The 52,388-nt window shown below is 67.4% G+C and carries 77 protein-coding genes (1 of these 77 running past the window's edge); 43 read left to right on the forward strand and 34 right to left on the reverse strand.

Annotated elements, in window-relative coordinates; translation table 11 throughout:
• The 11 genes from G339_RS0103380 to G339_RS0103430 form a co-directional block, all read right to left on the reverse strand.
• On the reverse strand, nt 1-374 hold the 5' portion of the coding sequence (locus G339_RS0103380; RefSeq protein ID WP_157407297.1) for a hypothetical protein. The gene continues 16 nt to the left of window position 1, outside the view; only the first 374 of its 390 coding nucleotides appear in the window; it begins with the start codon at nt 372-374; its stop codon lies off the left edge, out of view.
• A gap of 11 nt (nt 375-385) precedes the next feature.
• Nucleotides 386-799 carry a hypothetical protein gene (locus G339_RS0103385; protein ID WP_019629669.1) on the reverse strand — a complete coding sequence of 138 codons (414 nt, stop codon included), beginning with the start codon at nt 797-799 and terminating at the stop codon, nt 386-388.
• Entirely contained in the window at nt 799-1,029 is a 231-nt protein-coding gene (locus G339_RS0103390; RefSeq protein WP_019629670.1) for a hypothetical protein, read from the reverse strand. Before G339_RS0103390 ends, G339_RS0103385 begins: the two co-directional genes overlap by 1 nt.
• 70 nt (nt 1,030-1,099) lie before the next feature.
• On the reverse strand, nt 1,100-1,294 hold the full coding sequence (locus G339_RS0103395; protein ID WP_019629671.1) for a hypothetical protein: 195 nt from the start codon (nt 1,292-1,294) through the stop codon (nt 1,100-1,102).
• A complete protein-coding gene (locus G339_RS0103400; protein ID WP_157407298.1) occupies nt 1,291-1,530 on the reverse strand; it encodes a hypothetical protein in 240 nt (79 codons plus the stop codon). The genes G339_RS0103395 and G339_RS0103400 overlap by 4 nt, the downstream gene beginning before the upstream one ends.
• Nucleotides 1,531-1,533: 3 nt before the next feature.
• Nucleotides 1,534-1,695, reverse strand: coding sequence for a hypothetical protein (locus G339_RS38485; RefSeq protein ID WP_019629673.1), 162 nt, complete (start codon nt 1,693-1,695; stop codon nt 1,534-1,536).
• Entirely contained in the window at nt 1,695-1,949 is a 255-nt protein-coding gene (locus G339_RS0103410) for a hypothetical protein (RefSeq protein WP_157407299.1), read from the reverse strand. Before G339_RS0103410 ends, G339_RS38485 begins: the two co-directional genes overlap by 1 nt.
• A 285-nt stretch (nt 1,950-2,234) precedes the next feature.
• Nucleotides 2,235-2,438 carry a hypothetical protein gene (locus G339_RS0103415; protein WP_019629675.1) on the reverse strand — a complete coding sequence of 68 codons (204 nt, stop codon included), beginning with the start codon at nt 2,436-2,438 and terminating at the stop codon, nt 2,235-2,237.
• Nucleotides 2,435-2,656 carry a hypothetical protein gene (locus G339_RS0103420; protein WP_157407300.1) on the reverse strand — a complete coding sequence of 74 codons (222 nt, stop codon included), beginning with the start codon at nt 2,654-2,656 and terminating at the stop codon, nt 2,435-2,437. Before G339_RS0103420 ends, G339_RS0103415 begins: the two co-directional genes overlap by 4 nt.
• 71 nt (nt 2,657-2,727) lie before the next feature.
• Nucleotides 2,728-3,159, reverse strand: a complete 432-nt coding sequence (locus tag G339_RS0103425) for a hypothetical protein (RefSeq protein ID WP_157407301.1) — start codon at nt 3,157-3,159, stop codon at nt 2,728-2,730.
• A gap of 2,188 nt (nt 3,160-5,347) precedes the next feature.
• Entirely contained in the window at nt 5,348-5,692 is a 345-nt protein-coding gene (locus tag G339_RS0103430; protein ID WP_019629678.1) for a hypothetical protein, read from the reverse strand.
• Between the two features lie 78 nt (nt 5,693-5,770).
• On the opposite strand from G339_RS0103430, the gene G339_RS0103435 reads away from it, so the two are divergent.
• Nucleotides 5,771-6,067 carry a hypothetical protein gene (locus G339_RS0103435; RefSeq protein WP_019629679.1) on the forward strand — a complete coding sequence of 99 codons (297 nt, stop codon included), beginning with the start codon at nt 5,771-5,773 and terminating at the stop codon, nt 6,065-6,067.
• Nucleotides 6,068-6,198: 131 nt separating this feature from the next.
• Nucleotides 6,199-6,672 carry a GIY-YIG nuclease family protein gene (locus G339_RS0103440; RefSeq protein WP_157407302.1) on the forward strand — a complete coding sequence of 158 codons (474 nt, stop codon included), beginning with the start codon at nt 6,199-6,201 and terminating at the stop codon, nt 6,670-6,672.
• A gap of 29 nt (nt 6,673-6,701) precedes the next feature.
• On the opposite strand, the gene G339_RS40790 is transcribed toward G339_RS0103440, so the two are convergent.
• Entirely contained in the window at nt 6,702-6,989 is a 288-nt protein-coding gene (locus G339_RS40790) for a DivIVA domain-containing protein (RefSeq protein ID WP_026341090.1), read from the reverse strand.
• A gap of 77 nt (nt 6,990-7,066) precedes the next feature.
• Here G339_RS40790 and G339_RS0103450 point away from each other — a divergent pair, with 77 nt between their 5' ends.
• The 6 genes from G339_RS0103450 (at nt 7,067) to G339_RS0103475 (ending at nt 9,719) form a co-directional block, all read left to right on the forward strand.
• Nucleotides 7,067-7,372, forward strand: a complete 306-nt coding sequence (locus G339_RS0103450; RefSeq protein ID WP_019629681.1) for a hypothetical protein — start codon at nt 7,067-7,069, stop codon at nt 7,370-7,372.
• A gap of 28 nt (nt 7,373-7,400) precedes the next feature.
• Nucleotides 7,401-7,550, forward strand: coding sequence for a hypothetical protein (locus G339_RS38490; protein ID WP_157407303.1), 150 nt, complete (start codon nt 7,401-7,403; stop codon nt 7,548-7,550).
• Entirely contained in the window at nt 7,547-7,846 is a 300-nt protein-coding gene (locus G339_RS0103460) for a hypothetical protein (RefSeq protein ID WP_019629683.1), read from the forward strand. Before G339_RS38490 ends, G339_RS0103460 begins: the two co-directional genes overlap by 4 nt.
• A gap of 337 nt (nt 7,847-8,183) precedes the next feature.
• Nucleotides 8,184-8,357: a hypothetical protein gene (locus G339_RS39290; RefSeq protein WP_019629684.1), complete on the forward strand. Its 174-nt coding sequence runs from the start codon at nt 8,184-8,186 to the stop codon at nt 8,355-8,357.
• A 414-nt stretch (nt 8,358-8,771) separates the two neighbouring features.
• On the forward strand, nt 8,772-9,215 hold the full coding sequence (locus G339_RS0103470) for a hypothetical protein (protein WP_019629685.1): 444 nt from the start codon (nt 8,772-8,774) through the stop codon (nt 9,213-9,215).
• A gap of 141 nt (nt 9,216-9,356) precedes the next feature.
• Entirely contained in the window at nt 9,357-9,719 is a 363-nt protein-coding gene (locus G339_RS0103475; protein WP_019629686.1) for a type II toxin-antitoxin system prevent-host-death family antitoxin, read from the forward strand.
• Nucleotides 9,720-9,745: 26 nt separating this feature from the next.
• On the opposite strand, the gene G339_RS0103480 is transcribed toward G339_RS0103475, so the two are convergent.
• Nucleotides 9,746-10,045, reverse strand: coding sequence for a hypothetical protein (locus G339_RS0103480; protein ID WP_019629687.1), 300 nt, complete (start codon nt 10,043-10,045; stop codon nt 9,746-9,748).
• 83 nt (nt 10,046-10,128) lie between these two features.
• Here G339_RS0103480 and G339_RS0103485 point away from each other — a divergent pair, with 83 nt between their 5' ends.
• The 6 genes from G339_RS0103485 to G339_RS0103510 are packed head-to-tail and all read left to right on the forward strand — an operon-like array spanning nt 10,129 to nt 12,067.
• On the forward strand, nt 10,129-10,359 hold the full coding sequence (locus G339_RS0103485) for a hypothetical protein (protein ID WP_019629688.1): 231 nt from the start codon (nt 10,129-10,131) through the stop codon (nt 10,357-10,359).
• Nucleotides 10,356-10,802: an SPFH domain-containing protein gene (locus G339_RS0103490; protein WP_019629689.1), complete on the forward strand. Its 447-nt coding sequence runs from the start codon at nt 10,356-10,358 to the stop codon at nt 10,800-10,802. Before G339_RS0103485 ends, G339_RS0103490 begins: the two co-directional genes overlap by 4 nt.
• A gap of 5 nt (nt 10,803-10,807) precedes the next feature.
• The gene (locus tag G339_RS0103495) at nt 10,808-11,158 is read left to right on the forward strand and encodes a hypothetical protein (protein ID WP_157407305.1); all 351 of its coding nucleotides are present in this window, start codon (nt 10,808-10,810) and stop codon (nt 11,156-11,158) included.
• Nucleotides 11,155-11,316: a hypothetical protein gene (locus G339_RS38495; protein WP_019629691.1), complete on the forward strand. Its 162-nt coding sequence runs from the start codon at nt 11,155-11,157 to the stop codon at nt 11,314-11,316. Before G339_RS0103495 ends, G339_RS38495 begins: the two co-directional genes overlap by 4 nt.
• Complete coding sequence (locus tag G339_RS32425) at nt 11,303-11,668, forward strand: WDGH domain-containing protein (RefSeq protein ID WP_019629692.1); 366 nt, start codon at nt 11,303-11,305, stop codon at nt 11,666-11,668. Before G339_RS38495 ends, G339_RS32425 begins: the two co-directional genes overlap by 14 nt.
• Before the next feature lie 51 nt (nt 11,669-11,719).
• Nucleotides 11,720-12,067, forward strand: coding sequence for a hypothetical protein (locus G339_RS0103510; RefSeq protein ID WP_019629693.1), 348 nt, complete (start codon nt 11,720-11,722; stop codon nt 12,065-12,067).
• 61 nt (nt 12,068-12,128) lie between these two features.
• On the opposite strand, the gene G339_RS32430 is transcribed toward G339_RS0103510, so the two are convergent.
• The 7 genes from G339_RS32430 to G339_RS39295 form a co-directional block, all read right to left on the reverse strand.
• Entirely contained in the window at nt 12,129-12,374 is a 246-nt protein-coding gene (locus G339_RS32430; protein ID WP_157407306.1) for a MazG-like family protein, read from the reverse strand.
• Between the two features lie 230 nt (nt 12,375-12,604).
• On the reverse strand, nt 12,605-13,378 hold the full coding sequence (locus G339_RS0103520; protein ID WP_019629695.1) for a thiopeptide-type bacteriocin biosynthesis protein: 774 nt from the start codon (nt 13,376-13,378) through the stop codon (nt 12,605-12,607).
• A gap of 14 nt (nt 13,379-13,392) precedes the next feature.
• On the reverse strand, nt 13,393-14,472 hold the full coding sequence (locus tag G339_RS0103525; RefSeq protein WP_019629696.1) for a lanthionine synthetase C family protein: 1,080 nt from the start codon (nt 14,470-14,472) through the stop codon (nt 13,393-13,395).
• Nucleotides 14,469-17,267 (reverse strand): lantibiotic dehydratase, encoded by a 2,799-nt coding sequence (locus G339_RS0103530; protein ID WP_019629697.1) that lies wholly within the window; start codon nt 17,265-17,267, stop codon nt 14,469-14,471. The genes G339_RS0103525 and G339_RS0103530 overlap by 4 nt, the downstream gene beginning before the upstream one ends.
• A gap of 41 nt (nt 17,268-17,308) precedes the next feature.
• Nucleotides 17,309-17,482, reverse strand: a complete 174-nt coding sequence (fxlA, locus tag G339_RS37415) for an FxLD family lanthipeptide (protein WP_084693093.1) — start codon at nt 17,480-17,482, stop codon at nt 17,309-17,311.
• 12 nt (nt 17,483-17,494) lie between these two features.
• Nucleotides 17,495-18,736, reverse strand: coding sequence for a methyltransferase, FxLD system (gene fxlM, locus G339_RS0103540; RefSeq protein ID WP_019629699.1), 1,242 nt, complete (start codon nt 18,734-18,736; stop codon nt 17,495-17,497).
• 416 nt (nt 18,737-19,152) lie between these two features.
• On the reverse strand, nt 19,153-19,491 hold the full coding sequence (locus G339_RS39295; protein ID WP_169514705.1) for an ATP-binding protein: 339 nt from the start codon (nt 19,489-19,491) through the stop codon (nt 19,153-19,155).
• A 276-nt stretch (nt 19,492-19,767) separates the two neighbouring features.
• Here G339_RS39295 and G339_RS37420 point away from each other — a divergent pair, with 276 nt between their 5' ends.
• Nucleotides 19,768-20,640: a helix-turn-helix domain-containing protein gene (locus tag G339_RS37420; protein ID WP_026341093.1), complete on the forward strand. Its 873-nt coding sequence runs from the start codon at nt 19,768-19,770 to the stop codon at nt 20,638-20,640.
• Here G339_RS37420 and G339_RS0103555 read toward each other — a convergent pair.
• The 3 genes from G339_RS0103555 to G339_RS0103560 form a co-directional block, all read right to left on the reverse strand.
• The gene (locus G339_RS0103555; RefSeq protein ID WP_157407307.1) at nt 20,637-21,413 is read right to left on the reverse strand and encodes a DUF6879 family protein; all 777 of its coding nucleotides are present in this window, start codon (nt 21,411-21,413) and stop codon (nt 20,637-20,639) included. The genes G339_RS37420 and G339_RS0103555 overlap by 4 nt on opposite strands.
• 159 nt (nt 21,414-21,572) lie before the next feature.
• Entirely contained in the window at nt 21,573-21,773 is a 201-nt protein-coding gene (locus G339_RS37425; protein WP_084693095.1) for a DUF397 domain-containing protein, read from the reverse strand.
• Between the two features lie 11 nt (nt 21,774-21,784).
• Nucleotides 21,785-22,657, reverse strand: coding sequence for a helix-turn-helix domain-containing protein (locus G339_RS0103560; RefSeq protein ID WP_026341095.1), 873 nt, complete (start codon nt 22,655-22,657; stop codon nt 21,785-21,787).
• Nucleotides 22,658-23,193: 536 nt separating this feature from the next.
• Between G339_RS0103560 and G339_RS0103570 the strand changes: the two genes are divergently transcribed.
• From G339_RS0103570 to G339_RS0103670, 22 genes are all read left to right on the forward strand, one after another.
• Nucleotides 23,194-23,589, forward strand: a complete 396-nt coding sequence (locus G339_RS0103570) for an ATP-binding protein (RefSeq protein WP_019629705.1) — start codon at nt 23,194-23,196, stop codon at nt 23,587-23,589.
• 447 nt (nt 23,590-24,036) lie between these two features.
• Nucleotides 24,037-24,342: a hypothetical protein gene (locus G339_RS0103580; protein WP_026341096.1), complete on the forward strand. Its 306-nt coding sequence runs from the start codon at nt 24,037-24,039 to the stop codon at nt 24,340-24,342.
• Between the two features lie 125 nt (nt 24,343-24,467).
• Complete coding sequence (locus tag G339_RS0103585) at nt 24,468-24,833, forward strand: hypothetical protein (protein ID WP_157407308.1); 366 nt, start codon at nt 24,468-24,470, stop codon at nt 24,831-24,833.
• 47 nt (nt 24,834-24,880) lie between these two features.
• Nucleotides 24,881-25,885, forward strand: coding sequence for a DNA cytosine methyltransferase (locus tag G339_RS32445; RefSeq protein WP_019629709.1), 1,005 nt, complete (start codon nt 24,881-24,883; stop codon nt 25,883-25,885).
• Nucleotides 25,886-25,904: 19 nt separating this feature from the next.
• Nucleotides 25,905-26,159 carry a hypothetical protein gene (locus G339_RS0103595; RefSeq protein ID WP_019629710.1) on the forward strand — a complete coding sequence of 85 codons (255 nt, stop codon included), beginning with the start codon at nt 25,905-25,907 and terminating at the stop codon, nt 26,157-26,159.
• Between the two features lie 92 nt (nt 26,160-26,251).
• Nucleotides 26,252-27,133, forward strand: coding sequence for a tyrosine-type recombinase/integrase (locus tag G339_RS0103600; protein ID WP_026341097.1), 882 nt, complete (start codon nt 26,252-26,254; stop codon nt 27,131-27,133).
• Nucleotides 27,134-27,301: 168 nt separating this feature from the next.
• Nucleotides 27,302-27,784, forward strand: coding sequence for a hypothetical protein (locus tag G339_RS0103605; protein WP_019629712.1), 483 nt, complete (start codon nt 27,302-27,304; stop codon nt 27,782-27,784).
• Nucleotides 27,781-28,197, forward strand: a complete 417-nt coding sequence (locus G339_RS32450) for a DUF6884 domain-containing protein (protein WP_019629713.1) — start codon at nt 27,781-27,783, stop codon at nt 28,195-28,197. Before G339_RS0103605 ends, G339_RS32450 begins: the two co-directional genes overlap by 4 nt.
• 48 nt (nt 28,198-28,245) lie before the next feature.
• Nucleotides 28,246-28,533, forward strand: a complete 288-nt coding sequence (locus G339_RS0103615; RefSeq protein ID WP_169514706.1) for a hypothetical protein — start codon at nt 28,246-28,248, stop codon at nt 28,531-28,533.
• A complete protein-coding gene (locus G339_RS0103620) occupies nt 28,517-28,756 on the forward strand; it encodes a hypothetical protein (protein ID WP_019629715.1) in 240 nt (79 codons plus the stop codon). The genes G339_RS0103615 and G339_RS0103620 overlap by 17 nt, the downstream gene beginning before the upstream one ends.
• Nucleotides 28,756-29,196 (forward strand): KTSC domain-containing protein, encoded by a 441-nt coding sequence (locus G339_RS0103625; RefSeq protein ID WP_157407309.1) that lies wholly within the window; start codon nt 28,756-28,758, stop codon nt 29,194-29,196. Before G339_RS0103620 ends, G339_RS0103625 begins: the two co-directional genes overlap by 1 nt.
• Nucleotides 29,197-29,266: 70 nt before the next feature.
• Complete coding sequence (locus G339_RS0103630; RefSeq protein ID WP_019629717.1) at nt 29,267-29,623, forward strand: hypothetical protein; 357 nt, start codon at nt 29,267-29,269, stop codon at nt 29,621-29,623.
• An 83-nt stretch (nt 29,624-29,706) separates the two neighbouring features.
• Nucleotides 29,707-30,672, forward strand: a complete 966-nt coding sequence (locus G339_RS38500) for a CHAP domain-containing protein (protein ID WP_157407310.1) — start codon at nt 29,707-29,709, stop codon at nt 30,670-30,672.
• 1 nt (nt 30,673) lies between these two features.
• Complete coding sequence (locus tag G339_RS0103640) at nt 30,674-31,126, forward strand: hypothetical protein (protein WP_019629719.1); 453 nt, start codon at nt 30,674-30,676, stop codon at nt 31,124-31,126.
• On the forward strand, nt 31,126-31,413 hold the full coding sequence (locus tag G339_RS0103645) for a hypothetical protein (RefSeq protein ID WP_019629720.1): 288 nt from the start codon (nt 31,126-31,128) through the stop codon (nt 31,411-31,413). Before G339_RS0103640 ends, G339_RS0103645 begins: the two co-directional genes overlap by 1 nt.
• Entirely contained in the window at nt 31,406-31,813 is a 408-nt protein-coding gene (locus G339_RS39680) for a hypothetical protein (protein ID WP_019629721.1), read from the forward strand. The genes G339_RS0103645 and G339_RS39680 overlap by 8 nt, the downstream gene beginning before the upstream one ends.
• 119 nt (nt 31,814-31,932) lie before the next feature.
• Nucleotides 31,933-32,196, forward strand: a complete 264-nt coding sequence (locus G339_RS38505) for a hypothetical protein (protein ID WP_157407311.1) — start codon at nt 31,933-31,935, stop codon at nt 32,194-32,196.
• Nucleotides 32,193-32,378, forward strand: a complete 186-nt coding sequence (locus G339_RS38510; RefSeq protein ID WP_157407312.1) for a hypothetical protein — start codon at nt 32,193-32,195, stop codon at nt 32,376-32,378. The genes G339_RS38505 and G339_RS38510 overlap by 4 nt, the downstream gene beginning before the upstream one ends.
• On the forward strand, nt 32,341-33,516 hold the full coding sequence (locus G339_RS0103655; RefSeq protein WP_019629722.1) for an IPT/TIG domain-containing protein: 1,176 nt from the start codon (nt 32,341-32,343) through the stop codon (nt 33,514-33,516). The genes G339_RS38510 and G339_RS0103655 overlap by 38 nt, the downstream gene beginning before the upstream one ends.
• Nucleotides 33,516-34,997, forward strand: a complete 1,482-nt coding sequence (locus G339_RS0103660) for a hypothetical protein (RefSeq protein WP_026341099.1) — start codon at nt 33,516-33,518, stop codon at nt 34,995-34,997. Before G339_RS0103655 ends, G339_RS0103660 begins: the two co-directional genes overlap by 1 nt.
• A gap of 8 nt (nt 34,998-35,005) precedes the next feature.
• A complete protein-coding gene (locus G339_RS0103665) occupies nt 35,006-35,308 on the forward strand; it encodes a hypothetical protein (RefSeq protein WP_019629723.1) in 303 nt (100 codons plus the stop codon).
• A 43-nt stretch (nt 35,309-35,351) separates the two neighbouring features.
• Nucleotides 35,352-35,567: a helix-turn-helix domain-containing protein gene (locus G339_RS0103670; RefSeq protein ID WP_019629724.1), complete on the forward strand. Its 216-nt coding sequence runs from the start codon at nt 35,352-35,354 to the stop codon at nt 35,565-35,567.
• On the opposite strand, the gene G339_RS0103675 is transcribed toward G339_RS0103670, so the two are convergent.
• From G339_RS0103675 to G339_RS0103690, 4 genes are all read right to left on the reverse strand, one after another.
• Nucleotides 35,568-36,959, reverse strand: coding sequence for a tyrosine-type recombinase/integrase (locus tag G339_RS0103675; protein WP_019629725.1), 1,392 nt, complete (start codon nt 36,957-36,959; stop codon nt 35,568-35,570).
• Nucleotides 36,960-37,257: 298 nt separating this feature from the next.
• Nucleotides 37,258-38,115 (reverse strand): dienelactone hydrolase family protein, encoded by an 858-nt coding sequence (locus tag G339_RS0103680; RefSeq protein WP_019629726.1) that lies wholly within the window; start codon nt 38,113-38,115, stop codon nt 37,258-37,260.
• A 26-nt stretch (nt 38,116-38,141) separates the two neighbouring features.
• The gene (locus G339_RS0103685; RefSeq protein ID WP_019629727.1) at nt 38,142-38,810 is read right to left on the reverse strand and encodes an esterase/lipase family protein; all 669 of its coding nucleotides are present in this window, start codon (nt 38,808-38,810) and stop codon (nt 38,142-38,144) included.
• A gap of 247 nt (nt 38,811-39,057) precedes the next feature.
• Nucleotides 39,058-39,828, reverse strand: coding sequence for a winged helix-turn-helix domain-containing protein (locus G339_RS0103690; protein WP_019629728.1), 771 nt, complete (start codon nt 39,826-39,828; stop codon nt 39,058-39,060).
• A gap of 116 nt (nt 39,829-39,944) precedes the next feature.
• On the opposite strand from G339_RS0103690, the gene G339_RS32460 reads away from it, so the two are divergent.
• The 6 genes from G339_RS32460 (at nt 39,945) to G339_RS0103720 (ending at nt 45,684) form a co-directional block, all read left to right on the forward strand.
• Nucleotides 39,945-41,123 carry an ABC1 kinase family protein gene (locus G339_RS32460; protein ID WP_019629729.1) on the forward strand — a complete coding sequence of 393 codons (1,179 nt, stop codon included), beginning with the start codon at nt 39,945-39,947 and terminating at the stop codon, nt 41,121-41,123.
• A 174-nt stretch (nt 41,124-41,297) separates the two neighbouring features.
• Nucleotides 41,298-42,488 carry a hypothetical protein gene (locus G339_RS0103700; protein WP_157407313.1) on the forward strand — a complete coding sequence of 397 codons (1,191 nt, stop codon included), beginning with the start codon at nt 41,298-41,300 and terminating at the stop codon, nt 42,486-42,488.
• A gap of 68 nt (nt 42,489-42,556) precedes the next feature.
• Nucleotides 42,557-43,249, forward strand: a complete 693-nt coding sequence (locus tag G339_RS0103705; RefSeq protein WP_019629731.1) for a YcnI family copper-binding membrane protein — start codon at nt 42,557-42,559, stop codon at nt 43,247-43,249.
• Nucleotides 43,249-43,785 (forward strand): copper resistance CopC family protein, encoded by a 537-nt coding sequence (locus G339_RS32465; protein ID WP_019629732.1) that lies wholly within the window; start codon nt 43,249-43,251, stop codon nt 43,783-43,785. Before G339_RS0103705 ends, G339_RS32465 begins: the two co-directional genes overlap by 1 nt.
• Nucleotides 43,782-44,747, forward strand: a complete 966-nt coding sequence (locus tag G339_RS32470; RefSeq protein WP_019629733.1) for a copper resistance D family protein — start codon at nt 43,782-43,784, stop codon at nt 44,745-44,747. The genes G339_RS32465 and G339_RS32470 overlap by 4 nt, the downstream gene beginning before the upstream one ends.
• Before the next feature lie 127 nt (nt 44,748-44,874).
• Nucleotides 44,875-45,684, forward strand: a complete 810-nt coding sequence (locus G339_RS0103720; protein ID WP_019629734.1) for an SAM-dependent methyltransferase — start codon at nt 44,875-44,877, stop codon at nt 45,682-45,684.
• A 12-nt stretch (nt 45,685-45,696) separates the two neighbouring features.
• Here G339_RS0103720 and G339_RS0103725 read toward each other — a convergent pair whose 3' ends face one another.
• From G339_RS0103725 to G339_RS0103755, 7 genes are all read right to left on the reverse strand, one after another.
• Complete coding sequence (locus tag G339_RS0103725) at nt 45,697-45,879, reverse strand: hypothetical protein (RefSeq protein WP_019629735.1); 183 nt, start codon at nt 45,877-45,879, stop codon at nt 45,697-45,699.
• Nucleotides 45,880-45,940: 61 nt separating this feature from the next.
• Nucleotides 45,941-47,488: a carboxylesterase/lipase family protein gene (locus tag G339_RS0103730; protein ID WP_019629736.1), complete on the reverse strand. Its 1,548-nt coding sequence runs from the start codon at nt 47,486-47,488 to the stop codon at nt 45,941-45,943.
• 22 nt (nt 47,489-47,510) lie between these two features.
• Nucleotides 47,511-48,776, reverse strand: coding sequence for an ABC transporter substrate-binding protein (locus G339_RS0103735; RefSeq protein WP_051107771.1), 1,266 nt, complete (start codon nt 48,774-48,776; stop codon nt 47,511-47,513).
• A 5-nt stretch (nt 48,777-48,781) separates the two neighbouring features.
• Nucleotides 48,782-49,792, reverse strand: coding sequence for a branched-chain amino acid ABC transporter permease (locus G339_RS0103740; protein WP_019629738.1), 1,011 nt, complete (start codon nt 49,790-49,792; stop codon nt 48,782-48,784).
• Nucleotides 49,789-50,670 (reverse strand): branched-chain amino acid ABC transporter permease, encoded by an 882-nt coding sequence (locus G339_RS0103745; protein WP_019629739.1) that lies wholly within the window; start codon nt 50,668-50,670, stop codon nt 49,789-49,791. The genes G339_RS0103740 and G339_RS0103745 overlap by 4 nt, the downstream gene beginning before the upstream one ends.
• A 2-nt stretch (nt 50,671-50,672) precedes the next feature.
• Nucleotides 50,673-51,392, reverse strand: coding sequence for an ABC transporter ATP-binding protein (locus G339_RS0103750; protein ID WP_019629740.1), 720 nt, complete (start codon nt 51,390-51,392; stop codon nt 50,673-50,675).
• Entirely contained in the window at nt 51,389-52,183 is a 795-nt protein-coding gene (locus tag G339_RS0103755) for an ABC transporter ATP-binding protein (protein ID WP_019629741.1), read from the reverse strand. Before G339_RS0103755 ends, G339_RS0103750 begins: the two co-directional genes overlap by 4 nt.
• Between the last annotated feature and the right edge of the window lie 205 nt (nt 52,184-52,388).

A 52,388-nucleotide genomic window follows, 5' to 3' on the forward strand; every position in this document is an offset into this window, starting at 1 on the left:
TCCTCACGCGCCAGTTCGGCGATCAGCACGCCGGCCACGTCGTAGATGGTCCCGACCGCCGCATCATGCGGAGTCTCCGCGCATCCGGCCAGATCGGAGTCGTACTCGTATAGACACAGGTCGGTCCACACCTCCCAGATCCGATGCGTGCCGATCGGAACCAGCCCGTCGGCCAGCTCCGAGACCCGGTCCTGCGGGTAGGCGTCGTCCACGATCGCGTCCCGGTTGTCGGTCCACGTGCCGTACACGTGGTCCAGCCAGTCGGCGCCGGGGGAGTCGGGGGAGTCGGGCGCGGTGATACCGACCATGCGCGCCAGCTCCCAGGCGGCCGGGCGCTCGATGACGTTGGTTGGACGGTCGAGAAGCACAGTCATGTGAAGTCCCTTCAGATACCAGCCACGCCCAGGCGGCGGGCGTAGGCGATCAGTTCGGTGAAGTGTGCGCGTTCGTCGTCGGTCAGATCCCGACGACCCCGAAGCGCCTCGATCTCGTAGAACACGCGCGTGCATTCGGACTGCCACGCGTCGCGTTCATGCCGGGCCGCGTCATCTCTGGCCTGCCGCCCGGACAACCGGGAGATCAGGCCACGGATCATGCGTCCAACCAGACCAGCCGCCCACGTGCCAACTGGGTCCGGGTCGGCGTACATCGCGATGTTCTCCATGCGCCGCTGTTCCTCGCGGCGCTGGTGTTCGGCCTGCATCTGACGTTGCGTGTCGATGTAGCGCCACATCTCGGCCTGCTGCTGCATGTCCTGTAGCTGCCGGACGGTCGGATCGGTGGTGTTCGGGTCGTACATCAGACATCCCATTCCTTAGGCACCTCGACCCCCTCGGGGATAGGGAGCGGGCCACAGCCGCGCAGTACGTAGACGACGTCCTCGGCGTGACGCTTGGCTTGTTGGCGGGTGCGGAAGGGTCCGGCCTGCGTCGTTTCGCCGGGCACTTGGACCGCGTACCCAATGCCGGTCTCGACCGTGTGCACCCGGCCGATCGGTGTCTGCCAGGAATCGACGGTGTTGAAGATCATGTATTTGCCCCCAGATACAGCAGTGGCCGCCCGCGTTCGCGCCGGACGGCCTTCTCATCGCAAGTCAGATTCAGAACGGAGGCGGGCACGGCATCCCGCTGGTCTTCTCCACCAGTCGCAGCCACTCGCCCAGGTCAAAGTCAGGCCGACGCTCCTTGATCTTCCTGTAGGCGTTGACGATCAGACTCGCGGCCTCGGTCAAGGGCATCGACGGCACCGCACGCCCGATGATCTCCGCCCAGTCACGCACGTCGAACAGCGTCACGCTCGCTCCCTCCTGTAGTTCTCCACGCGGACCCGCGCGGCCTCCACCGTCTTGTCGTTGCGCATCGCCAGCGACATCACCAAGCGGAACCGGTCGGTCTCCCGCTCGTAGACCAGGACCTGACCACGCCGCGCGCCTGGCTTCTCATCCCAGTTCGCCCGGAACTCACGGTCACCCTCGAACCAGACCCAGACCCACGTCTGGTCCGGGTTGTCGATCTCTAGCATCTGATTCACGCGTCAGCCCCTGATCGGATCGATACGCAGAGCCATACCGGTCCGCGCGTACTCGTTCTTGTGGTGCTCGCAGTAGATCCGCGCGCCGAACGCGAACTCACGGCTGTACACCTCGAACTGCGCACGGTCGTCGCAGTACTCGAACAGGTTTGCTTCGCAGCCCATCAGTTCTCTCCGATCTTGCGGATCTTGAGTCCGTTCTGGTCGATCTCCGCGCGGAAGTCCTCTGCCGACTCTGCTTCGATCGGAAGGTTCTCGATCAGGTCGGCCGCGAATGGGATGATTTTGTTGATCTCCGCCAGCATCAGCTGTTCGATCTCGCCGCCGCCTTCCAGTTCCTGCGTGGCGTATGTCAACACCTCGTTCAGTTGGGTCCACACGATGTGACCGGTGACAGCCATACGTCCCTGTACGTCCATGATCAGTTCCCCCTGTAGTACGCCGAGTGACGATCCCACTCGGCTCGCAGCTCACGCCCGGTCGGACAGATGCGCGTCGTCGGCTGCCACGACGCGTCAGCCTCATTCCAGTAGTCGGCCTCGGGCGCTCCGCACGTGTCGCACTCGGCGTCGTGGTCGTAATAGCGGTAGAACGCGTTCAGGTGTTCTTGTGAGCGGAACCCCTGGCGTCTTCGCGCCTTGGTGAGCGTTCTGGACATGGTGATCCCCCTAGGTAGTGCCCGCCCGGCCTCGCGCCGGACTTGATCAGTCGTTGGCGAACCGGTCCAGCACGTTCCCGCGCGGACCGATCAGCGTCCACGTGAAGCCGGACATCTTGGCGTTGTCTTCCCACTGCTCACGCAGCCGCTCGAAGTAGTCGCGCGCCGACGTCTCATCGACGTAGCGCAGCCGGTTACGCCAGCCGCCGCCGTTGCGCTCGATGATGATCTTCCACTCGTTGGTGATCATTGGTCGTCCCCGTTCGCCCACTGGATCTGTACTTCGTATCCACCCACTTCCAGCGCCGTACGCAGCGCACGGGCGGCGGGCAGATCCATGACCTGCGAGGTCCACGGACGATCATCGATCTTGCAGTGGACGCGCACCTTGCCCGAGTTGATCGACTCCACCCGGACACGGGCGGCGGGCACGTTCGGCTTGCGTGTGTAGGTGTCGTACCGAGTCATGTCATCCCCCTCAGTCGCCGGCAACAGGGCAGTCTTCACCTGTCGCCGGGCCGCGTTCGTTTTGATCTAGCTCAGTCGTCGTGACTGGCGATCATCTGTGCCATCGGGTAGGCGAGCTTGCGCACCTCACCCGGTTCAAGGTCCTCGTTGACGATCTCGGCGTAGTCCACCTGTCGGAAGTCCGCGCCCTGGTCGAGCTGCGCGTGGTTGCGGTGAATCCAGCGGGGAGCGCCACCGTTGCGCACCCGCTCTTGCGCCGCCGCCGCCCGCCGAGCCTTCCGCCGATCCTTGGCGTTCATGCGAGCGCCGATCATGTCGACTTCAGCCGCGACGTGACCCGCGCCCTTTGGCCGGTCACTGGTGACGTAGCCCTTGCCCGACCGCGCACCCTTGACCCGGTGCCGCGTGTCGTTGCCGCTCCCGCTGGTGCGGAGTCGTTCACCCTGCCGGATGCCCATGGTGCGAGCCGTTGCCCACGGAGCATCGTTCTTACGTTCCTTCACTGCGATCCCCCTTGATCAAGCGACCCGCACGGCCATCGTGCGGATTGTTCAACCGAGGGAGAGAGAACCCGCCCGCCGCTTTCGCGACGGGCGGGGAAGCCTCCTCTTTCTCAAAGATCAGCGCCCCTCACATTCCGTGTCGGAACCTCCCCGACGCTGATCACCGGAACTCCACACACGGCTACGCGCGCTTCTCTGTTCCAGTTCAGTGGCTCTTGTGGTTATCACGCGCGGTCGCCCGCTCTAAGGCCATAGCTATGGCCACGTTTCAGTCCCTAACATTCGCTGCCCGCGTGGATTTCTCCACAGCACACGTTCCATCCCGCACCGGTACTCCGGCTCGCGTCACCCCCGACCTGATGCCACACCCGCTACCGGCGCGATTTTTAACCGCCGCGCTTTCGCCATGCACGTTCAAGATCAGGGGACAGCAGACACACTCCTCCTGGGAGCGGTATGGACAAGCATTGATCTCACAAGCAACCGAGGGTCCGAGAACCGAGGGTTGCAGGGTCTTGATCTAGACTCCGTGCCCATAACTGCGCTTTGCGGATGCATCACTTCACACTCACCCTGCGTTCCGCGCTTTATCAGCGCGGGTCGCCTCACTGGCGACATTCTGTTGTCAAGAAGCGAGCGCCCATCCCGCTGCCCGTGCGACGAGTCGCCCGTGCGTTGGGAGGCTTTAAGCCTCTATGCAATTCCTGCGTTCCGCCGGTCTTGCAGTTCCACCTTACCAAGTGGTTCGGAGTGCTCCGTCCCGCCCGTCTGGCCGAATTGCTCGACTCGCGTTCCCGCTGGTCTTGCAGTTCCACCTTACCATCCTGTCCGGAGTGCTCCGTCCCGTGTGGCTTGGGGATGCTTGACTCCGTGAGGCTTGCGCCCCTCGGTGTCTTGCAGTTCCACCTTACCACACCTTCCGGTGTGCTCCGTCCCCGTGGTCCGGTGCCCCATCCTTCCCGCCGCTTTCGCGCCGTTCCGTTTGGTGCAGTTCCACCTTACCGCACGTTTCGGCGTGCTCGCACCACATGCGCCAACCCATTCCCACCGCCGTCCTCACGGGGCGGAATGCGCCCGTCCGTGCGCTACCACACGCGGCGCAATGCTCGGTACGCCAAAACGCCCCAAAACTCCCACGCCCCGCAATCGCCCACGCCATAAGGCATCGCGCGCCCTCCGTGCGTTTTTGATGTTGCGCGTAACAGCCAAACACCCTCACCCGCGATAGGCGACACCCCGAAGGGGGTCTAGGCGCTCAGTGGCCATTTCAGCGCGTTCTAGCAGGGGTGCCGAAAACGGCGGGCTCGGCATGATCACGTCCCCGCGCGTCCCGTTTTCGTCTGATGCAAGCGCGCCCTTACGCCCGCGCGCCCCCGTAGCAAGTGCTCACTTGCCGGCGAGTGTGGCCGCGACCACTGATCATCGCGTGCCCCGGCGACCGCGCGCCCGCGCTGCGTGTGGCGCGGCTCACAGGCCGGGGAGGCTGCCCACGCGCGCCCGCCCGACCATGATCACGAAAAAGGGCCGCGTTTTTTCGGAGCGTCACCACACCACTACACATAGCTACGTGACCCACGCCACGTGCGGAGCATCCCCGCGCCACGTGTAGCGTGCATCACAGCACGTCCGCGCGTGCCCGCCGCCCCCGTGGTCACGATGCGTCGCGTGTGCTCACACTGCGTGGTGTGACTGTGCGTAGCAACTCCTCACGCTGCGTCACTTGACCTAGTCTTGGCCTTTGTGACGTCGCGTAGCTGCGTGAGCACTCTCTGCACAGTGACCGCGATCACGCGAGCGAACGCTTGGTCTTCCATAAGGGACATTATGGTAAAAGCAGATACTTTCTGCATTCCGCAATGTCCGAGATCATCCGTGAATGGCGGAATTGTAATTCACATGATCAGCTCGGATTTGCCGGCGGAAAATGGCACAAGATCAGCTAAAGAATGGCTGAATTAACCACTACCCACCGTTAAGTCGCATTTACGAAGAGTAATTGGACCAGATCACTCACGAGCCGGGGGTCTGCTGGCCTGCGGGACAGTGTCGCCCCAGCCACCCGGGCCGCCGGTCAGACTGTGCAGTTGTTGTAATTCGGCACTCTATGCAAGACCTGCACTCCCTGCACAATCATCACTCTCTGCAATCTATGCAATACATGCAGTATGGGCCTGATGCGGGGGCGTGGTCAGTTCACGTCGCGCTTGCCGTTGCCGTAGTCGACGATCACCCTCTTGTAGGTGTTCTTGCTCGCCTTCACCACCTGGTCCAGGCCGCCCGCGCACTGCACGAACGTCGCCGCCTTCCCCGGCTCGGTGAGCGCGGGGGAGTCGAGCTTGCCGAAGTAGGTGATGGCGTCCCCGTCGACCTCGGCGCGCGTGAGTTCCATGACCGTGCAGCCGTTGTTCTTCAAGACCTTGTTCGCCGTACCCAGCGCCCGTTCCAGCGCCTCCTCCTGCGAACTGCCGCCGCCGCAGGCCGCTGCCAGGGCCGCGGAGGCGGCAATGACGATCCCGATTCTGATGTTCCCCATGATTCCCCCCCGACCCGTGTGTACCCAGGTCAGCGAGGTTTCTTACGCGTCTCGGGACCGACCGTTAACCTGATCTGCGTGATCACCGTGTATGCCGTAGCCCCCGCCGACGACCCTGCGTATCAGGGGAAGGCTCCGGGCACTCAGATCCTGCTGGGTAAGCGGGACTGCGCGACGGTCGAGCTGGCCCGACAGGCGGTGGAGGAGCTGCGCGAGCAGTATCCGGGCCTGGAGATCGCCGGGGACATCGGTCCGGCCGGGATGCGGGTCCCACTCAACATCGACCGCCTCTTCCAGGAGCACCCGGGCGGCGTCCAGGACACGAACGGCAACTGGGGAGATCAGGGCTGGACCTGGTACGCGGGCAAGAACTAGACGCGTGTCCAGAAGTTCTGGGACCTGTCAGGCGTTGCCGGTATCGCGGGCCGCCCCTGCATGGCAACTGCTGGCCTGCTCCGTGACTCGACGGATGCCTAGCTGGTGCCCTAGCCGTAGTCTTGGCCGCTGTGAACGAGCTAGAGGCGGTAACGGTCAACTGGCGGTGGAGTCCGATCGGTGACGACCCGTGGGAGAGCCTTCTTGGCCTGGATCGGGCGGGGAAGCTCGTTTTTCCTTCAGTTCGGAGCAAGCAACCGGGTGTGTACCGCCTCCTGTTTCTGAACCACTCCAGGTATGACGCATACATCGGGGAGTCCGCTGACCTGCGGCGACGGTTCCAGGGTTACCGGACGCCGCACGCTTCGCAGAGCACGAACATCAAGGTCAACAAGGCGCTGGTGGAGCACCTGATCGTCGGCGGTGCAGTCGAGGTGGAGATCGCTGTGGGCTGCCATGCCGCCCTGTCTTTCGCTGGAAGAGATCATCTCCCGCTACCGCTGGATAAAAAGGCCAACCGGGTCCTGTTCGAGCGCGCGGCGGAAGCCAGCGCCGCCTCGGCGCATCACCGCCTGCTGAACTGGTCCGAGCCGTTCGACCTGTGAGCTAGAGGCCCGCGCTGCAACACCGGTGATCAGGACAGCCCGGCCGAGCCGGGGTGGGGTTCGCCCCAGATGAGCCGGTAGACCGCCGAGACCGTGGTGGCCAGGTCGGTGACGTTCTCGTTCTCGGGCAGGACGCGGCGCAGCTCGTCGACCAAGCCGTGGGCGGCGTCGCGTTCGCGGTGAAGCAGGCTCACCTCGGACTCGATCAGGTCGAGGAACGCGTCGACCTCGGTCTCGTCGTAGCCGGGCCGCAGGCGGGTCGTGCTGAACTGTTTCCCCCGGACGTCCTCGGGGGTCAGCCGGTAGTCGTCGCTCATGGAGGCGTTGTAACACGCCCGTTGGTTTGGCGCGCGGAGTTCCAGCTAGGTCCGCCCACGGGCGCTAGCGTGGATGGATGGACGAGGTTCCCATCCCCGCGGATGTGCGTGAGCGACTGTTGCCGACAGGCGCCCGAGCCCGGCGGGTGAACGCCGAGCTGATCGAAGTGGTCGACGAGGCTGGCGACGTCCTGGGCCAGGTGCGCGGGCAGGGCCCGTTCCTCCCGGTGTTCAACCATCCCGAGCACGGGCTGCCCACCGAGACTTGGGGCTTTGGAAGCATGGGCCTCATTGACACTGAGGATGCGGCGCTGCGCCTGGTCGGGTACGGCCACTTCACCCATCAGGTGGTGAAGCGGTCCCGCTCGGAAGGCGCGAGCTGACGTGGTGGCAGGTCGCAGGGTGTCGGTGGTGGCGGACTGGTGCGCCGCCGACGCGACGGAAGAACAAGCCGCGCAGATCCGTGAGCGCTTGGTCGTCGCGCTGGAGCAGACCGGCCTGCCTTTGAAGATCACTACGTACATCGAGGAGAACCCGCCTGTCGACGAGGTGGATGGGTGACCGGCGACCCGATTGCGGAGCTGAACCGCGAGGAGTGGAAGGACGTTCCGTACTCGCTGGAGCTGCGGGGTGGCCATAAGGATGGGGAGCGGATCGAGTGGCATGAGCTGCCAACGGTGTTTCGCGTCCCGATGTCGACCGAACGTCCCGAGGTATCCCGTTTTCCTTTGTGGATGCTTCCGCCACTCGACCCAACCCGGCCGCACGCGTACCTGCCGGACATTCAGGTCGCCGACTACCGCCGTACCTATCAGGTCACCGACGACGGCGCCCACGTATATGAGCTGTGGGACTGATCGCGGCTGTTCGCTGTTGGTGCGTCTTGTTCGTAAGTGTTCGTTTCGCGGACCTGGGAGGGCCAGGTTCGTAGCGTCCCGGGCATGAAGGTGAAACCGATACCAGGTACGCCGTTCGGGATCGTTCTGGGTGCGGGGCGAGCGTGGCTGATGTGTGCCGTGTGTGGGGGGGACCAGCAGGCGGTTCTCGCTGGCGCAGGCCGACAGGAGCAGGCGGTTGCCTGTGTCGTGGGGTTGGTTGCGGTACCACCGGTTCACGCGGAAGCATCACGCGTGTGCGGTGGCGACACGGCAGTTGGATTAGCCGCCCAGATGGAGCGAATGGTGGAGGAGCACGGTGACCTGTCCGAGGTGTGAAGGCGAGCTGGGGGAGCACCCGGCCCGGTCGCGGATGAGCGTGGAGCGTGAGGAGCGGATCTGCGCGGACTGCGGATTGGACGAGGCCGTGCGGGAGAGTTCGGAGCTGGCGCCGATCCCGCCGAACGAGTGGCCGGTGCGGCGTTCTGCTTGAAACTGTCAGACCCCGGGGATAGCGTCGGAGACGTGAGGTTGAGTGTTCCCCGCGCATGCGGGGATGATCCTCAGGCTGTGTAAGGCTTACCGGTCTTACCGATGTGCTCCCCGCGTATGCGGGGATGCAACGACCCGGCCGCCAGCCGGGGACGTCTTCATTGAGGAGTGAGCCGTCAAGGCACACAAAGCAAGACCTCGCAAACGCCTTTGGGCGTCTTCGCTTCATCGAGGTGCGAGCTATCACTGGATAGCGTGGCTGATCCTCAACTGTCGCGGGGGCTTCGGTTCCCGCCCTTCATCGCAAGAGCCCCGCTTCGGCGGGGCTTTTTGCTTTTGGCTCGATCGGTATTGGCTCGGCGCTTTTGGCCTCGTGCGGCCCCACTTCCCTCTTGGCCGGCGGTAGCGTGGTGGAGTGGATGACGAGCTGCTGCACGAGTTGGTCACGGGCCTGATGCGCGAGGTCCGCAGCGAGGCGGTCGGCAGACACGAGGTGGACGAACGTGTCCTGGTGGCTTGGGCGACCGAGCGTCCGGTCGTTTTCTGTGGGGAGCCACTGGTCGCTTCGGCGCGGTCTGTGCTGTCGCTGGTGAACGACTCGGGCATCCCGTTTCGCGAGCAGCAGCTGGACGAGACCCTGCTGAAGGGGTCCGATCCCGATGCCGTGCTGCTGGCGGGCACCGCGCTTACGAGCAAGGGCAGGCGCCTGGTGGTGGAGGCGTTCATCCCCGAGGGCAACAGCTTGTGGATGGCGTGGATTGAAGGCGACCCGATCGAGTGGGTGGGGGAATTCCGTCAGGCCCGGCTGCCTGCGATACCGAAGTGGATCGGGCGTCTGTTGGGCGTGCTGGAGCGGTAGGTTCGATCTCGTTCTCCCCGGCATGGTGCGGGAGGACGGGCCGCGTGGTGGCTTTTCATCAGGCTGGTTGGGATGCTGCTGCGCGGCCACCGAGCAACTCTTTCTACAGTTCGGGCCTGTCACTCGATCACCGTGGCTCGCATGGAATGCACACTGACTGACCTTCGTCAGCGGGGCCGCGAGATCGTGTCGTCGCTGCCCTACACCGGGCCCATCACCGTCACCTCCCACGGCAAGCCGATCGCCCAGCTGGTTGCGCACGAGGCGACCGACCACCTGTGCCCGGAGTGCCACTGCATCAAGGGACACAAGATGGACTGCTCGCGTTCGCGAATGCCTGCCCGACCCGAGCCGGACGAGCCGATCGGACAGCCGGTTCCCGGGCAGTTGTCGATCGACGACATTGAGACCGCAGGCGTGGTGTATGTCAAGGACGACTCCGACGCCACTGACCGGATGCGTGCGCAGATTGCTAGGCAGTGGATGCGCGGGCTGGAGATCTAGGGGTTGAGCGACAGGGTTTGGGCTGGTCAGCCGCGGCAGGTGAACTTACGGCACCGGCGGCAGTAGCCGTTGCGGACGTCGACGATCCGCTCGGAGAAGAAGCCGCATGCGGGGCACTTGATGGCTGGGGGCTGGTCTATGACCTCGCCGTCGCCGTAGGTGACTCGCGCCCGCATCACGCGCGGCCAGGCGGGCGGGATCTTGAGCGCGCCGGGCTCTGGCAGGGTCTCTTCGCGCCAGAGTTCGTCCGTGTCGTAGTCGATCAGTTCGATCTTGATGGGGAACTGCTCGGGGCGAAGGTCGAGGAAGGCGGTTGGTGAGGCCACCGCACCACGTTAACGCTGCGGCTTGGCAGCTGGTAGTAACTCGCACATGGGGAACTGCCCGACGTCCTACAAGGCTGGCGGGCATGATCACCGAGAACGAGGCGACCGGCCGACCGGTCGAGCTGGACGAGAACACCCGGCGTGAGATCCACAAGCTGTGGAGCGTGCTGGAGCTGATCGAACGGCACCTGTGGCACAAAGCCAACAGCAACGCGATCTTGCACTGCGCGTCTGACGTGCTGTACCCGCCGCTGTATACGCGTGTGCAGCACGCCCTGGCCACAGCCAAGCGGCTGATGGGGGACCAGCGGTGACGGCCGCCGACGACGCCAAGGAAGGCTGCCTGCTCGCCGGGTTGGCCGCGGTGGCGCTGGTGGGTCTGCTGGTCCTGGGCGCGGGCGGCTGGGCCGGGCTGAAGGCGTTCAACCGGTACCAGGCGCGCGAGGAAGCCCACAACGCCGCGACGATCGCCCGGGTGCAAGCCGAGAACGAGCAGCACGTCAACAAGCTGCGGATCGCCGCCCAGGAGCAGAAGGTCCAGATCGCCAAGCAGGATGCCCAGATCCGCTTCGAGCAGGCCAAGGGCGTCCGGGCCGCTCAGGACGAGATCTCCCGCACGCTCACTCCGCTGTACGTCCAGATGGAGATGATCAACGCGCTGGAGGAGATCGCCAAGTCCGGCAAGAACAACACCGTGGTCTACCTGCCCTCGCAGAACGGGCTGCCGCTGACTGCACAGGCGGGAGCGGGCAAGTGAGCCAGGTGACGAACGTGATGCTGTCGATCAGCATCCTGGAGGACCGCGAGCTGGTCGACGTGCTGAACGCGCGGGCCAAGGAACTCCACGAGGCCAAGTTGCTTTACCAGTACGGGCTGCACTCGCTGACCGAAGGTGTGCTCGGGGGCTTGTGGGGTGGCACCAAGGTCCCCGCATGCACGCTGTTCGGCGGCGCGTTCAACTACCTGAAGCTTGAGGAGTACCTGAAGCTGATCGCGCAGATCGAGTGGATATTTCCGCGCAGCGTCCAGGTCTTCTACATGGACGAGGGCGACGATGGGTGGCACGTGTACTGGCCGCACCAGGGAGCCCGCTCCGGGGGGCGATCAAGGTGACCCGCAAGCACTTCGCGGCGGTCGCCGACGTGATCGCCGGCATTGAGGACGAACAGATCCGCCGCCAGGTGGCGCGCGAGATGGCCTATGCCGTCGGCCGGTTCAACAGCCTTTTCAACCGGTCGCGGTTCCTGGAGGCGTGCAATGCCGCCGAGTAAGCACGCCGCGCGCATCGCCGAGCTGGAGGCCGCGCTGGACAGCGTGTACACCGAAAGGGCCCGCCTGGTGGCGTTCTTGGCTGCCTCGTACGATTCGGTGATCATCAACCGTGATGACGCCTGGCCGCTGGTCTACGTCAAGAGCCCGTTCGGCCAGTTGAGTTGGCACCTGAGCGAGGACGACGTCGAGTTGTTCGAGCACGTGCCTGACGGGGGCGCCGACTGGGACGGGCACGGTACCGCTGAGAAGTACGAGCGGCTTCGCGCGTTGACCAACCTCACCGCGGCCCGGCGGCGGCTGGCCTCCGCGCGTTCTAGCCGTTCGCGTCGGAGACCAGTGCGATCTGTCTGAGCTGTGTCCGCACCAGCGTGTCCCGCTGGTGCGGACAAGAAAGGAATCACCATGGCGATCGGCCTAGACTTCGACGGCCCCGTGCACCGGTATAGCCGTGGTTGGGATGACGGCACGATCTACGACCCGCCTGCCGAGGGCGCCGTCGAAGGCGTCCATGAGCTGATGAAGCGCGACGCGGTGTTCATCTTCACCGCTCGGACCAGCCTCTTGCTGGTCGGCGCGTGGCTGATCCAGCACGGCATCCCGGCCCTCCTCGACAACGGGCGTCATCAGTTCTGGAATCGCCGCGAGTTGGTGCTGGTCACCAACCGCAAGCTCCCGGCCCGTGTATACATCGATGACCGTGCCTACCGGTTCACCAGTTGGGCGCAGGCGTTCGAGGAGCTAGCGTTCTAGTTTGCTCAGCCCAGCAGCAAGGTCCGCCGGGTCCAGCTCAGCACTGGGCTCGGTGAATGTTTCAGCGTTCGGGGCTCATCGGTCGCTCTGTGACATACCGCAATCGCTTCTCGAAGAGTTTCTTTGCTGCCGACACGTCGCCGTTGGCCACACCCACCATCGCCACTGCGGCGGTGAGAATGACGTCCGCCAACTCGTTCAGGACGTCTTCCTGGGAGTGGCATATGCCTTTGCGGGGGTTCAGGCCGCGTTCGCCGAAGTGCGCTTCGATTGCCTCGCCATATTCCTCACCGATCTTGAGGATCATGACCTGGGGGTCCAGATGGTCCAAGCGCCCGTGAAGGAAGCCGACATCGTTCCACATGCCTCTGATCTGCCTCTCTACGTGCGATGCGTTAACCGAGCGTTACCCGTTAAAGCGTCCCACTGGCAGCGCAGGCACCAGCGCACCGAGATCCTTCGGCCGCACCACCAGCAGATCGTCACCCGGAGTTGGACCGGCTTACGTTCCGCGCCGATGATCGGTTTTCCCATCTCTTAGGTCTCCGCATTGCCGAAGATTGCTTCTTTCGCAGCTCGCGTCAGCATGGCCTGGGCGGCACCAGGGACTCCGATTCGATTCCAGTGGAAGATCACGTGGAGCGAGAGGATCTGGCGTAGCCCTCTGGAAAGTTCACCGCGTTCTCGTAGGTTTCGGAGTTCTCTGCCTGCTTCCTCGAATGCGGTGAGCCATTCACCACCGATGAGGTCCGTTCGGGCCTCGCCGAGCAGGAGGCGGCGCACGCCGCCGGTGAAGGACGCCCATGCTCGCGCGCTTGGGGGTTCCTCGGCCAAGCTGGAACGCTGCTCGGCGATGCGTGCCCAGACGTCGCCTTGCTCGTTGACGTCGAGCCCTGCTGCGCGCATGAGCGCGGTGCACAGCACGAGCGAGCGTTCTTGCCGGTCGACAGGGGTGTGGGGGAGCAGGGAGAGTAGGTGGCGGCTGTCGTGGTGGAACAGCGTGTGCGCGGTGTTCATGCTGCCGGGACCGCCGAAGGCGTGGACTTCCGGTTCGTAGACATCCGATGTCCAGGCGACCCCGGCGGTGAGGCGGGCGTGGAGCGGGTCGGCGCCGCCGTGGCCGTCGCTCTCGGCGAGCATGTAGCGGACACGCCAGCGGCCTTTGCGGATGAAGAACCACGAGCTGATAAGTCCGGAAACTTCGGCGGTGAGCATGACGTCGGCCAAGTGCTTGACGGCCTGTTGTTCGCGCTGCTCGGGGGTATGCCCGGGGTAGGCGATGTTCACCTGTGTCCAGGCTTCCTGATGCATGGCGAGCCCTTCGGTTAACAGAGCAGGAGGCAGGGGCCCCACCGGGTCGTGGTGGAGCCGACAGCGAGTTCGGCGCCGGCCGATCCGGTGAGGAAGCCCGCGGGTTCATCGTCGCCGGGGACGGTCTTCTGGTGCAGGCGTAGCAGTGGTTTGAGGGAAATCGAACTGTGCGCGTCTTCGGCGATTCGGCGTCCGGTCGCCAGGAGGCCGGCGGTGCCATGGCACAGGCTGCGGTCGATGAGGAGGCGTGTCTGCTCTGGGTCGTTGACGCAGCCGGTGAAGGCGTCTTCGGCGGTGAACTGGCGGACGGTATCGCCGAGCGCGCGGGCGGCAAGTTGGTAGGCCCTGGCGATCCCGGGGGTTCCGTAGCACCAGGATGGGCGTCCTGGTTTGGTTGGTCCGGCTGGGCTGGAGCGGCGAAGGTCTTCAAGGGTGACGATGGGCGGCCACCATGCCGCGCCGGACGCAGTGTGATGCTGCCAGTCGTCCAACCAGCCGACGATCCGCTCGATGGCGCCGGTGTGACCATCGACGTGGATGCCGTCGAGGTAAGCCAGGGAGAGCAGCGCGAGCGGACCAGGGATGCCGTGGGCGATGCCCTGATTTCCGTGGCCGCCGACTGGAGAGGGGCGGTCGCGGGCAGGTCCGTGGCGGCACCACCAGCCGGGCAGGCATCCGATTGGTTCGGTGAGACGCACCAGGTAGGTCAGGACGTCACGGAGCAGGGCGATGTCGCCGATTCGGCGGAGAGCGACGCCGAGCCCGGTCAGCCCGCGGATCAGGTCGTACTCGGCGTACTCGGGCTTGTTCTGGAGGTCGATGCGGCGGTGCGCGGCTTCCAGCCGGCGGCGGGTGAGCACCGCGGTCCCGGACGCTACGCTGGCTTTGGCGCGGGCTACACGCGGGTCATCGCAGGTGGCTAGGACGAACGCGAGCGCCGGAGCGCCGTAGTACAGACTGGCGCTGTCGGCGATGCTCACTCCTGCTGCGACGGCCTTCTCCAGTTCTGCGTACGCGGCGTCGCGCCTTCCGGTCTCCAGGTGGAGGAGGACTTTGCCAGCGGCTCCGTCGGCGAGTGATTGACCGGCCGTCATGCGCTTCTCCGGGCCAGATCGGTGCGCGCGACGGCGCGGGCCAGGCGAAGGCAGTGCCGTTCGGATTCGAGGCCGACGCCGATCATGCGGGCATGGTGCAGGTGCAGCAGGTCGGCTAGCACCTGGTCGGCGTCGAGGCCGTCGCGGTCGGCGAGTCTCCGGTAGGCGGCCAGCGCTTCGGCCAAGCCGTCGTCTCCGTAGGGGCGGCGGGCTACGGTGAGCTGGGCCGGGTCCAGCCGCGAGCCGCCGCGATGGGGTGCGTGGTCGACGAGCCAGCGTGCCCCATCGGTGGTGAACCCGTGGGCGATGGCGAGCATCCCGGACGCGGCGGCGGCCTGGCGGTCGGCAGCGTGAAGGTGCTTGAGGGCGGCGCGGGAATCGGCGGCGAACACCGCTTCGGCGGCGCTGAGGGTCGCGCCGGTTCCGTGGCGGGTCTCGGGTCGGTAGGTGTGCAGCGAGTAATCGGACAACACCCCCTCCTCGTGAAGTTGTTCTGCGACGAGCGCGAGGTCGCGAGTGGCGTTGGCGAACGCGGCTGGGCGTCGCAGGGGGATGCGTAGCCTCAGATGCGGTTCGGGCTCTGGGTAGCGCAGGAACCACCAGCCAGAAGGTAGGTCGCTACCGGGGAGACGGGTCAGGATGTGATCCACGTGGCCGTACAGATATGCATCAAGCCAGCGTGATTGTCCGGGCCGGTGCTGGATCGTGTTGAGGGAGCGGGCTGGTCGGAGTGGCGTCGAGCTGGGCTGTTGATGAGTGAGGGTGAGCAGGAGTTCGGCCGGTCGGTTGTCGATCCAGCCGGATGGTTCAGGCGCTTCGGTCAGGACCGCGGTCGGGTGCCGGTCGAGGTGGTTGCGTAGGACTGCCAGGTGGGCGTTGTCGTTCAGGTCCAGGCGCAGCCGGACGTCGTCGGCGCCGAGCAGCACCACGTCGGGCAGCCGGAGGTGTTCGCGGTGCGCTGACCAGTCGGCTCGCCATAGGGACCAGGGAGCGGTGCGGGCGGGAAGCTGGGACGCGGGAATGATCCACCGGGCGGGGCGCAGGATGGATCGGCCGCGCCGGACACGGGGCAGGAAAGCGAGCTTACGGGCGGCATGACCCCAGTCGAACGGCGTACACGGGGCTGTCCAGGCCGTCCAGATTTCGGCCAGAAACCGCACGAGAGGCTGCTGCAAGTGTGGGAGCCGCACGCAGTTGAGCAGTAGTGGTTCGACCGGTCGGCCAGTAGTGCGTGACACCAGCCAAAGCCGCCGGTGGTCTGCGGCCACCGCCAGGTCATCCAACACCAACCGGGGGCTGAGGTGGAAGTCGCCTGTCGGCACGATGGGGAAGAGTTCGGGCGTGCGGGCGACCGCGGCCATCCGAACATCGAGCGGCGGCCCGGACAGTTGCACGATCTCCGCGTCGGCCATGACGGTCGGCAGTTCCGCGTAGACGCTGCGGAAGCGGGCCAGTTCGGTGGGGGTGAGCAGATACAGGAACCGGCCAGCGGCCACGCCTGCGTGCCGGGCTCCGCTGACGACCGTCAAGGTGAACGCGCCGCGATCCAGCTCGGCCAGCGTCGCTGCTGCCAGGGTGAACCGCAGCTCGGTGTGGGGAATCGGTGGTCGATCATCGTCGCCGCGCAATGCGGTGATCAACTCATTATCGAGCACCACTTCGGTTCCGCCGTCCAAAGCCGAGCGCTGAGCGAGGTCGATCAGCAGGGCGTCGCGAGCGGTGAACATGATCGGCTCATTGCGGGTCGAACCGCGATACCCGGCAGGGAAGCCCAGAACGTTAAGGGTTTCGCGTAGTGGAACTGCTACGCCGGGCCCCCACCGCTCGATGAACGCGCGGCGGTAGGCATCCCAACCTGGTAGCGGCGGTGCCACAGCGACGAGGGCGGAGGCCGCGTTTTGCGCTTCTGCGATCACGGCAGGGGGGAGCGTCACCGAGCAGTCGAGCCGTCGGTCGACGACCGCAGGATGTTCTCCGGCGTCGGGCACGCTGACGTGGCGGGCAAGGTGATCGGCCGGGTCGGTCACGGTCATCGGCGGCCGGATCTGGGACAGCAACGCTCCTACCTGGACCAAGGCCGCAACCAGCGCTTCAACTTCGCCAAGGTCGGCGTGCAGTTTTCCAGCCGTCTTCGCAGCGAGTTCGGAGAAGGGGACGGGAGTCCGAGCTGCCTCGATCGCGACGCGCACGGGATCGGTCAACGGGAGTTCGATGTCCCATCGTCGTTCATCGTCGGCGCGTGCGCAGGGCAGCACCCAGACTCCACCCCGGACGTACCCGAGGCTATTGGTGACCACCATGACCGTGCGCAGCGCCAGCAGATCGTTCTCCGCCGCAGACGTGTGCCTCGCGACGTCGCGCTCATCGGGCCGAGCCACGTCGTGATGCTGTTCCCCCCAACGCACGGATGCGCGTGCACCAAACAGGACCGGAGCCACACCAGCGAAGTGACCAAACGGCGTCGGGCGGGTCGTCCACCTCAACAGATACCGGACCGCGGCCTCCACCAGGCGCCGCAATGCGCGCGGCTTCACCGGGTCGCCGTCCAGCGCACGGGATACCTGGGCGGCCAGGCTGGGAGCGGCATGCTCGACGACCTTGGCGAACTCCGGCAACGCCCACACCGCACTCAACCACTTGAGCCACTCATCAGGCCGGTGAACAGTCAGGTCGGGCCAATCGGGCAGCGTCAGATCTCGGGGATAGGAAGCGGCTCTGAGCAAAGCCGCGTCTGCCGCGTGGAACATCTCGTGCTCCGCGATCGAGGGGAAATGGACGCTGGAGCGCTGCCCCACCTCCGAGAGGGAGGCCGGACAGCGCTCTTGGTGTGTCGCGATCAGTTGCTCGTGGTCGTGCAGGCGCTGGAACCCGTGTCACCCGAGCCGCAGTCGTCGTCGGTGCTCGTCGCGTGGGCGGACGCCACGGGGCCGACGTCGACCAGACGAAGGTTCAGTTCACGGAGCGGGCTGGGAGCGGTGTCGCTCGCCGTCGAGTTCGTCGGGTAATCCATGAGGGTCCCTTCTCACTGAGGGGTGAAGGTCAGGATCAGGCGGCTGTGCCGCTTGTCCAGGACCGCCCCGTCCGGCAGGTCGCCGTCGGGAGTGTGTGCAGGAAGGATTTGAAGTTCCGGGGGCGGGCAGCCCGCCTCCACCCACGCGCGCATGTGTTCGACCATCCGCTCAGCCGCCGCGAACGCCTCCGGGCCATGGCCGTACGCCCCGAGATCGAAACGCCGGTCAGTCCAACGGAGAGTCCGATAGGCGAGCGTGCCGTTGTGGAAGGTGGCGGAGGTTCCGTTCCTCCAGGACGGGGCCACAAGCCCAGACTCGATGGCGCTTTCCTGGGCGGTCAGGATCACGGCCTGCTCGCGCAGGCGGGTCGCGTGCCACAAGCTGAGGTCATGCAGGCGGGTACGAGGAGACAAGTCCAGTCCGGCCCATGCCTCAGATCTCGGCTGGGTCAGAACGCCCTTGGCGGCGTCAACGTCGATCTGTTCGCCCTCATCGAGCCGAAGGTGGACACCATCGGCGATGTCGACATACCGCATGGTGTGGGCCCCCGCACCCTGCATGGCGACGAACCCGCACTGGCGATGGCTGTGGCTGACCAGACGATCACCAGCGCGTCGCAACGCCCATGAACGGGTTGTTCCGAACGTTCGCAGCGGCACGACGAGGACACCACCTTCGGTGAGCTGCTCGCGCCATGCGGGCGGGATGTCCCATGCCCCGACCGTGACGATGATCAAGTCGAAGTGGCGGTCCGGCTCGATCGCATGCTCGGCGTCCGCGCACACCACGGTCACGTCGTTGTAGCCCGCCGCCGCCAAGCAGGCTGCGGCGCGATCGGTCACATCGGCGTCGATGTCCACGGTCGTGACCGATCCTGTACGTCCGACGAGTTCACGCAGAAGCGCGGCGTTGTAGCCGCCGCTACCGATCTCCAGGACGTCTCGGCCACCCAGACCATCGAGTGCATCGGCTGCCTGACCGAGCATCTCCGCGATCAAGAACGGCGCGGAGACCGAGCTGACGGTCTCGTCACCGCGGCGTTTGGTGATGACCGCGGTGTTCTTGTACGCCTCCTCCAGCGTCGCTTCCGGGATGAACCGGTCGCGGGGTACCGTTCGCATCGCGCGCTCGACGTCGGCTCGCATCACCAGACCCTTCGCCTTTTGATCAGCGATGGCCTTGTCGACCAGGGCATTGCGAAGCACCTCAGCTCGCTCGTCCTGGTCCGTCCGGTCGGTGGTCGTGGTGCTCAAGCTCTCGCTCCTTGTTGGTTGATCGGTGGCGTGTCTCTGGATGAGCCTCACACCAGGCGGTCCGAGATCGAGGGAAGTTCAGGCAAAGGCTTGCTCCTCTCTGGTCTCTTGCCCTGCCGGATGGCCACGACAAGACTCCAGATCACCACGCGGCCGAAGCCGCGTTCGGCATGGGCGCCCGCTGACTCAACCGCCTCACATGGTGTTCATGTGGACAGCTTGCGGGCCTCCGGGCGGTGGCGCGCTCGACCCGGGCGCGCTGCGGGAAGAGAGGTTGCTACCTCCCGCAGAGGGTGGGGCGCTTGACGCGCCCCCGCCGGACCACACGGGAACTTCAGTGGTTGGGTCTGTTCACCGCCCGGAGGAGTTCTAGGGGACACCTCCCGGTCTGAGCCGGGAGGCGATCTCTTGCATGGTCACCAGCCGTCACCACCGATGAGGCGAGCCCAGACCGTCTTTCCGCCGTCAGGGGTGGACTGGGCCCCCCAGGACACCGCCAACTCGGCTACGCCCTGTATTCGTCGCCCGTCGAGCTTTGAAGGGTCAGAGCCCTGGATCTCGGGCAACCCCGGTGCGCTGTCCCAGACGCCGATCTCCACCATCCCCGGCGTGTATCGCTCGACGCGCAGATGAATCCGGTCCGCCTTGCTGTTCAGCGCGCTCGCGACCAGTTCCGATGCGCAGTGCGAGGCCGGGCTTATCAGAGCTTTGAGGCCCCACCCCAGCAGCGCCTCCCGGACTTTCTCGCCAGCCACCGCAGGCGCGTTAGGCCCGACGCTGAGGCTGTAGGCGTGAACGTCCTTCTGTACGTCCGGGGTGTGGTCAGAGGTTGTCGTCACGAGTGGTTCCAAAGGTTCGCGAGCGTCTGTTCCTTCTGGCGAGTGAGCTTTGTGTTACTCGACCCTGCCGCGCCGGCCCAGAGGCAGGCTAGAGATTTGACTGTCTTTGACTCCTGCCGCGCCTCGTTGGCAGTCAAAGACCGTCAAAGGAGCGGAATAACCCCAGGCCAGTACGCCAAGATTGATCACACAATGCCCTCATCACTGTCGTCATCAGCGCAGGCAGCTCGCGAGCGGCTGGGCGAACAACTCCGCAAGATCCGCACTGACGCGCGGATCAACGGTGTGGAGTTCGCGCGCCGGGCCGGGTGGCGGGATTCCTCGCTCGTCAGCCGTACCGAGCGAGGGCAGCGTCCGATCACTGCTGAGACCGTGAAACTTTGGTGCCGTCTCTGCGATGTCCCCGATCAGCAGACGGCCGAACTGCTTGCAGAGCAGGCCAACGTTGCTCGCACATGGATCTCCCTGCGCGAGCACCACGAACTCGGGCTGGACGCGCGGCAGAAGGCCACGGTCGGGGACCTGCACTCGCGAGTTGTCTCCGAGCTGAGCTACCAGACGAAGCTGGTCCACGGCCTGTTGCAGACCGAGGATTACATGACCCAGGTGCTACGCGGGGTACGGCGGGATCGTCGCCTGAAACAGGACGACGTTCCGCAAGCGGTGGCCACACGCATGGCAAGACAGCGGAACCTGCACCGGCCCGGAAGCCGGTGGGCGTTCCTTCTGGAAGAGGCGGTGCTGCGGTACCAGTACTTTCCGGCGGACGTGCACCGCGCCCAACTGGATTACTTGTCCGAAGCGATGCGGTTGCCGGCGGTGTCGATCGGGATCATACCTACCGAAGGAAGACGCCACGGCGTTCGGGTACGCGAGTCGTTCGCTATCAGCACCTTCGCAGACGGCACCCAGGTACGAGTGGAACTGCTGTCCGGGATGCTCACCCTGACCCATCCGGAAGACATCACGCTCTACCGTCGGGCATGGGACGACCTGGTCGCCCTCGCCGTCACGGGCGACACCGCCAGGGCACTGATCAGCGCCGCCCGCGACAGCCTTGTCTAGATGCCAGGGACATCGGAGTTGATGTCGAAATCGGCATGAGGCGTTCCCCGAACCCACGCCATCTCGAATGCGCCAGCGATATCGCGCGCGACGCGCGGGTCAGAGCTGAAGGTGTAGAGCCCGGGATTGGAGTTGTCGCCGCGCTGGAAGTTCCAGCGGATCACACGGTTGTCGAAGACCCAGCAGTCCGCAGCCGGAATCAGCAGGTCGGCCGCAAGATCCCGCCAGAGCCACCGGATCTCCTCACCCAGTTCCACGTTCTTCGCGGTGACAGCGTGCTCCCACCTCATGTACTCCGACGCTGGCCGAGAGATGATCCGTACTCGCCGCCAGCTCACCCCGCGGGCGACCGCCTTCCGGACCATATCGGGGAAATCGGCGGTCCATCTGTGCTCACTGAGATCACCTGTCTGCCGCCACCGTTCATACCCACTGGCTTTGCTGACGTCGTAGGCGTCTCTGGTCTCGAACCGGATCACCGAACGCTTGGCCGCGTTGAGGAGCGTCTTGAAGTCGTGTGGACCCTCACCCACCCGATCCGGCTTGTAAGCGTCGTCCACCGCTTCCCTGATCGCGGGGAACAACCGGTCGGGGACCCATACGTCGGTCTCGTCGTCGCCCTTGCCAACATCCGTGTTGAACCGGGCCGTGAACTTGGGGTCGGTCACCGTCTTGCCGCGGATGAAGGCACCCCCGGGCGCTCGCCACACCGCCGGACACTCCACCTCATCTGAGTTGGGATCTCCACCGACAAACTCCACACCATCGACCACGGGCCTGCCTCCAGACGAGCTGTGGGTGAGAGCTAGCAACATCGACTCTCACGCCAGGAGAGTGCCACGGTCAAGTGCGTAGGCTAAATGATCTGGTTCACCTGCGTTAGGTACAGAAGAGGCCCGGACCGGACGGTCCGGGCCTCGCGTCACACACGGCTAACCGTTCAGCTCGCCCTTGCGAACGCGATCAGCGAAGCTAGCCCATGCCGATGGGTCGAACGCCAGCTTTGGCCCGCCGGGGTCGTAGCTGTCGCGAACGGCGATCACCTCGTGGCTGTGGACCGGCGCCACCTCCACACAGCCGCCTGTTTCGTTACTGCGTCGGCTCTTGCGCCAGGCGACATTGTCCAAATCCATGTACTACCTCATTAGAGTTCCGCGAGCAGGCGGGTCACCAGCTCCCTGCTCTCATCGGGGCCGAGAGCCTGCGCCTTCAATCGGTCGAACAGTCTCCCGTGCCCCTTGACCTCTGCTGCGTCTTCGATGAAGAGGCCCGTTATGAGTTCACGGTAGACCACCTGCGGGTCTTGTTGGTCCGGGAACCCCAAGATCGTGAACGACCCCGTGGCGATGGCGGGATGGGCGCCCTTGTCGAAGGAGAGCACCTGTAGCTCCACATTGTCGTTGTGGGACAACGCAAGCAGGCGTTCGAGCTGTTCACGCATCACCTTCTCGCCACCGACGCGGCAGCGCAGAGCGGCTTCGCCGATGATGAACCACCCGGTGAGGGCGTCATCGCCTTCCAAACGCTTCTGTCGCACCTGGCGTGCTACCACCAGCTCCTCAACCTGTTCTTCAGGCGACGACTTCATGTCCGCGGCGATGAGGGCCCGCTGATAGTCGGAGGTCTGAAGCAACCCTGGGACAGCGGAGATGCTGAACTGCTGGACCGTGTCGGCCTCTTCCTCCATGCCGATGAAGGTGAGGTAGGCGTTGTCGAAGGCTCCGCCGAGCTGTTGCCACCAGCCCTTGGTCCGGCAGTCGCGGGCGAGCTGGACGAGTTCGGCCACCTGGGCGTCGTTGAACTCCAGATACCGGGCGTAGCGCTCAACGTCGGCGAGCTTGGGCTTGCCGGCGGTCGGGGACTCCATGCGCGTGATCGTCACGGCCCCGACGCCGACGTACTCGGCGGCATCGTTGCGTGCCTTCCCAAGCTCCGCCCTCCGGTCGCCCAGGATCTTGGCCAGCCTTCGCCGACGGACGGTTGGACTGATCCGTCTTGTGGCCATCACTTCCTCCATGGGTGGTTTGTACCAGATGAGGTCAAGAAAAATCTGACCCGGTTCACTTAGAAGGGTTGTCTTTAAGTGTGTCGCCAGACACACTCTTAGCTTAACGACGCCTGACGCGACGTGTTCGGAGGTTTGGGGGGATCTTCGGGTGCGCGTGCACTTCCAGGAAGCGACCTGTCATGGGATTCGGCGATGGTTTCGCAGCACGACGGCCCGACCTCCTCTCGACACTCTTCGACGCTGGTAGCCCGGCTGACACGCCAAGGTTTGCTCGTCGAGACCGTCGATGGCGGCGCCCGGTGGAGGGTCCAGTGCCCCCAGACTCAACGGCGAGTGACGGTCGGGGCTCTGGACGTCGGCGGTGGCGCGGCGATCTTTCTCTGGGGCGGGAACTGGCAGGTGCCTTCCTGGGAGATGGACCGGGTCGAGACATCGATCGTGAGCTTCCTGCGCCCGCCCTCCTGACTCAGACCTGTGGATCGAACCACGGACGCAAATACCCGGCCCCGAAGCACACCGTCAGGTTCTCCAGCTCGCCCGAGTGCGTGCGCTACGGCAGGAAGTGGCTGGTCGAGAAGCTGGACCCCGCCTCCGATGGACCGGTCCTTGATGATCCGGACACCATCGACGTCCTGGTGCTCTTGCTGTCGGAGACACTGACCAACGGCATCGTCCACGGGCGGGGCGGGCACGTCTGCGTCGATCTCACCTTCGCCGACTCCTTCATCGAGATCGGCGTTGTCAGCGAGGTGGAAGAGAACAGCTCCAGGCCGCGGATGCGCTCCGCCGGGAACGACCAGAACGAGGGGGCGGCAGAGAACGGCCGCGGCCTGGGCCAGATCGTCCGAGAGTTGGCCGACGAGTGGGACTACGACGAGGCGCTTTATCACGATCGTCCGGGCGTCAGGGTCTGGTTCCGGAAACGGGTGACGAGAACATGAACCCCCACTACCACGAGCCCTATCAGCAGCCCTACCCCGTCAACCAAGGGCGCCAGAGCGCCGGACACATGGGGACGGCCCTTCGGCAGCAACAGCCCGCAGCCCCGCGGCAGCTCTCACACAATCAGCCGGACCCCCGCCGACAGAGCAGCGCAGGAGGGCCCAGACCAAGACAACCTCAGGCGAGCCAGCCGCAGCAGACTCTTCAGCAACAGGCGAACCGTACCTCGCACCGGGGCGCAAGTACCTCCGAGGTCGGCGACTACTTCTTCGCCGTGTCACTGCTCTTGTTCGGGATGCTCATCGGCGGCACGATCGTCGCCATCTTCTGGAGCGTCACCGGCTAGAGACGCGCCCCGGACCTTCTCGGTGGAAGCCTGCGACCCCCGCAGGAGAAGGTCCGGGGCGCTCGCACACCCTGTCGTTTGAAACGGAAAGCACAAGACGATGTTGGAACTGGTCCACACCTCGCCGGTCGCAGAAGACCCGCCCTCCGGATGGCTCTCCCCGGATCTACAGGTGGTCGACCCCGAGCAGGGAGACCTTCGAGCCCTGGCTGCCGACCTGTCAGACGACATCCACATATGCGCAGAGCGACTGCTTGTGGCCTACAACGTAGACGAGGACGGCATGTCGGCCGTGTTCGAGGTGTTGGGCCAACACCTGCCCGATGCCCGGACCCTATTCAAAGCGCTGAAGACCGCGCACCGCGTCGACGCCGAAACGTTCGGCGTCGCGCCTCGCAGTCGGTGATCCCGCTTCCATGAAGAACGATCTACCAAACCTGCTGGACGTCAAAGATCATCGGCGGTCGCTTGGGTGAATACTTTCACCTTCCGGGGGATGATCTTCCAGTAGTGGCACTACTCTGCGTGATCATGAGCGCTTCTAAAGAGGTCATTGCATGGGTTGAGGCTCTCCCCGCCGAGTGGATCAAGTGCCGCGACGACGGCCACGACTGGAAAGATCACTCGTGCCACCTATACGACGGTGCCTACGACGTGATCCGAAAGTGCCAGCGGTGCACCACCGAGCGCATCAAGGTCGTGCACGCCCGCACCGGGGAACGGTTGGCCACCTATTACGCCTACCCCGAGGGCTACACCGCTTCGGGAACGGGAGGGCTGACCGAGGCCGACCGTAACCTGTTGCGCCTGACCAACGTCAGGCAGACCAGTGCCACGTTGGCGTCGGTGAAGGACGCCTCGCACCGCCGACGTCCCGGCTCCCAGCTAGCCGCTTAGTAACTCGCGTTCCAAGGCCACCGCCGCCGGGCGGCAGGCTCACAGAGGTGCTCACCTCTGTGGAGATCTGCGCTGGTGCCGGTGGCCTTGCGCTGGGGCTGGAACAGGCGGGGTTCGCCCACCAGCTCCTGGTTGATATCGACCCTGACTGCTGCGCGACGCTGCGCGCCAACCGCCCCCGATGGAACGTGCGCCAAGGCGACGCCCGTGAACTCGACGGCGGAGCCTGGCACGGCGTCGACCTACTGGCCGGGGGCGTGCCCTGCCCGCCGTTCTCGATCGCCGGACTGCGCAAAGGCAGCGACGACGAACGTGACCTGTTCCCGGCACTGATCGAACTGGCCGCGCAGATCCGTCCCAAAGCCGTCCTAGTAGAGAACGTTCCCGGACTGGGCGAGGCCCGGTTCTCCGACTACCTGGAAAGTGTGTGCCTCCAGCTGCGGCTGCTGGGCTACGGCGTGCAGTACACAGTGCTACGCGCGTTCGAGCACGGTGTACCGCAGCTGAGGCCGCGGTTCTTCCTGGTGGGAATGCACGCCCGCTACGCCACCCACTTCCGCTGGCCCATCCGCGCGCCCTACCCCTACAGCGTCGGCGAGGTGTGCGCCGAAGAGATGGGGTCGCTGGGCTGGGAAGGTGTCGAGCAGTGGCTGTCGCTGGCCGGCGCCCACCGCGCCTACGCCCCCACGATCGTGGCCGGTTCCCGTATCCACGGAGGGCCCGACATGGGCCCGTCGCGTTCGCGCGAGCGCTGGCGAAACCTGGGCTTCTCCTCCAAGAGCGTCGCTGACGCCCCGCCGCGGCCCGGCGACCCACAGCCGCCGCGGATCACGATGAACATGCTCGCCCGCATCCAAGCCTTCCCACCCGCCTGGCAGTTCATCGGAACCAAGACCTCGCGGTGGAAGCAGATCGGCAACGCCGTCCCCCTGCCGCTGGCAGCAGCCGTAGGAAAGCGGATCGCGCTGGCGCTTCGCGCCCCCGACATCGACTACCGAGGGCTGGCCGACTTCGAGCGCGGCTTCTACGACATCCGCCAACTGGCGGCCTGAGAAAAGAGGAGGGACGACCGTGGGTTGCTGGTACGACATCGAGCTGCGTTTCGCCGGGCCGCCGGTGGAGGACATGCACGCGTTCGAGAAGAAGATCACCCGGTCGGGGATCTGGATCAACGCCCGGCAGGAAGGCGACGGCGTGATGGTGCTGCACGGGTCGGTTCCGGCCAGGGACCTGGAGCAGGTGCTGGCCGAGCACCTGCCGCCGCCGGTCGTGGCGATGACGGACCTGGGCTACACCCCGATCGAGGAGAAAATCTCCCCGGTTTAACACATAAATACAGCCCGAAACGGACGAAGCATGCCAGGGGTGAACATAGTCTCTGAGGCATGCAAGTCAGGGCAGCATTCGGACCAGATGAGATGAGATACCGCCGCTACCTGGAAGCGGTACGCGGATTGGCCGACAACACGGTGAACGCCTACATCAGCGACCTGTGGGCGTTCTCGGCCGACACCGGAATCAACAAGGTCGGCGACATCACCCGCCAAGCCGTCACCGACTGGATGGCCGACAACGACCACGAGCTGTCCGACCGCACCCAAAGCCGCCGCCTGACCTCGCTGAAGACGTTCGTGGCCTGGGCGGTTGACGAGCAGATCATCGACTACAGCCCGATCGCCACGATGAAACGCAAGGTCACCTCCCGCAAGATCCCCAAGTACTGGACCAAGAGCCAGATGCGGCGGCTGCTGGACCACGGCGCGGTCGGCTCCGACCCCATCACCCTGCGCGACCGCGCCGTCCTGGAACTGCTGTACTCCTTTGGGCCCCGCGTGTCGGAGCTGTGCGCCCTGGACTTGGACACCATCGACCCCGAGGACCAGGTCGCGGTGCTGGAAGGCAAGGGCGACCGCGAACGCACCGTCCCGGTCGGCGTGCCCGCCCTGCACGCGGTCCAGGCGTACCTGGAGCACGGTCGCCCGCATCTGGACCGCACCGCCGACCTGCCGCCCGAACGCAGGCAGTGGGCGCTGCTGCTGACCGGCACCGGGCGGCGCATGTACCGCCAGGAGGTCGCGCGCATCGTGTCCTACTGCACCGGCCGCGTGGGCGTTCCCGACCTGGGGCCGCACGGGTTCCGCGACACCGCCGCCACCCACCTGCTCAAGAGCGGCGCCGACATCCGCTATATCCAGGAACTACTGGGGCACGCCTCGGTGCGGACCACGCAGATCTACACCCACGTCGCCCCCGAAGACCTGATCGCCGAGTACCGGCGGACCCACCCCCGCGCGTCCTGAACGCGACGGAAATTGAGGGGCCCCGGAGGTGTGCGCACAGCTCCGGGGCCAGGGCAGGGCGTTCGCCGGTCACGCCGGGTCGAGACGTGCCTATCGCGATCATGCGCTGCATCAACGCATCCAGAGTGTCCCCCCGCACTCACCGCCACTAACTAGGAGTTACTGAACGTGCACTACCACGGGGACCGTGATCGGCTTGAAGGAGAGAACGACTTCGACTGGGGTTACCGCCTGGGCGTCGAGGACACCGACAGCAAGCACCGCGAGCGCGAATGGAGACGCCGCCGCGAAGCCGAGCGCAACGCCCCCAAAGCCCAGCCGTGGACCTACTCGACCGCCGAGCACCGCCGCGGCGACAAGGTGAAGGCCACCCTGCCGTGCGCCTGCCACAGCGAGATCTGGCTGACCGCCCCCATGCCCGACCCCGAGCACGCCGACGACCAGCAGGTCACCGAGCTGGAGGGCATGGCCATGTGTCGCACATGCCACGCCCTGTTCAACACCCGCGTGCACATCGAGCCCGACGAAGAAGGCGAAGGTCAGCTGTACCACGGCGCGCACTTCCAGCTGGTCGGCGACCTTGCGCTGTCGGCGGTCAAGCAGGGCTTCAAGCCCAAGTCGATGCTGGAGATCCTAAAGGAGACCGCGTGAACGTCGTCATCGTGTCCTGTGGCAAGAACAAGCGCAACGCCCCGGCGTCCCCTGCGGGCCAGATGTACACCGGCACCCTGCACGCCCAGATGCGCCGCGCCGCCGCCGCCCTGAACCCCGACCGCGTCCTGATCATCTCCGCGCGGTACGGCCTGGTCCCGCTAGAGACCCTTATAAAGCCCTACGAGCTGCACGCCACCGACCCCGGCGCGGTCACCGCCGACGTCATCGCCGACCAAGCCCGCCTGCTCGGCGTAGAAGACGAGCCGGTCACCGTCCTGGCGCCCGCGCCCTACCTGATGCTGGTACGCCGCACCTGGCGCGGTCCGGTCACCGCCCCCCTGGAAGGACTCGGCCGTGGCATCGGGCCCATCAAGCGCAAGCTCGCCGACATGTACGCGACGGCGGCCTGAGCAACACCCCTTTCCATCTCGGTCGCCCGGCGACCTACCGTGATGATCATGCACACCGAATGCTGTCAGCACATCGCCGGGCGGTCTTTTCACGCCCCCACCTGCCAGTGCGAGGTCACCCGCGACGAAGCCGGGCCGCGGCCTCCCTCGGACTGGACCGTGCAGTCGGGCTCGCCGCAGCCCCCGCACGACTACGAGTTCCCCGGCCAGCTGATCCGCCGCGACCAGCTCCCGCCCCTGGACCACCTCAACGAAGCTCAGCGCAAGCAGTACCTGGCCAGCATTGAGGTGGTCGACGAGCTGCCGGGAGGTGACGGCGATGACGGCCGCCCGTAAGCCACCCCGCACCGGCGGCCACGCCCGCGCAGCCCGCGGCCCCGCCAGCGACTCACGCAAGGCCGCCAGCGTCGAGCAGGTCCGCGCCGACTACCAGCGCGCCACCTCCGCCGACGCCACCGAGCAGATCCGCCAGCTGGCCAACCCCAACCGCATCCGGCAGACGCCGCGCCAGGCCCGACAGGTCGCCTCCGCCCGGCGCAAGCAGACCCGGGGCCTGTAATGGCCCGGCGGGGTGGCCGCTCGCGCAACCGCCGGCAAGCACGCAACTTCAGCCCGCGCACCCAGCGCAGCGACTTCCACGACCCCTACGACGTCTACGACGATGTAGGGGAGCGACGTGTCGCCGCACACAAGGTCGCCGACCAGTTGCGCCACGACGCCGAGACAGAGCTGGCCTTCACCATGGCCCGGCGCGGCGACGACTCGCTGCTGCTGCCCTACCGGCCGACCCGCTCGATCAACCCGCCACGGCCCCGCACGGTGGCGGCCGGTTACGACGAGGAAACCGAGACGCTGCGGGTGCGCTTTCGCGACGGGACACCATGGGAGTACTACGGGGTGAGCGAGCAGGTCTGGAACGAGTTCCGCTCCACCAACAGCCCCGGCCGGTTCATCAACCGCGTGCTGAACAACTACGACTACGGCCGCGGCGACTTCTAGTAACTCCCATTGCCACCGCCACTCGGCGCGTTGGAAGCGTAGGGCGCACGGACCCGACACGGAGGAATCCATGTGCCCTACCTGCACCAAGCTGCGCGCAGTTCTCGAAGAGATCCTCTGGCCGCCCGGCTCCTTTGAGCCGTTGAGCGTGCGCCAGGCCAAGCATCGCGCGCAGGAAGCCGAAGCCAAGCTCGCGCGACTCCAGACGGCGGGCCGCCACAGGCGCACCGAAATCAACGAGGACTACGTCCCCCAGGGCGTGCCCGTCGGCGGGCCCATAGAGCCGGTCGTGCCGGTCGAGTCACCGGCCGCCGCTGAATACTCCGAAGCATTCGCTGTTCCACCAAACACTCCCGAATGGGAGCGAGAAGACAACGAAGAATACCGGGGCAACGACTGCGCCTACACGGGCTGCGACTGCTGCTAGTAACTGTGATTGTCACCCCTTTCGCTGCGGCTGACAGGTTCGAGGAAGGAATACGAACCGTCGGCTGAAAGGGAGTGGTGCACATGCCGAGCACCACCGACAGCTCGACAGTGGGATGGGCGAACGCCACCTCAATGGCAGTGATTCGCCGTGCTGCTCGCGACATCGGAATGCGTGAGAAGCCCCCGGGAAGTAACCGGACCCCGCTGGGCGAGGCATTCGGATGGAACGGGGTGGCCTGGTGCCAGATCGCCCAGAGCATCTGGTTCAAAGAAGCGGGCTACACACCCAACGTCGACTACCCGTGGACCGCCGCATGTGCAGCAGCCGTCTCCTGGTTCAAGCGCAAGGGCCGCTTCGGCAGAACCCCGAAGGTCGGCGCGATGATCTTCTATGGGCCCGGTGGTGGAACACACGTCGAATTGGTCGTTGAGGTACATCCGACCTACGTCGTGACGATCGGCGGAAACACCAGTGGATCACTGAATGGTGCATATTACGCGGGCGACGGAGTTTACAAGAAATCCGTGTCCCGATCGTCGTCTCGGATCTACGGCTACGGATATCCGTTCAAGGCGACCGGCAGTGCTGACGACTCCTCAAGCGTCGTTATCGGAGAGGACGACATGCCCAAGTACATCTCGCTCGGCGGGCTCAAGAGCCAGGAACTGGCCGCCGACAAGTGGACCACGATCTGGTGGGACAAGGAATACAGCGACAAGCACAAGCAGCACGGCGACGGGAACTACCCGACCATCATGTCCGGCCCGGCGTACTTCATGTCCACGGTCGGCATCACCATCGAGGACGTTCCCAAGGGCACCGAGGGCCAGTTGCGCCTGATCGAGGTGAACCCCAAGAAGGACATGAAGGTCTCCAAGACCTACCCGATCCAGGAGTTCACCACCACCTCCGGCCGCCACTTCGAGACCTACGGACCGATCGGCTCGGTGTCCAAGGGCATGCGCCTGCGCGCCCAGGTCGTCCTGTTCGGCCGCACCGGAAAGCTCACCGGCCGCACCGTCAAGATCTTCTACTGGGACAAGTGACATGGACATGACCGCCCTGAACTGCCTGGCTGAGGAGCGTGGCGAAGTGGCCGAGTTCGACGAGACCGCGCCCTTCTACGACGGCACCGCCGAAGACGGCGACCCCGAGCTGGGGCCTGATTACCCGGTGTTCGACACCGACCCCGCCCACCGGACCCCGGCGTCACCGGTCGAGGACGACGAAGTTCCCGATGACGAGGCGAACCCCGCCGAGCAGGCCGACGACGAGCCCGCCCCTGTCAAGGCCAGCAGCGACGCCGGTAGCCGCGCCGGGCGCACCGTCCTTCAGGGAACCATCGCCGCCGCGGCCGTCACCACACCAGCCGCCGCGATCATCTCGCCTGACGGTCTTGGGCTGGACGACTGGCGACTGCTGCTGATCGGCCTGGTCCAGGCCCTGCTGACCGCCGCGCTGGCCTACCTCCAGCGCATCGCCGACACCCGGCGCAGCTGATGCCCCGCACCCGAGGCGCCGGACGCCTCTTCTTCCACACCTGCCCGCTGTCAGACCAGGCGCCGCTAATCCACCGCGCCCCCTCGTGGGAGGTCGACTACCCCTTCCGCGCCGGGCGCTCGATCATCGTGCGCTGGCGGGGCCGCGGGCTGGTCTTCGGCTACTGGAAGACCCCGCTGGACGAGGACGCCGCCCTCACCCGCGCCATCGACGCACACCAGGCCGAGATGTTCGACCGCGACGGGGCGCTGCTGCCCCACTTCACCAAGGAACCGGCCCATGAATGACGCCGTCGAGGCGATGATGACCGCCACCTGCCCCGCCAAAACCTGTGGGCCCGGCGAACACTACTGGGTCACCTCCATCTACAACGGCGACTCCATCAGCCAGTGCGCGGTGTGCGAGGAGTTCAACTGGGACGAGCTGCGGCGCGACTACGTCCGCAAGCGCATCATCGACCGCGACCACCCTGCCTTCGCCCGCCCCTTCCATCTGGTCCGCCACGACGACGTCACCGGCGTCAGCGGGGAGGGGATCGTCGCTGACGGCGTCAAGTGGCCCGACGGCACCGTGGCGCTGCGCTGGCGAGGAGAAGACCCCTCCACCATTCACCGCGACACCCTGGAATCGGTGGAGAAGATCCACGGCCACGACGGAAGGACCCGCATTGTCTTCCCTAAGTCCTGAACAGAAGGCGTACCAAATCATCGACGCTCAAAGAAGGATTGCCGACTACGCGAACGGTGACCTGGACATCGAATGGCAGTTGCTGGAGATTCTCGGACTGACCAGCATCTGGGGAGACCGTGCCGATTCTTAGGTGGCGTATTCGTCGCACCCCTGAAGCCACCTACGACAAGGCCCGCCGGCGGCTGTCGAAGATGGCGACCTCAGAGATCCTCGGATGGGTTGACCAGGTCGGAACCGAGGTACTGACGGCATTTGACGCCTACCGTCGCTCCGAAACCCACGAATCCATCAAGGACGCCCAATCGGCAGCCAATGTCATTGTTGCTGTTGCGGACGAGCTTGAGGGACGATGTGTGAAGAAGAAAAGAGGATTGCTGTGACAACGCCTGACGACGCCGCCTGGATCAAGGCATTCGGATTCAAGGACCCGCCCGAAGAAGAGTTCGACGACGACGGGCCGGGTGACCGGGAGTTGTACGCATACAACCCTCTCACCGATCCTGATTTCCCCATTGGGAGAACCCGTGCCGAAGACCAGCAATACCTCACCGACGACGGATGACACCACGTCGACCGCGCCCGGCAAGGGCGACCCCACCACCGACGGCAAGTCCGCGCCCACCGACACCAAGGTCAACAAGACCGCCACTCCGGCCGACAGCCCGTCCCAGCCTGTCCAGCCTGCCGACAAGCTCTCGGACCTGACCGACGAGACGCCCGACGACCGCGACGCCAACAAGGCCAAGCCCGCCGAAGCCAACCCCGACGCCGTCGCAGCGGCCCCCGGAACCGGTGACGCAGGCGGCTCCAGCTCCGGGGGCGCCGGTGGGGTGTCCCCGTACGTGGGGATCAACGACCCCGAGTACGCGAGCTGGACCGCGCAGAAGGCCGACAAGGACGGCAGCCAGATTGGGGTGCCCGAGCTGACCCGCAGGCCCGGCCAGGTGATCGAGGACGGCCGCCAGCCCGACGTGGACGCGTTGTACGGCGACTGGGGCGTCATCAACGGCCAGTTCGACGGCACCCAGTACCTCAACAACCTGTTCCTCCACCCCAAGGGCAAGCCGGACGAGCTGATCGGCCACCCGGGTGCACCGAAGATCAAGGTGCTGTTCCCCGCCACCGCCAATCCGTCAGGCGGCACGTGGCTGGAAGTGCGCGGCAAGGACTTCTCCCAGATCCGCAAGGTCACCGTGGACGGCATCGAGCTGCGCTCCACCGACGGCAACACCGACCAGGCCGACGAAGGGTATGCAGCCTTCCGCCGCATCTCCGGTGTGTCGGTGGCGATCAAGGTCCCGCGCGACAAGGACTACACGCCCACCGACTGGGAAGCCGACCCGTCGGCCACGCCGTACTCCAAGAAGGCCAAGATCAAGATCGAGACGGCCTACGGGGCGTCCAACGAGATCGAGTTCACCTACCTGGAGGCAGCACCGATCCCGGTCAAGGGCGGGATCAAGGACGCCATCGGCTACTCGGCCCCGGTGTTCGCACCCGACCTGGCACCGCTGGCAGCCTCCGCGCCCGCCGTGGAGAACGAGGTCGTCTACCCCGTCACCGCCAAGGACCCGTTCGCCGTCCTCAACGGTGGTGTCGGCGACGAGCGCGAGATCGGCGGTATGACCCGCGCCACCGAGCAGCTCCGCGCCGACGGTATCCCCGAGCTGCTGGACGACGGCGCCGAGGGCGGTAAGTGATGCGCAGCTTCACCGGCAACACGCTCCAGCAGCTGGGCTACCCGCCGCCCAAGGACGGCTTCCGCCTGGTCGTCATCCCCAACGGCGCGCTCGGAGCCCGCAACCACACCATCCACGCCATCGCCGACCGGCGCATGGCCGACGACGAAGTGACCATCAGGCCCGGTGACGGGTCTGATGCTGTCACCATCACGCTCGACACCATCGAGGCCGACCGCAAGACCGGCTCGGCCGAGCACGTGTTCAAGCGTGCGGGGGAGTGGGACGTGATCGGCGAGGCCGCCACGTCCAAGCGCACCGCCGCGGCCCCGGTCTGGATCGACCCCATGAAGGTCGCCGTCGAGACCGTGCCGAACAACGTCGTCGACCGCTCCGACAAGTACCGCCGCACCGCCTCGCTGCGCGTCACCGGCGTCCCGTACCCGGCCAAGGTCACCTTCACCGTTCTGGGCACCAGCCCGGCCAAGGCCGTCACCGTCGACACCGAGCTGGACAACGCCCAGGTTCCCAACGCCGGCACCGCGCTGAACTTCGACGAGGCGTGGGCCAAGGACGTCCAGACCCCGGCCATCGTGCGCATCACCTGCGATAAGTTCCCAGGCGACTCGATCTTCGAGCGCGTGGCGATCCCGCAGACCGACATCCCCGTCATCGCCTCCATCTCGGTGGCAGGCGCATCGGGTCTGAACCATCTGGATCTCAAGGGTGGTCAGCCCGGCATCATGGAGGGCACTGGCCTGACCGGCGTCACCGAGATCCGGTTTGGCAAGGTTGCTGCCACCGACCTGAAGGTCCAGTCCGACACCCTGGTCACCTTCACCACGCCCGCGATGACAGTCGAGGGCTACCAGGACCTGGTCATCGTCGCCGGCGGTCAGGAGTACCGCCGCTACCGGTTCTTCTCGGCGGGCGACCCGACCAACCGCCCGATCCCCGAGCCGCCCAAGCCCGCCCCCAAGGCCGCACTGACGCTGACGCCCAACGGGCTGAAGGTAGACGCCTCGGTCACCATCACCGACGCCGAAGCGGGCGACGTCACCAAGGTTGTCCTGGACTTCGCCGGAACTCCGGTGACAGCGACCGGCAGCGGCCTGGGCCCGTGGACCGGCAGTCACAGCTTCACCGACGGCGGCAAGAAGACCGTGGTCGCCACCGCCACCGTCGCCGGGAAGGCAGTCACCGACACCAAGACCGTTGACCTTGCACCCTCGCCGCCCACTCCGTCCGTCAAGCTGACGCTGAACAACGACAAGCTGAAGGTCACTGCGTCGGCCATCGTCAGCAACGCCCAGGCGGGCGACGTCACCAAGGTCGAGGTCGACTTCGACGGAACGAAGAAGGACGCCACCGGTACCGGTCTGGGGCCGTGGACGGTCGACAACGACTACGCCGACGCTGGGACCAAGAACGTCACCGTCACCGCCACCGTCGCCGGTAAGCCGTTCACGGATACCAAGACCATCGACGTCACGGACGCGTGAGGTGAGCCATGGCTGACGACAAGCCCGTCAAGCCCGATGACCCGGCCTACGTCGGGTGGACCGGGCAGAGCGACAAGCCGATCCCGGAGCTGGCTACCACGCAGGACACGGTGACCCAGAGCCAGCTCCCCAACCTGGACAAGGCGGGGGAGTTCGTCACGAACAAGGAGCTGGCCGACAAGATCAAGCTCGACCAGCTGGCTGAGTGGAACAAGGAGCAGTACGAGCTGCCGTTGCGTGTAGCGGAGGCCCCGCCGCCGAAGCCCAAGTCTTCGGCACCCGCGGGTAAGGCTCGCCCGAGTAGCAACTAGTGCCGCGTGTACTTAGCAACTCGCCCCGGGCAGGCAGCAGCCCATGAGCGCTGAACCCATCGAGGCCGCCCTGCCCGGGGCATTGCATGAAGACCTTGCTCTGCTCGACGCCGACGACGTCTGCGCGATCCTGCGCATCAAGAAGTCGTGGCTCTACGACCAAGTCGAAGCCGGGAAGATCAAGGTCATTCGTCTCGGCCGCCAGCTGCGCTTCCGCAGGGCAGACATCGCAGAGTTCATCGAGAGCTGCACAAGCTGACTACGCAGCCACGTCGTCGAAGTCGTCGAAGATCTCTTCCAGTGACTCAGCGAGCGACTTGTCCTTCTCGTTCAGGATGGCGGCGTACCGGGAGGTGACCTCCAAACTCCCGTGCCCGGCACGCTGCCGCACCTTCTGGAGATCGACCCCCTTGGCGATACCCCAACTGATCCCGGTGTGCCTCGCGTTGTAAGCAGTGAACTCCTCCGGAAGCCCCGCAGCCTTCCGAGCGGTCGACCAGTGACGTCCCCAGATGTCACGGCCCAGAAAAGCCATCGGGTCATTGTTGTGCCAGGTGTAGTTCCGGCTCGGCGCTTCCACTTGCTGCCCTAGCTTCTTGCGTCGCCACTCGCGCTGATACTTCGCCGCAAACGCCTTGCAGTGCAGGCATCGGCATTTTGCCGTGTAGTACGCTCCTTGCGTCCCATGCTCGTACACCAGGCCGCGGGGAGTGACGATCGGCGGGCCCTTCGGGACGTCTCGCAGAGCGAGTTCAACGCTGGCGGGCTGGCGGTAGGCGAACATCCAGTTCGGGAACATCAACCCGTCGTCTGGGATGTCGTACTCCTCGATGTGCTCTTGTGCCCAAGTGCACATGCGCTTGGAAAGACCGAAGCGTCGGTGGTCGCCGCTCTTGGGGTACGGCTTGACGAGCCATCCCGGCTTTCCGGACGGGTGGAATTTTGAACTCAGATACACCGCCGAGCGGGTAACGCTCAGCGTCCCTTCCTTGAAGTCGAAATCGCAGGGCCTGAAGGTTCGCATCTCGCACTGCCGTGCCCAGGATGTGACGTTCAGGCGCGCATAGAACTTGGAGGGGCCATAGGTGAGGCCCGCTTCCAGGCGCTCCCACTGTTCATGGTTCGCGACCAAGATGAGCTTTGTTGGAACTTGCTCAAGGCGGATGGTCCGGATGGGGTTGTTCTTCCGATACCCCTCATCTAGTGCTTGTTGGCACATCGACGACAGAACCTTGCGGGCGGCGCGAATCGTGGTGATGGACTGCTGGCCGCCTTCCTCGCCGGGAAGAACTTCGGTCAGCAGTCGATGGAACGTTTCGCGCTCCACCTCCATGATTCGCAAATGCCCAATGTAGGGGAGGATGTGGTTTTTGAGCGTGTAGTGGTAGCTCTGCTTGGTGTCTGGGCCGATGGGGAGCTGGTGTGGAAACCTCGTCTTGCAGAACGCGCTGATGGTGGTCACCGCCTTCTTGGCGGGCGAGGTCTCGGTGGTGAGGCCCCGGGCGTGGGCTTCGGCCTGCTCGGCTACCTCGATGGCTCGTTCGTGGGTGGTGAAGGTGCCCGCGGACAGGTACTTTCCGTTCGCGGCCTTGTACATCCCGGTGTACCGAGCGTCACCGCTGGCGCTCTCGCGCTCGATGACGTACGCCATGTGCTGCTCCTTCTTAAGGTCCCCGCAGGAGCGGCCGGAAGATCACCTTCGCTAGATCATCCGCTAGACGGACGGTGATCCAGGGTCCTCCAGGGGACTCCACTAGACTCCAACGTCTAACGCGATCATGGCCTCTGACCTGCGGTTTCATGCTTCCCTTAGCAACAGGACCTCACACACCGAAGATTTTCGGCGGCACCACGGAAATCATGAAGGAAATCATCGGCCGCAGCATCCTGTAGTACGAAGAGAGCGGGCCGCGCGGGATCGTCCGCGCGGCCCGCTCATTTGGCTTTCGTTACATCGGGCAGGTGGATTTGTAGGCCGCGATGGTGGACTCGTTCGTCGGGCCGGGGCAGAGGAACTGGGTGTAGCGGGTGTCGTCGTCGACGTAGCGCTTCAGCCAGGAGAGGGTGTATTCGGCGATGCGCTTGTCCGGGAAGACGTAAGCCATGTGGCCCGCGTTCTTGAGGCGGACGTACGCCTTTTCGGGGGCGTTGGAGATTCCGTCGTAGAACGGCTTGGCGAAGGTGCCGTCGGGGGCGATGAAGTCGTTGTCCGAGCCGAAGATCATCGTCGGGGTCTTGACCGAGGTCAGCGGGGCCGAGACGTGCCAGGGGGCGAGGGCGACCGCCGCCTTCAGGTTCGGCCGGTTCGCGGCGGCGCTGAGCGTGCCGCCGCCGCCCATCGAATGGCCGACGACCGCGAGGCGGTTCGGGTCGATCCGGTCCTTCACGGTGCTCTTGGACGTCAGGTAGTCGAGCGCCGCGAGAAGCTGGCCGCCGCGCGAGTCGGGGGTGTCGAAGACCGAGGTCGTGTCGAGCGTCATGACGACGAATCCCTGGGAGGCCAGGCGCGGGCCGTACCAGTCGATCGCCGACTTGGGCTCAAGGAATCCGGGAATGACCGCGACCGCGCCGAACGTGCCGTCGGCGGTGGACTTCGGATAGTAGATCGTCCCGTCCGCGAATCCGGTTCCGCTGCCCTTGGGGACGTCGACCTGGGCGATGTCGTAGGAACCGCGGTCGGCCGTCACGCTCGCCGTCGTCGGGTCCGGGCCCTTCTCGAAACCGGCGGCGTGGGCCGGAGCGGTCAGGCAGCCGACGGCGACCGCGCCGCCCGCCAGCGCGCCGAGAATTCCGCGCTTGCTGAGCATTCTGTTGTCCTTTCGGTGGGTCCGGCTCAGGAGCGCAGGAAGTCCGCGACCTGCTTGAGCACGGCGGTGTCGCTGAGATAGCCGCCGTGCTTCTCGCAGGCGACCTTCGTGTTGCGCGCGCCGTCCAGGACCGTGCTGGTGTAGGGATAGATCACGCCGTCGCAGGACGAGTACCAGGTCGCGTAGGACGTGTTCCCGGGCGTCTCGTCACCGGCGGTGATTTTGGAGATGAAGGCCGAGCCCGGGTACATCTGGCGGCACGTCAGATACCAGAGGCAGTTGACGGCCGCGTAGGTCCCGTGGTTTGCCCCGGCGAGCGACGCGAGATGCGCGACGTCGGAGGTCCCGCCCAGCGCCTTGAGGTAGTAGAGGCTGACGAGGCCGCCCATCGAGTGGTTGACGATGTCGACCTTCGCCGCGCCGGTCCCGGCCTTCACCTGCGCGACGTAGGAGGCCAGTCCCTGGGCGTTCTTGGTGTTGTCGCCGTAGGAGTTGTACTCGTAGGCGAAAAGCCGGTCGGAAGGATATCCGGCGTTCTCAAAAACAGTCCGGGCGGTGGTCCAGTTCTTGGCACTTCCCGAGTAACCGTGGACGAAGACGACGGGAGCCGGCCCGTCCGCCCGCGCGGCGGTCCCGGCTCCGAACAGCGTCGCGGTGGCGAGCGCGGCGGTCGCCGCGAGGGGGAACAGGCGCACGGGGTCTCCTGACGGACGGCATGTCGGTTGCGGGACTCATGGTCGGGCCGGCACCGCCCCCGGACAATGAACCGATCGCAGAAACGAACGCGAACATGCGCGTCCACGGACAAGACAACGGCGGAAAGAATGACCGCTCAGGCGCGCAGGCCGCGCAGGTAGTCCGTGAAGTCGGCGGTGTAGTCCGCGTATTCGCGGCGCCAGCGGGCGCGGCCCGCGGAACGCGTAGAAGGTATACGGGCGCGGTTCAGGCGGTTCCGGCGTGGCGCGTCAGGTCGGACGCCGCGCCGACGAGCCGCCGGAACCGCTCGACCGCCCGCCGGTGGTGCAGCGCCGCGAGGTCCCCGAACAGGGCGAGTTCGGGCTCGGTCGGCGGCTCGTTCGCCTCCCAGGCGCGGAGCATGGCGAGCCAGGCCGACGCGTGCGTCCGCGGCTCGGCGGCGAAGAACGCCTCGACGGCCTCGGGCACCTCGGCCAGCGTCTCCGCGAGGGAGTTGAGGACGGCCAGGTGCGCCGTCTGGCCGACTGCGGCCACGACTGCGCGCAGGACGTTCAGTTCCGCCTCGAAGAGTTCGGCCAGATCGGGATCGTCCGTCGCGGCCAGCAGCTCCAGCCGGGCCGCGGCGCGCCGCGCGGCCGCCGGGTCGTAGCGCCGGGGGTCGGCGGCGATCGTGCGGACGGTGCGCAGGAACAGGTCCTGGTGGAGCTCCACGACGTCCTGGAAGATCCCCGCCGCGGTGTCGGGCAGGTCGCGCGCGAAGCGGAACAGGTGCCGGTGCGTGTCGAGCCCGCCGTACAGCCGCACGTCGCGGACGGTGAAGCCGAGCCCGCGCCGGGCGCTGACGAACCCGGCCGCCTCCAGCCGCCCGAGGATGAGCTGCGCGGTGGCGCGGTTGACGCCGAACTCGTCCGCGATGCGGCGGATGGACGGCATCAGCTCGCCCGGGGCGTGGACGCCGGACGCGATCCGCAGCGCCAGGCGGTCGGCGATCTCGTCCACGATCGTCTGTTTGCGCACGCCGTCCGTTCCCCCACGATGCGGCCATTGACCGCGCACCCCGAAAACCCTACATTCCACCGGATGTCGTGGCGCGCGACTGCAGTGTCAACTCGTTCCTCCGGTGAGGAGTTCCCGTGCGCGACGACGTCTTCTCGCTACCGGCGGACGTCCGCGAGCGCACCGCGCAGCACATGTTCGAGGTGCTCGGCCAGCTCAGGGGCTGCGCGCTCAAGGGGGCGGAGCAGCTTCGCGTCCTCGGGCAGGCGCTGCCGCCTGATCTGGCCGGTCCGTACCGGGTCGCGCTGGCGCGGTTGCAGGAGTCCGCGCCGTCCATGCTGCCGTCCGTCGTGCATCAGGTCCTCGCGCGTGGACTGGGGGACGACTGGCGGACGCTGTTCCGCGAGTTCGACGACCGTCGTCCGGTCGCGGCGTCGGCCGGGCAGGTCCACCGCGCGGTGTGGTGGGACGGGCGGCGGGTCGCGGTCAAGGTGCAGTATCCGAGCGCGCGCCGCCTGTTCCGGCGCGACCTCGCGCAGCTCGCGCGGCTGTGGCGGCTCGCGTCCGCGCTGATCGGACGGGCCGAGGGCTGGGAAGTCGTCGAAACCATCAGCGAGCAGATCGGCGAAGAACTCGACTACGCGCGGGAGGCGCGCAACCAGCGGGCGTTCGCCGCCGCGTTCGACGGCGATCCCGACTTCGTCGTGCCCGCCGTCGTCGCGCAGGCCGGGGACGTGCTCGTCGGCGAATGGGTCGCCGGGACGCCGGTGACGCGGCTCATCGCGGCGGGGGAGCGCGCCGACCGCGACCGGGCGGGCCTGCTGATGCTCCGGTTCGGTTTCGCCGGACCCGGCCGGTGCGGGCTGATGCACGGCGACCCGAGTCCGGGCAACGCGCGGCTGCTGCCGGACGGCCGACTCGGCGTCCTGGACTTCGGGGCCTGCGCGCCCGTCCCGCCGGATCTGCGCCGCGACCTGGCGGAACTGCTGGCGGCGCTGGCCGGGGACGCGCCCGGCGCGTGGACGGACGCGCTGCGCGCCCGGCGGTTCCTCGCGCCGGACGCCGATCCCGCGGCCGCGCAGCGGGTCGTCCGGGACGTCTTCGCGTTCCTGCGCGACGACGAGTTCGCGTTCAGCGACCGGCGGCTGCGCCGGGCGGTGCGCGCCGTCGACGTGCGGGGCCTGCGCGGGTTCGGCGTCCCGGCGCGGTTTGCCCGCGTCTGGTGGACGCTGCTGGGCGCGGTCGGCGTGCTGAGCCGGCTGGAGGCGTCGGGGCCGTTCCGCGGTGAACTCGCGCGGCTCGGCGGCGCGCGCTAACACACTTCGCCCGGCACGGCTAGACGAAACCGTCTGAGTAGCTGTCTCAGACAGTTGGCCGGGCTTGCTAACGCGCCCGTCCGCGCCCGCCTAAATTGCCCTCACCCCCGAAGGCGAACCGAGGCGAACGCGGGAGCCCGCCCGGTCCCGCGCCCTCGCGAAAGGATGATTCCCTTGCGACTCGGACCGCGCGTGTCGGCCGCGGTGTTCCTCGCCGTTCTCGCGCTCCTGGCGGCGCTCGCGCCGGGCGTCGCCTCGGCGCAGCCGTCCTACGAACCGCCCGTCTGGAAACCCGCGCCGGGCCAGAACGTCACGACCGTGCGCTGGGGTCCGATGACCATTCCGGCCGCGCCGTCGATGGAGGACCCGATGGCGTCCGCCGCGATGCCGGACCACGGCGCGATGCCGGCGGGCGAACTCGACAACCAGATCGCGCTCGACGGCGGCTGCAATCCGCTGCTCAGCACCTGGGGACCGGTGTCGCCGTACAAGGTGAGCTGCATTCCCATGTCGATTCCCAAGCCCTGCGACGACTGCTACATCACGGGAATCCTGCCGGACCTGGTGAAGAAGGGCACCGACACCAGCGTCAACATGAACAACGGCGGGATGCTGCACCACGTCGTCCTCATGAACCTCAACCGCCAGGACGCGACGTGCCCGGCCTGGGGCGGCTTCAAGCCCATCAACTGGCTCGGGCTGCTCAACGGCGGGAACGAACGATTCTTCGCCGCCGGGAACGAACGGACCATCGCCCAGTTGAACACGGCCGGAACCTACGGCTACCGCGTCAACAAGGGCGACAGGTGGGGGCTCATCTACCACCTGATGAACTACACGCAGCAACCGATGGACGTCGAATTCAAATTCACGTTCACCTGGGTGCGCAAGGCGACTCCGGTCGACCCGGTCTGGCTGGACATCGACCAGTGCTCGGACTCGGAGAAGAAGATCCCCGCCGGGTACAGCGACCTGGAGTGGAGCACGCCCGTGCTGCGCGGCGGGACGCTGGTGGGCGTCGGCGGCCACGCGCACGACCACTCCATCGCCGTGTCGCTGGAGAACGTCACCAAGAAGAAGTTCTCGTGCGTCTCCGTCGCCGGATACGCGCCTGGATCCACGTCGGCGCCGAGCGGTCCCGGACCCGGCACTCCCGGCCATCCCGTGAAGGCGAACACCGTGACCACCGACGGCCATCCGGGCACGAGTCTGGACGCCTATATGGGATCGGTGTCGGACTTCAGTCCGTGTACGCCGATGGATCAATGGGACGTCGGGGATACGGCCCGAATCCACGCGACCTATTACCACCCCACCGGCGTCGACGACGCGATGGGAATCATGGTCGCCTACCTCAAGCGCTGACCCGTGGGCCGTGCCGGTGCTGGACCGGCGCCGGCACGGCCCTTTCCCCGTCGAGGACGGAGCCAGACATGGTCGAAATCAGCCCGGCGCTTCGGCGTTCCGGCACGGTGGTCGCGGGTGCGGCGGTCGCTTCGGCGCTGCTCGGCGGGGTCGCGTCCGCGCACGTCACCATTTCCAGCGCGCAGCCCGCGGTGAGGGGCGAGTACGCCCAACTGGCGCTCCGCGCGCCGAACGAGTCCGAGAAGGCGAGCATGGTGAAGCTCGAACTCGACGTTCCGGCGGACACGCCGCTGCCCAATGTGACGCCTGAGCCGGTGCCCGGCTGGAACGTCGAAGTCGAGACCGTCACGCTCGACCGCCCGGTGCGCATGGAGAAGATCACCGTGACGAAGGCCGTCCGTTCGATCGTGTGGACGGCCGAACGCGGAAAGGGCACGCCGGTCGACAATTTCCAGAGCTTCCAGTTCATGACGAAGCTGCCGACCAACACCGACAAGCTCGTCTTCTCGGCCGTCCAGACCTACAGCGACGGATCGAAGACCGAATGGAACCAGCCGGTCGGCCCGGACGGCGCCGAACCCGAGAATCCGGCCCCGACGCTGGCCCTGGCCGCGCCCGAACAGAAAACCGCGCCGACCGAAACGAAGATGTCGAATACCGACACCACCGCGCGCTGGCTCGGCGGTGTCGGCATCGCGGTCGGCGTCGTCGGGATCGGCTTCGGGGCGCTCCGGGGCCGGCGGCGCGCCGCCGGGGACTGATGCGGGGGATCGCGCGGGCGGCGGGCTGCGCCGGGCTGGCGGCGTTCGTGCTGCTGGCCGGGCAGCGGCCCGCCCTGGCCCACAACAGGCTGGTCGCCACCGATCCGCCCGCCGGGGCGCGGCTCGCGACCGCGCCGGGCCGGGTCATGTTCACGTTCGCCGAACCCGTCCAGGAATCCGACGAATACGACGCGATCACCGTCACCGGGCCGGGCATGACGCGCTGGGAGGTCACCGGCGTCAAGGTCTACGGCGACACGATCAGCGCGACGGTCGGCGCGCTCGGGCCTGCCGGGACGTACACGCTCGGGTACCGGATCGTGTCGGCGGACGGCCATCCGACGACGGGCGCGATCACCGTGACGCTCACCCGGCCCGGCGGCGGAACGCCGATGGCGGCGATGGCGGAACCGGCCCGGCCGTCCACCGGCGGGCTCGGCGGACGGCCCGCCTGGCTCTGGCTCGCCGGCCTGGCGCTGCTCGGCTGCGCCGCGCTGGCCGCCGTGCGGGCGTCGGGCCGCCGGGAGGCGCGATGACGGGCCGGGCGCTGACCGTCGCCGCCGCGACGCTCGTCGCCTTCGGCGGCCTGGCGCTGGGAATCAGCGCGACCGAGACCCCCGACCATTCCGGCATGGCGATGACGAGATCGGTCACCGAGATCGTCCTGCCCGCCGCGCGCCTGGTCGGCAACATCGCGGGCGTAGCCGCCGCCGGTCTGGCGCTGCTGTTGATCCTGCTAGCCGGGACGGACGAAGCACTGGCGGCCGGAACCCGCCGCGCGGCGACCGGCGTCGGCGTCTGCTGGACGCTCGCCACAGCCTGCGCCCTCTGGCTGCAAGCAGCGGAGATCTCCCCGCTCGGCTACAGCGTGACGGGCCGCGAGACCATCGACTACGCCACCCACGTCACGACGGGCCGTGCCCTACTCGTCACCCTGGCCGCAGCGGCGACATACGCGCTGCTCAACACGGCAAGCCGAACACTCCCGGCCATTCCCCTGCTCGTCGCCGCGGTCGGCCTGATAGCCGTCCCCCTGACCGGCCACCTGTCCCAATCCTCACAGCCGCTCCTGGGCCGCGCGTCGATCGCCGCCCACGTCCTGGCGGCGGCCCTGTGGGTGGGCGGCCTGGGCGCGATCTTCCTCCTGGCCGCCGACGACCGAAACACCCTGGCCACGGCCCTACCCCGCTTCTCGAAACTGGCCGCCGTCTGCATCACCGCAGTGGCCATCAGCGGCGCACTCATCGCCTACCTCCGCCTAGAACCCGACGGCCTCTTCGACAACCTCTTCACCACCGGCTATGGCTTCCTGATCCTGGCCAAAACCGCCTGCCTGATCGCCCTGGCCAGCACCGGCAACCACATCCGCCGCCGCATCCTCCCCGCCGTCCTGACCCGCCACCCCACCGCCCTCCCCACCTGGGCCGGCGCAGAACTGACCCTCATGACCCTGACCCTCGCCCTCGGCACGGTCCTGGCCCGCTCCTCGGTCACCTGACCCGGCCGCCGTCGCCGTCGTCCGGGGAGAGCGGGCGGCACGGGGTGTCATAAGAATGTGGATTTGTCTCATCTTTTGGGGGTGTGGGGGTTAGGCTGCGCGGGAGGCTGTTGCGAGGGGGTGGCCGATGGCGGCTCGGGATGCGAGCGGGGGAGCGCCGGCGTTCGATACGAGCGTCGCGCACATCGCGCGGGTGCAGGACTGCTGGCTCGGCGGCAAGGACAACTTCCCCGCCGACCGGATCGCCGCGCAGCAGGCGATCGAGGCGATGCCGGACATGGTGGCGTCGGTGCGGAACACGCGGGCGTTCCTGGCGCGGTCCGTCAGGCATCTGGCCGAGGGGGAGGGCGTCCGGCAGTTCCTCGACATCGGCACCGGGATTCCGGCCGCGAACAACACACACGAGGTCGCGCAGGCCGTCGCGCCCGAGAGCCGCGTCGTGTACGCCGACAACGACCCGATCGTCCTGGCGCACGCCCGCGCCCTGCTGACCAGCGGCCCGCAGGGGGCGACGGCGTATCTGGACGCCGACCTGCGCGACACCGCGCCGATCCTCGAGGGCGCGCGCCGCGTGCTGGACTTCGAGCGGCCCATCGCGGTCATGCTCGTCGCCGTCCTGCAGTACATCCCGGACGAGGACGACCCGTACGGCATCGTCGAGGAGCTGATGGCCGCCGTCCCGTCCGGCAGCTACCTCGTCGTCTCGCACCCGGCGAGCGACATCCAGGCGTCGGCGATGGCGGGCATGGCGAGCCGCCTGAACGAGCTGATGGCGCAGAAGGTCCGGCTGCGCGACCGCGCCGGGGTCGCCCGGTTCTTCGACGGGTTCGACCTGGTCGAGCCCGGTCTGGTGCGCGCCCCCGAGTGGCGGCCCGACCGTCCCGAGGACGCGGCGACGCCGTCCACGATGTGGAGCGGCGCCGCCCGCAAGCCCTGACGGGCGCGCGCGTCAGGGGGCTGTCTCTTCGGTGGCCCGCTGCGCGCCCTCCCGTTCGATGCGGCGGCGCTGCGCCTCGACGTGCTCCGGCGTCGGGTCCAGGCCCTCGGCCATCGCCAGGTCCTCGGGATCGACCGGAGTCTCCGCGCCGGTCCGCAGCTCGGCGTCGGTCTCGCGGCCCGTCCGCTCGGTCATGGTGTCTCCTCCGGGTCGGTTGCGCCCCGCGCCTACCCGGCGCGGGGCGTCCGACACGCCGTCAGTAGCTCCGGGGGACGGTGCTCCAGAACCCGCACCGGTGCTCGTCGGCGAACCCGGTCATCGGCTTCGACCCCGGCGGGACGTACGAGCGCATCCGCTGCCCCGACGCGGTGAAGCGCGGCCAGCCCGCGACGCGGTGCGCGGTCGCGAACGACGCCCAGTCGCGCCGCATGGTCGCCGCGAGCCGCTGCTGATCAGGCGACAGCTCGGCGGGGAACGCCGCGTTGCCGACGGTGAACAGGTACTGCAGTTCGGTCGCGTGCGCCGCGCCGTAGGGGAAGGACACCGGTGCCAGGTACAGCTCCGGCGGGTTCGGGTCGTTGAACTCGTACGCGTACGTCGGGACGCGTCCCGCCAGCCACCGGTCGACCGACAGCGCCGGGCACGCGAAGTCGGCGTCGGTGCCGAGCGCCGACAGCGCCTCCGCCGGGCTGCCGTACCTGCTCAGCGGGTACTGCGCGGCGACGCGCCGGGCCTGGTCCGCCGAGACGTACGCCATCGCCTGGATGCCCGCGAGGTAGTTCTCCGGCGTCGCCCGCCCGCCGCTGAGGTCGTACATCAGCGCGACGAAGTAGCTGGACTCGTTGTGCGTCGTGCCGTTGACGACGGGCACGCGGTGGAACGCCCCGCGCCGCAGCGCGTCGTCCAGCGAGCGCGGGAGGACGCGGCCGTCCACGTCCGGCAGGTACGACCCCTGCTGGTGCGCGAGGACGGTCGCGGCGGGCAGCGCCCGCAGGCACGCCGCCGACTGGTCCGCGCACCCGGCGGCGGTCGCGAACGACGCCCCCTGCCGCTCGGCCGCCGCGCGCGTCGGGAGCGTCAGCCCGTACGCGCCGCTCTGGTTGATCGCCGCCGAGAACAGCCCGGCCGATCCCGGCGAGACGAGCTGCGACAGGACGCTGAGCCCGCCCGCCGACTCGCCGAACACGGTCACGTCGCCGGGCTTCCCGCCGAACCGCGCGATGTCGTCGCGCACCCAGCGCAGCGCGGCCTGCTGGTCCATCAGCCCGTAGTTCCCGGCGGACCCGTCCCGGCCCGCGAGCGACGGGTGCGCGAGGAACCCGAGCGCGCCCAGCCGGTAGTTGACGGTGACGACGATGACGCCGTTCTTCGTCAGCTCGGTCGGGTCGTACGCCGACCCCTTCCCGGTGACGAACGCGCCGCCGTGCAGGTACACCATGACGGGGTACTTCGCCCGTCCGCGCGAGGCGCCGGGCGGCGTGTAGACGTTGAGGTACAGGCAGTCCTCCGCCGACCCGGCCGCGCCGGGCTGGAGGCACGCGGCCCCGGGCCGGTCGGCCGCGCGGACGCCCGTCCAGCGCGCCGCCGCCTGCGGGGGCCGCCAGCGGAGCGCGCCGGTCGGCGGCGCGGCGTAGGGGACGCCGAGGTAGGCGTCGGCGCCGGACCCGGCCGTGCCGCGCAGCACGCCGCCGCGCGTCGCGACGACCGGGTCGTGGGCGGGCGCGGCCGAGGCCGACGCCGGGAGGAACGCGCCGAGCGAGACGGCGGCGAGCACGGCCGCCGCGGCGCGCGAGAACCTGGTCATACCGGTCCTTTCGGGGGGTGGGTCAGAGACCGACGCGGGTGTCGATGACCTTGCCGAACAGCGTCCAGCGCTCGCCCTGGAACTTCTGGAGCTGCAGCGACTCGATCGGGTAGGAGTCCTTCGGCCCGGTGTTCATGACGATGCCGGGCAGCAGCAGCTCCGACGGCACGTCCTTGAGGTTCCGCGCGGACTCCATCAGCCCCTCGCGCGTCGGGCACTTCATCGCGGCGAGCACCTTGGTGACGCTCGCGGCGGCCGCCCACCCCTGCGTGTAGTACGGGACGGACGGGTCCAGGCCCGGCGCGTACTGCTTCAGCTTCTCCTTGTACTGCTTCATCTCCGCGTCATCGGCCCACTGCGGGTCGGACGGGTCCTTGAAGAACGCGGCCGAGACGATGTTCTGCACGTTCTTGAACCCGACCGGCTTGAGGACGGTCGGGGACGACGCCACGTTGTTGATGATGTGCAGCGGGTTCCACCCGGTGTTGCGCGCGTCGGCGGCGAGGGCCTGCGACCCGAACTTCGGCGTGGTGATGTCGAGGAACACGTCCGCCTTGGACCCGGCGAGGTTGCGCATCTGCGGGTCGATGCTGGGGTCGGTGACCTCGTAGGTCTGCTCGGCGACGATCTTCACCGAGCTGCCCGCGATGGCCTTGGTGAACCCGGCGCGCAGGTCCTTGCCGAAGTCGTCGTTCTGGTAGAGGACGGCGACGCGCGCGTTCGGCTTGTCGGCCTTGAGGTACTGCCCGTACAGCGCGCCCTCGGACAGGTAGCTGGGCTGCCAGCCGATCGTCCACGGGTGCTTGGCGGGGTCCGCGCCCCACATGGACGCGCCGCTGGAGACGAACACCTGCGGCACCTTGCGCTGGTTCGCGTACTGCATGACGGCCGCCGACGTGGGGGTGCCGAGCGTCTGGAACAGCGCGAACACGTTCTCCTGCTCGACCAGGCGGCGTGCCTCCTCGACGGACTTGGGCGGCTGGTACCCGTCGTCCCGGACGGTGAACTCGATCTTGCGGCCGTTCACGCCGCCCTTCTCGGCGTTGACGTAGTCGAAGTACGCCTTGACGCCCTTGGGGATCTCGCCGTACGCCGACGACGGCCCCGACAGCGGGTAGATCCCGCCGAGCTTGACGCTGGACGCGGTGATGCCGGTCGTCTGCTGCCCGGCGCACGCGCCCTGCGCGGTCGGGCCGCCGGACTCGCTCCGGCCGCAGGCCGCCGCGGCGAGCAGGACCGAGAGCGCGACGGCTCCCGAGCGGACGGTGGTTCGGGTGGGGTTGCGCATGGTCTTCACTTCTTCCGTGCGAGGCGGGCGGCGGAGGCGCGGCCGGCGAGCCCCGCGAGTCCCGTCGGGGCGACGTACATGATCACGATGATGAGCAGGCCGGAGATGACGCCCGGCGCGGCCTGGTTGATCCCCTGCGACATCGTCGGCATGAAGAACACGAACGCGCCGCCGAGCAGCGGCCCGTACAGCGAGCCGAGGCCGCCGACGACGATGCCGGCGAGCAGCATGATCGACAGGGTGGAGGTGAACGAGTCCGGCGAGACGAACGCGATCACCCAGGTGTTGACGCAGCCCGCGGCCCCGGCGAGCATCGCGCTCCACGCGAACGCGAGCGTCTTGTACCGGGACAGCCGGACGCCCATGACCTCGGCGGCGGCCTCGTTGTCGCGGATCGCGGCCAGCGCCCGGCCGACGCGCGAGCGCAGCAGCCCGGCGACGGCGAGCGTCGCGCCGCCGGTGACGAGCAGGACGCAGAAGTACAGCCACTGGTCCTGCGCGAGGCCCGTCCACGCGGGGGCGTCCGGTTTGGTCAGGGTGAGGCCCATCGAGCCGCCGGTCAGCGACTCGAACCGCTTGAGCAGCGGCACGAGGAAGATCGCGATGGTCATGGTGACGAGCGCGAGGTACAGGCCGCGCAGCCGCAGCGCCGGGATGCCGAGCGCGAACCCGAGCACGAACGTCACGGCGAGCGCGGCGGGCAGCGTCAGCGGATAGGGGACGTCCCAGCGGTCCAGCAGCACGGCGGCGACGTACGCGCCGATCGCGAAGAACCCGCCGTGGCCGAGCGAGATCTGCCCGGTGCGTCCGACGAGCAGGTCCAGGCCGAGGACGGCGATGGCGTAGACGAGCACCATCGTGAGCTGGAAGACCCGGAACGGGACGAGCTGGAACGGCGCGACGCACGCCGCGACGAGCAGCACCGCGAGCAGGACGCCCTGCGGCTTGAGGACGGCCCGCCGGGTGCGGGGCGCGCGCGCCGCCGGAGCGGCGGTCGGGGTCCGGGTGCCGTTCACGCGCGCTCCACCGCCGCCCGTCCGAAGAGGCCCTGCGGCCGGACCAGCAGGACGCCGATGATGATCGCGAGCGGGACGCCGATCTTCAGGTCGGACCCGATCGCGCCGACGTACGCGCCCGCCAGCGTCTCGGCGACGCCGACGACGAGCCCGCCGACGACGGCGCCGAGCGGGCTGTCGAACCCGCCGAGCGTCGCCGCCGCGAACGCGTAGACCAGGACGCCGCCCATCATGTTCGGCTCCAGGAACAGCACCGGCGCGACGAGCACGCCGGACACCGCGCCGACCGTCGCGGCGAGCCCCCAGCCGAGCGCGAGGACGCGTCCGACGCGCACGCCGGACAGCCGCGCCGACGCGGGGTTGCTCGCCACGGCCCGCATCGCGAGCCCGATCTTGGTGAAGCGGAACAGGGCGTACAGGACGCCCATCACGGCGGCGACGACGCCGAGGACGCCGAGCGTGGAGTAGTTCAGGCTGACGCCGCCGAGGTGCAGCGCGCTCTCGGGGAACGGGCTCGGGAAGTCCTTGATCAGGAACGACCAGATCCACCCGGCGGCGGCGTTGACCAGGATGAACAGGCCGAGCGTGACGATGACGAGGGTGAGTTCCGGCGCGCCCTCGACGGGCCGGATCACGATCCGCTCGATCGCCATGCCGCCGAGGAACGACACCGCGAGGGTGAGGATCAGCGCGAGCCAGAACGGGACGCCCGCCTGCACGAACGACCACGCGATGAACGTCGAGAACATCGCCAGCTCACCCTGCGCGAAGTTCACGATCCCGGTGAACTGGTAGATCAGCACGAGGGCGAGGGCGAGGCTGGCGTAGATCGCGCCGGAGCCGAGCCCCTCCACGAGCTGCTGGATGAAGTCGGCCACGGCTAACCTCCGATGCCGAGGTAGGAGCGGGCGACCCGGTCGTCGGCGCGGACGTCGTCCGCCGCGCCGGACAGCGCGATCCGGCCGGTCTCCAGGACGTGCGCGCGGTCGGCGAACTCCAGCGTCAGGTGGGCGTTCTGCTCGACCAGCACGACGGTGAGGCGCTCGTCCCGGTTGACGGTCCGGATGATCTCGAACAGCTCGCGGGTGACGAGCGGGGCGAGGCCGAGCGACGGCTCGTCCAGCAGGAGCAGCCGGGGCCGGGCCAGCAGCGCGCGACCGAGCGCGACCATCTGCTGCTCGCCGCCGCTGAGGCTCCCGGCGGCCTGCCCGCGCCGCTTGCCGAGGACGGGGAAGTACCCGTACACCCGGTCGATGTCGGCGGCGACGGCCGCGCGGTCGCGCCGCGTGTACGCGCCGACGCGCAGGTTCTCCTCGACGGTCAGCGGCGCGAACGTGCCGCGCCCCTCGGGGACGTGCGCGACGCCGCGCCGCGCGACGGCCTCGGGGCGGTTGCGCGGCAGGTCGGCCCCGTCGAGCCGGACGGTGCCGGTGGTGCGGATCAGGCCGCACAGCGCGCGCAGCAGCGTCGTCTTGCCCGCGCCGTTCGGGCCGAGGATCGCGCAGACCTCGCCCTCCTCGACGGTGAGGTCCACGCCGTGCAGGACGCGGCCCGCGCCGTACCCGGCGTGCAGCCCGGCGACGGTCAGGAACCCGCTCATGCCGCCGTCCCGAGGTAGGCGCGCAGGACGTTCGGGTCGTTCTGCACCTCGGCCGGGGCGCCCTCGGCGATCTTGCGGCCGAACTCCAGGCAGACGACCCGGTCGCAGGTGCCCATCACGAAGCCCATGTGGTGCTCGACGACGATGAGCGTGAGGTCGAGGTCGTCGCGCAGGGCGCGCAGCAGGTCGGCGAACTCCGCGACCTCGCCGTGGCTGAGGCCGTTGCACGGCTCGTCCAGCAGCAGCAGGCGCGGCCGGGCGGCGAGCGCGCGCGCCAGCTCGACGCGCTTGAGGGTGCCGAACGGCAGGCCCGTCGCCGGGCGATCCGCGACGTCGGTGAGGCCCAGCCGCGCCAGCAGCTCGTCGGCCTCGGCGCGCAGCCGCGCCTCCTCGCGCCGGACGCGCGGCAGCCGGAGCGCGGCGGCGGCGAATCCGGCGCGGGCGCGGGCGTGCGCGCCGACCAGGACGTTGTCGCGGACGGTCATGCGCGGGAACAGCCCGAGGTTCTGGAACGTCCGGGCGATGCCGAGCCCGACGACGGCGTGCGGCGCGACGGCGAGCAGGTCCGCGCCGTCGTAGGTCACGGTGCCCTCGTCGGCCTCGTACCGGCGGGTGAGGCAGTTGAACAGCGTCGTCTTGCCCGCGCCGTTCGGGCCGATCAGCCCGACCGTGCGGCCCGGTTCGACGGTGAAGCCGACGTCGTCGAGGGCGGTGATGCCGCCGAAGCGGACGGTGAGTCCGGCGACGGCCAGCGCACCGCCCGGCGGTGCGGGCGGGCTCGTGGGTGTCATGGGGGGATTCCTCGGGGGGTCGTGGCCCGGACCGGATGTCCGCGCCGCCACTGCCTTGGCCCGCGCCGGACCGGACGGGCGGCGCCCGACCCGGCGTGGGTGACGGTCACAGTAACCCGAGTCGGCATTGTCGAACAACGGTTGACAAGCAAGCGCGAATGCTGGCCAACCGACGAGTAACGGTGCGCGAAACTGTGAGGTCGGC

The sequence above is a fragment of the Actinomadura atramentaria DSM 43919 genome, from assembly GCF_000381885.1.
GTDB classification, from domain to species: Bacteria; Actinomycetota; Actinomycetes; order Streptosporangiales; family Streptosporangiaceae; genus Spirillospora; species Spirillospora atramentaria.

Excerpts from the sequence above, each read along its gene's own strand:
- G339_RS0103385 (WP_019629669.1), bottom strand. The coding sequence starts at position 799 with ATGTACGACCCGAACACCACCGATCCGACCGTCCGGCAGCTACAGGAC.
- G339_RS0103390 (WP_019629670.1), bottom strand. The coding sequence starts at position 1,029 with ATGATCTTCAACACCGTCGATTCCTGGCAGACACCGATCGGCCGGGTG.
- G339_RS38485 (WP_019629673.1), bottom strand. The coding sequence starts at position 1,695 with ATGGGCTGCGAAGCAAACCTGTTCGAGTACTGCGACGACCGTGCGCAG.
- G339_RS0103410 (WP_157407299.1), bottom strand. The coding sequence starts at position 1,949 with ATGGACGTACAGGGACGTATGGCTGTCACCGGTCACATCGTGTGGACC.
- G339_RS0103415 (WP_019629675.1), bottom strand. The coding sequence starts at position 2,438 with ATGATCACCAACGAGTGGAAGATCATCATCGAGCGCAACGGCGGCGGC.
- G339_RS0103420 (WP_157407300.1), bottom strand. The coding sequence starts at position 2,656 with ATGACTCGGTACGACACCTACACACGCAAGCCGAACGTGCCCGCCGCC.
- G339_RS0103430 (WP_019629678.1), bottom strand. The coding sequence starts at position 5,692 with ATGGGGAACATCAGAATCGGGATCGTCATTGCCGCCTCCGCGGCCCTG.
- G339_RS40790 (WP_026341090.1), bottom strand. The coding sequence starts at position 6,989 with ATGAGCGACGACTACCGGCTGACCCCCGAGGACGTCCGGGGGAAACAG.
- G339_RS0103450 (WP_019629681.1), top strand. The coding sequence starts at position 7,067 with ATGGACGAGGTTCCCATCCCCGCGGATGTGCGTGAGCGACTGTTGCCG.
- G339_RS0103475 (WP_019629686.1), top strand. The coding sequence starts at position 9,357 with ATGGAATGCACACTGACTGACCTTCGTCAGCGGGGCCGCGAGATCGTG.
- G339_RS0103485 (WP_019629688.1), top strand. The coding sequence starts at position 10,129 with ATGATCACCGAGAACGAGGCGACCGGCCGACCGGTCGAGCTGGACGAG.
- G339_RS32425 (WP_019629692.1), top strand. The coding sequence starts at position 11,303 with ATGCCGCCGAGTAAGCACGCCGCGCGCATCGCCGAGCTGGAGGCCGCG.
- G339_RS0103510 (WP_019629693.1), top strand. The coding sequence starts at position 11,720 with ATGGCGATCGGCCTAGACTTCGACGGCCCCGTGCACCGGTATAGCCGT.
- G339_RS32430 (WP_157407306.1), bottom strand. The coding sequence starts at position 12,374 with ATGATCCTCAAGATCGGTGAGGAATATGGCGAGGCAATCGAAGCGCAC.
- G339_RS0103520 (WP_019629695.1), bottom strand. The coding sequence starts at position 13,378 with ATGCATCAGGAAGCCTGGACACAGGTGAACATCGCCTACCCCGGGCAT.
- G339_RS0103525 (WP_019629696.1), bottom strand. The coding sequence starts at position 14,472 with ATGACGGCCGGTCAATCACTCGCCGACGGAGCCGCTGGCAAAGTCCTC.
- fxlA (WP_084693093.1), bottom strand. The coding sequence starts at position 17,482 with ATGGATTACCCGACGAACTCGACGGCGAGCGACACCGCTCCCAGCCCG.
- G339_RS37420 (WP_026341093.1), top strand. The coding sequence starts at position 19,768 with ATGCCCTCATCACTGTCGTCATCAGCGCAGGCAGCTCGCGAGCGGCTG.
- G339_RS37425 (WP_084693095.1), bottom strand. The coding sequence starts at position 21,773 with ATGGATTTGGACAATGTCGCCTGGCGCAAGAGCCGACGCAGTAACGAA.
- G339_RS0103560 (WP_026341095.1), bottom strand. The coding sequence starts at position 22,657 with ATGGAGGAAGTGATGGCCACAAGACGGATCAGTCCAACCGTCCGTCGG.
- G339_RS0103580 (WP_026341096.1), top strand. The coding sequence starts at position 24,037 with ATGTTGGAACTGGTCCACACCTCGCCGGTCGCAGAAGACCCGCCCTCC.
- G339_RS0103585 (WP_157407308.1), top strand. The coding sequence starts at position 24,468 with ATGAGCGCTTCTAAAGAGGTCATTGCATGGGTTGAGGCTCTCCCCGCC.
- G339_RS0103600 (WP_026341097.1), top strand. The coding sequence starts at position 26,252 with ATGAGATACCGCCGCTACCTGGAAGCGGTACGCGGATTGGCCGACAAC.
- G339_RS0103615 (WP_169514706.1), top strand. The coding sequence starts at position 28,246 with ATGCACACCGAATGCTGTCAGCACATCGCCGGGCGGTCTTTTCACGCC.
- G339_RS0103620 (WP_019629715.1), top strand. The coding sequence starts at position 28,517 with ATGACGGCCGCCCGTAAGCCACCCCGCACCGGCGGCCACGCCCGCGCA.
- G339_RS0103625 (WP_157407309.1), top strand. The coding sequence starts at position 28,756 with ATGGCCCGGCGGGGTGGCCGCTCGCGCAACCGCCGGCAAGCACGCAAC.
- G339_RS0103630 (WP_019629717.1), top strand. The coding sequence starts at position 29,267 with ATGTGCCCTACCTGCACCAAGCTGCGCGCAGTTCTCGAAGAGATCCTC.
- G339_RS38500 (WP_157407310.1), top strand. The coding sequence starts at position 29,707 with ATGCCGAGCACCACCGACAGCTCGACAGTGGGATGGGCGAACGCCACC.
- G339_RS0103640 (WP_019629719.1), top strand. The coding sequence starts at position 30,674 with ATGGACATGACCGCCCTGAACTGCCTGGCTGAGGAGCGTGGCGAAGTG.
- G339_RS0103645 (WP_019629720.1), top strand. The coding sequence starts at position 31,126 with ATGCCCCGCACCCGAGGCGCCGGACGCCTCTTCTTCCACACCTGCCCG.
- G339_RS39680 (WP_019629721.1), top strand. The coding sequence starts at position 31,406 with ATGAATGACGCCGTCGAGGCGATGATGACCGCCACCTGCCCCGCCAAA.
- G339_RS0103660 (WP_026341099.1), top strand. The coding sequence starts at position 33,516 with ATGCGCAGCTTCACCGGCAACACGCTCCAGCAGCTGGGCTACCCGCCG.
- G339_RS0103665 (WP_019629723.1), top strand. The coding sequence starts at position 35,006 with ATGGCTGACGACAAGCCCGTCAAGCCCGATGACCCGGCCTACGTCGGG.
- G339_RS0103670 (WP_019629724.1), top strand. The coding sequence starts at position 35,352 with ATGAGCGCTGAACCCATCGAGGCCGCCCTGCCCGGGGCATTGCATGAA.
- G339_RS0103675 (WP_019629725.1), bottom strand. The coding sequence starts at position 36,959 with ATGGCGTACGTCATCGAGCGCGAGAGCGCCAGCGGTGACGCTCGGTAC.
- G339_RS0103680 (WP_019629726.1), bottom strand. The coding sequence starts at position 38,115 with ATGCTCAGCAAGCGCGGAATTCTCGGCGCGCTGGCGGGCGGCGCGGTC.
- G339_RS0103705 (WP_019629731.1), top strand. The coding sequence starts at position 42,557 with ATGGTCGAAATCAGCCCGGCGCTTCGGCGTTCCGGCACGGTGGTCGCG.
- G339_RS32465 (WP_019629732.1), top strand. The coding sequence starts at position 43,249 with ATGCGGGGGATCGCGCGGGCGGCGGGCTGCGCCGGGCTGGCGGCGTTC.
- G339_RS32470 (WP_019629733.1), top strand. The coding sequence starts at position 43,782 with ATGACGGGCCGGGCGCTGACCGTCGCCGCCGCGACGCTCGTCGCCTTC.
- G339_RS0103720 (WP_019629734.1), top strand. The coding sequence starts at position 44,875 with ATGGCGGCTCGGGATGCGAGCGGGGGAGCGCCGGCGTTCGATACGAGC.
- G339_RS0103725 (WP_019629735.1), bottom strand. The coding sequence starts at position 45,879 with ATGACCGAGCGGACGGGCCGCGAGACCGACGCCGAGCTGCGGACCGGC.
- G339_RS0103730 (WP_019629736.1), bottom strand. The coding sequence starts at position 47,488 with ATGACCAGGTTCTCGCGCGCCGCGGCGGCCGTGCTCGCCGCCGTCTCG.
- G339_RS0103735 (WP_051107771.1), bottom strand. The coding sequence starts at position 48,776 with ATGCGCAACCCCACCCGAACCACCGTCCGCTCGGGAGCCGTCGCGCTC.
- G339_RS0103750 (WP_019629740.1), bottom strand. The coding sequence starts at position 51,392 with ATGAGCGGGTTCCTGACCGTCGCCGGGCTGCACGCCGGGTACGGCGCG.
- G339_RS0103755 (WP_019629741.1), bottom strand. The coding sequence starts at position 52,183 with ATGACACCCACGAGCCCGCCCGCACCGCCGGGCGGTGCGCTGGCCGTC.